At 62.7% G+C, this 55461-nt stretch carries 54 protein-coding genes and 4 pseudogenes (1 of these 58 only partly in view); 23 read left to right on the top strand and 35 right to left on the bottom strand.

The features are described from left to right. Together pyrF and AC0L25_RS18660 are read left to right on the top strand one after the other, a co-directional pair. On the top strand, positions 1-96 hold the end of the coding sequence (gene pyrF / locus AC0L25_RS18665; protein ID WP_473596860.1) for an orotidine-5'-phosphate decarboxylase. It extends 588 nt beyond the left edge of the window; 96 of the gene's 684 nt are visible here — the last part of the coding sequence; its start codon lies off the left edge, out of view; the stop codon is at positions 94-96. 17 nt (positions 97-113) lie between these two features. Further along, positions 114-401: a DUF1330 domain-containing protein gene (locus AC0L25_RS18660; RefSeq protein ID WP_292517460.1), complete on the top strand. Its 288-nt coding sequence runs from the start codon at positions 114-116 to the stop codon at positions 399-401. Positions 402-424: 23 nt separating this feature from the next. Here the strand turns inward: AC0L25_RS18660 and AC0L25_RS18655 are convergent, their stop codons facing one another. The 12 genes from AC0L25_RS18655 to AC0L25_RS18600 all read right to left on the bottom strand — a co-directional run bounded on the left by AC0L25_RS18655 (position 425) and on the right by AC0L25_RS18600 (position 11387). Continuing rightward, positions 425-778 carry a cupin domain-containing protein gene (locus tag AC0L25_RS18655; protein WP_473596859.1) on the bottom strand — a complete coding sequence of 118 codons (354 nt, stop codon included), beginning with the start codon at positions 776-778 and terminating at the stop codon, positions 425-427. A 24-nt stretch (positions 779-802) separates the two neighbouring features. Further along, a complete protein-coding gene (locus AC0L25_RS18650; protein ID WP_473596858.1) occupies positions 803-2188 on the bottom strand; it encodes an NAD(P)/FAD-dependent oxidoreductase in 1386 nt (461 codons plus the stop codon). Between the two features lie 25 nt (positions 2189-2213). Continuing rightward, on the bottom strand, positions 2214-3323 hold the full coding sequence (locus AC0L25_RS18645; protein WP_473596857.1) for an ABC transporter ATP-binding protein: 1110 nt from the start codon (positions 3321-3323) through the stop codon (positions 2214-2216). A 1-nt stretch (position 3324) separates the two neighbouring features. Beyond that, positions 3325-4110 (bottom strand): ABC transporter permease, encoded by a 786-nt coding sequence (locus AC0L25_RS18640; protein ID WP_473596856.1) that lies wholly within the window; start codon positions 4108-4110, stop codon positions 3325-3327. Further along, positions 4110-5000, bottom strand: a complete 891-nt coding sequence (locus AC0L25_RS18635; protein ID WP_473596855.1) for an ABC transporter permease — start codon at positions 4998-5000, stop codon at positions 4110-4112. Before AC0L25_RS18635 ends, AC0L25_RS18640 begins: the two co-directional genes overlap by 1 nt. Positions 5001-5010: 10 nt before the next feature. Next, positions 5011-6081, bottom strand: a complete 1071-nt coding sequence (locus AC0L25_RS18630; protein WP_473596854.1) for an extracellular solute-binding protein — start codon at positions 6079-6081, stop codon at positions 5011-5013. A gap of 30 nt (positions 6082-6111) precedes the next feature. Continuing rightward, a complete protein-coding gene (locus AC0L25_RS18625) occupies positions 6112-6780 on the bottom strand; it encodes a helix-turn-helix domain-containing protein (RefSeq protein WP_473596853.1) in 669 nt (222 codons plus the stop codon). A 107-nt stretch (positions 6781-6887) separates the two neighbouring features. Then, positions 6888-7958 carry a D-alanine--D-alanine ligase family protein gene (locus tag AC0L25_RS18620; RefSeq protein WP_473596852.1) on the bottom strand — a complete coding sequence of 357 codons (1071 nt, stop codon included), beginning with the start codon at positions 7956-7958 and terminating at the stop codon, positions 6888-6890. A gap of 178 nt (positions 7959-8136) precedes the next feature. Next, positions 8137-9018 carry an SMP-30/gluconolactonase/LRE family protein gene (locus AC0L25_RS18615; protein ID WP_473596851.1) on the bottom strand — a complete coding sequence of 294 codons (882 nt, stop codon included), beginning with the start codon at positions 9016-9018 and terminating at the stop codon, positions 8137-8139. Continuing rightward, entirely contained in the window at positions 9015-9656 is a 642-nt protein-coding gene (locus tag AC0L25_RS18610) for a 2-dehydro-3-deoxy-6-phosphogalactonate aldolase (RefSeq protein ID WP_473596850.1), read from the bottom strand. Before AC0L25_RS18610 ends, AC0L25_RS18615 begins: the two co-directional genes overlap by 4 nt. A 28-nt stretch (positions 9657-9684) precedes the next feature. Then, positions 9685-10623, bottom strand: a complete 939-nt coding sequence (locus AC0L25_RS18605) for a 2-dehydro-3-deoxygalactonokinase (RefSeq protein WP_473596849.1) — start codon at positions 10621-10623, stop codon at positions 9685-9687. After that, positions 10620-11387, bottom strand: coding sequence for an SDR family NAD(P)-dependent oxidoreductase (locus AC0L25_RS18600; protein WP_473596848.1), 768 nt, complete (start codon positions 11385-11387; stop codon positions 10620-10622). The genes AC0L25_RS18605 and AC0L25_RS18600 overlap by 4 nt, the downstream gene beginning before the upstream one ends. Before the next feature lie 399 nt (positions 11388-11786). On the opposite strand from AC0L25_RS18600, the gene gshB reads away from it, so the two are divergent. After that, positions 11787-12728, top strand: coding sequence for a glutathione synthase (gshB, locus tag AC0L25_RS18595; protein WP_473596847.1), 942 nt, complete (start codon positions 11787-11789; stop codon positions 12726-12728). Between the two features lie 182 nt (positions 12729-12910). Then, positions 12911-14442 (top strand): annotated as a pseudogene (locus AC0L25_RS18590) (YifB family Mg chelatase-like AAA ATPase). 315 nt (positions 14443-14757) lie between these two features. On the opposite strand, the gene AC0L25_RS18585 reads toward AC0L25_RS18590, so the two are convergent. From AC0L25_RS18585 to AC0L25_RS18565, 5 genes are all read right to left on the bottom strand, one after another. Then, positions 14758-15336 carry a hypothetical protein gene (locus tag AC0L25_RS18585; RefSeq protein ID WP_473596846.1) on the bottom strand — a complete coding sequence of 193 codons (579 nt, stop codon included), beginning with the start codon at positions 15334-15336 and terminating at the stop codon, positions 14758-14760. Between the two features lie 191 nt (positions 15337-15527). Then, on the bottom strand, positions 15528-17702 hold the full coding sequence (locus AC0L25_RS18580; protein WP_473596845.1) for a malate synthase G: 2175 nt from the start codon (positions 17700-17702) through the stop codon (positions 15528-15530). A 367-nt stretch (positions 17703-18069) separates the two neighbouring features. Further along, positions 18070-20091 (bottom strand): hydantoinase/oxoprolinase N-terminal domain-containing protein, encoded by a 2022-nt coding sequence (locus tag AC0L25_RS18575; RefSeq protein ID WP_473596844.1) that lies wholly within the window; start codon positions 20089-20091, stop codon positions 18070-18072. Positions 20092-20264: 173 nt separating this feature from the next. Next, entirely contained in the window at positions 20265-20636 is a 372-nt protein-coding gene (locus AC0L25_RS18570; RefSeq protein WP_473596843.1) for an endonuclease domain-containing protein, read from the bottom strand. Between the two features lie 97 nt (positions 20637-20733). Beyond that, positions 20734-21360, bottom strand: a complete 627-nt coding sequence (locus AC0L25_RS18565; protein WP_473596842.1) for a CDGSH iron-sulfur domain-containing protein — start codon at positions 21358-21360, stop codon at positions 20734-20736. A gap of 92 nt (positions 21361-21452) precedes the next feature. Here AC0L25_RS18565 and AC0L25_RS18560 point away from each other — a divergent pair, with 92 nt between their 5' ends. The 3 genes from AC0L25_RS18560 (at position 21453) to AC0L25_RS18550 (ending at position 24648) form a co-directional block, all read left to right on the top strand. Beyond that, positions 21453-22082 carry a T4SS efffector SepA family protein gene (locus AC0L25_RS18560; protein ID WP_473596841.1) on the top strand — a complete coding sequence of 210 codons (630 nt, stop codon included), beginning with the start codon at positions 21453-21455 and terminating at the stop codon, positions 22080-22082. Between the two features lie 42 nt (positions 22083-22124). Next, positions 22125-23639 (top strand): ATP-binding protein, encoded by a 1515-nt coding sequence (locus AC0L25_RS18555; RefSeq protein WP_473596840.1) that lies wholly within the window; start codon positions 22125-22127, stop codon positions 23637-23639. Positions 23640-23955: 316 nt separating this feature from the next. Continuing rightward, positions 23956-24648: a hypothetical protein gene (locus AC0L25_RS18550; RefSeq protein ID WP_473596839.1), complete on the top strand. Its 693-nt coding sequence runs from the start codon at positions 23956-23958 to the stop codon at positions 24646-24648. An 8-nt stretch (positions 24649-24656) separates the two neighbouring features. On the opposite strand, the gene lepA is transcribed toward AC0L25_RS18550, so the two are convergent. Further along, on the bottom strand, positions 24657-26462 hold the full coding sequence (gene lepA / locus AC0L25_RS18545; protein WP_473596838.1) for a translation elongation factor 4: 1806 nt from the start codon (positions 26460-26462) through the stop codon (positions 24657-24659). Between the two features lie 161 nt (positions 26463-26623). Between lepA and AC0L25_RS18540 the strand changes: the two genes are divergently transcribed. The 3 genes from AC0L25_RS18540 to msrA all read left to right on the top strand — a co-directional run bounded on the left by AC0L25_RS18540 (position 26624) and on the right by msrA (position 29116). Then, the gene (locus AC0L25_RS18540; RefSeq protein WP_473596880.1) at positions 26624-27673 is read left to right on the top strand and encodes a TadE/TadG family type IV pilus assembly protein; all 1050 of its coding nucleotides are present in this window, start codon (positions 26624-26626) and stop codon (positions 27671-27673) included. 234 nt (positions 27674-27907) lie between these two features. Next, positions 27908-28069: a hypothetical protein gene (locus AC0L25_RS18535; RefSeq protein WP_473596837.1), complete on the top strand. Its 162-nt coding sequence runs from the start codon at positions 27908-27910 to the stop codon at positions 28067-28069. Positions 28070-28375: 306 nt separating this feature from the next. Beyond that, the gene (gene msrA / locus AC0L25_RS18530; protein WP_473596836.1) at positions 28376-29116 is read left to right on the top strand and encodes a peptide-methionine (S)-S-oxide reductase MsrA; all 741 of its coding nucleotides are present in this window, start codon (positions 28376-28378) and stop codon (positions 29114-29116) included. Between the two features lie 310 nt (positions 29117-29426). Here msrA and AC0L25_RS18525 read toward each other — a convergent pair whose 3' ends face one another. The 6 genes and pseudogenes from AC0L25_RS18525 to AC0L25_RS18500 all read right to left on the bottom strand — a co-directional run bounded on the left by AC0L25_RS18525 (position 29427) and on the right by AC0L25_RS18500 (position 34852). Beyond that, the gene (locus tag AC0L25_RS18525) at positions 29427-30149 is read right to left on the bottom strand and encodes an amino acid ABC transporter ATP-binding protein (RefSeq protein ID WP_473596835.1); all 723 of its coding nucleotides are present in this window, start codon (positions 30147-30149) and stop codon (positions 29427-29429) included. Beyond that, on the bottom strand, positions 30127-30786 hold the full coding sequence (locus AC0L25_RS18520) for an amino acid ABC transporter permease (protein WP_473596834.1): 660 nt from the start codon (positions 30784-30786) through the stop codon (positions 30127-30129). The genes AC0L25_RS18525 and AC0L25_RS18520 overlap by 23 nt, the downstream gene beginning before the upstream one ends. Before the next feature lie 10 nt (positions 30787-30796). Then, on the bottom strand, positions 30797-31468 hold the full coding sequence (locus AC0L25_RS18515) for an amino acid ABC transporter permease (RefSeq protein ID WP_473596833.1): 672 nt from the start codon (positions 31466-31468) through the stop codon (positions 30797-30799). Between the two features lie 40 nt (positions 31469-31508). Then, a pseudogene (locus AC0L25_RS18510) lies at positions 31509-32278 on the bottom strand (transporter substrate-binding domain-containing protein). Positions 32279-32478: 200 nt separating this feature from the next. After that, a complete protein-coding gene (locus AC0L25_RS18505) occupies positions 32479-33483 on the bottom strand; it encodes a cytochrome d ubiquinol oxidase subunit II (RefSeq protein ID WP_473596832.1) in 1005 nt (334 codons plus the stop codon). A 10-nt stretch (positions 33484-33493) separates the two neighbouring features. Next, complete coding sequence (locus AC0L25_RS18500; RefSeq protein ID WP_473596831.1) at positions 33494-34852, bottom strand: cytochrome ubiquinol oxidase subunit I; 1359 nt, start codon at positions 34850-34852, stop codon at positions 33494-33496. 229 nt (positions 34853-35081) lie between these two features. Between AC0L25_RS18500 and AC0L25_RS18495 the strand changes: the two genes are divergently transcribed. Then, positions 35082-36008 carry an ABC transporter ATP-binding protein gene (locus AC0L25_RS18495; RefSeq protein ID WP_473596830.1) on the top strand — a complete coding sequence of 309 codons (927 nt, stop codon included), beginning with the start codon at positions 35082-35084 and terminating at the stop codon, positions 36006-36008. Next, positions 36005-36766, top strand: coding sequence for an ABC transporter permease (locus AC0L25_RS18490; protein ID WP_473596829.1), 762 nt, complete (start codon positions 36005-36007; stop codon positions 36764-36766). Before AC0L25_RS18495 ends, AC0L25_RS18490 begins: the two co-directional genes overlap by 4 nt. Before the next feature lie 113 nt (positions 36767-36879). Here the strand turns inward: AC0L25_RS18490 and AC0L25_RS18485 are convergent, their stop codons facing one another. Next, positions 36880-38886 (bottom strand): PhoX family protein, encoded by a 2007-nt coding sequence (locus tag AC0L25_RS18485; protein ID WP_473596828.1) that lies wholly within the window; start codon positions 38884-38886, stop codon positions 36880-36882. A gap of 205 nt (positions 38887-39091) precedes the next feature. Between AC0L25_RS18485 and AC0L25_RS18480 the strand changes: the two genes are divergently transcribed. From AC0L25_RS18480 to AC0L25_RS18465, 4 genes are all read left to right on the top strand, one after another. After that, positions 39092-39430 carry a hypothetical protein gene (locus AC0L25_RS18480; protein WP_473596827.1) on the top strand — a complete coding sequence of 113 codons (339 nt, stop codon included), beginning with the start codon at positions 39092-39094 and terminating at the stop codon, positions 39428-39430. Positions 39431-39442: 12 nt separating this feature from the next. Beyond that, on the top strand, positions 39443-40144 hold the full coding sequence (locus AC0L25_RS18475) for a phosphatase PAP2 family protein (protein WP_352954439.1): 702 nt from the start codon (positions 39443-39445) through the stop codon (positions 40142-40144). Positions 40145-40374: 230 nt separating this feature from the next. Next, positions 40375-40644: a helix-turn-helix domain-containing protein gene (locus AC0L25_RS18470; protein ID WP_473596826.1), complete on the top strand. Its 270-nt coding sequence runs from the start codon at positions 40375-40377 to the stop codon at positions 40642-40644. 119 nt (positions 40645-40763) lie between these two features. After that, the gene (locus tag AC0L25_RS18465) at positions 40764-42497 is read left to right on the top strand and encodes a SulP family inorganic anion transporter (RefSeq protein WP_473596825.1); all 1734 of its coding nucleotides are present in this window, start codon (positions 40764-40766) and stop codon (positions 42495-42497) included. Positions 42498-42550: 53 nt separating this feature from the next. Here AC0L25_RS18465 and AC0L25_RS18460 read toward each other — a convergent pair whose 3' ends face one another. Next, the gene (locus AC0L25_RS18460) at positions 42551-43498 is read right to left on the bottom strand and encodes a CHAD domain-containing protein (RefSeq protein ID WP_473596824.1); all 948 of its coding nucleotides are present in this window, start codon (positions 43496-43498) and stop codon (positions 42551-42553) included. Then, positions 43495-43968, bottom strand: a complete 474-nt coding sequence (locus AC0L25_RS18455; protein ID WP_473596823.1) for a CYTH domain-containing protein — start codon at positions 43966-43968, stop codon at positions 43495-43497. Before AC0L25_RS18455 ends, AC0L25_RS18460 begins: the two co-directional genes overlap by 4 nt. Positions 43969-44055: 87 nt before the next feature. On the opposite strand from AC0L25_RS18455, the gene AC0L25_RS18450 reads away from it, so the two are divergent. Genes AC0L25_RS18450 through AC0L25_RS18435 form a run of 4 tightly spaced genes read left to right on the top strand, consistent with a single transcriptional unit; the run spans position 44056 to position 47797 of the window. Then, positions 44056-44778 (top strand): CerR family C-terminal domain-containing protein, encoded by a 723-nt coding sequence (locus tag AC0L25_RS18450; protein WP_473596822.1) that lies wholly within the window; start codon positions 44056-44058, stop codon positions 44776-44778. A 3-nt stretch (positions 44779-44781) separates the two neighbouring features. Beyond that, the gene (locus tag AC0L25_RS18445; protein ID WP_473596821.1) at positions 44782-45735 is read left to right on the top strand and encodes an HlyD family secretion protein; all 954 of its coding nucleotides are present in this window, start codon (positions 44782-44784) and stop codon (positions 45733-45735) included. Beyond that, positions 45732-46652 carry an ABC transporter ATP-binding protein gene (locus AC0L25_RS18440; protein ID WP_473596820.1) on the top strand — a complete coding sequence of 307 codons (921 nt, stop codon included), beginning with the start codon at positions 45732-45734 and terminating at the stop codon, positions 46650-46652. Before AC0L25_RS18445 ends, AC0L25_RS18440 begins: the two co-directional genes overlap by 4 nt. Before the next feature lie 8 nt (positions 46653-46660). Then, on the top strand, positions 46661-47797 hold the full coding sequence (locus AC0L25_RS18435) for an ABC transporter permease (protein ID WP_473596879.1): 1137 nt from the start codon (positions 46661-46663) through the stop codon (positions 47795-47797). Positions 47798-47865: 68 nt separating this feature from the next. Here AC0L25_RS18435 and AC0L25_RS18430 read toward each other — a convergent pair whose 3' ends face one another. The 3 genes from AC0L25_RS18430 to AC0L25_RS18420 form a co-directional block, all read right to left on the bottom strand. Further along, the gene (locus AC0L25_RS18430; protein ID WP_473596819.1) at positions 47866-48519 is read right to left on the bottom strand and encodes a glutathione S-transferase family protein; all 654 of its coding nucleotides are present in this window, start codon (positions 48517-48519) and stop codon (positions 47866-47868) included. A gap of 88 nt (positions 48520-48607) precedes the next feature. Further along, positions 48608-49591 (bottom strand): threonine/serine dehydratase, encoded by a 984-nt coding sequence (locus tag AC0L25_RS18425; protein ID WP_473596818.1) that lies wholly within the window; start codon positions 49589-49591, stop codon positions 48608-48610. A 215-nt stretch (positions 49592-49806) separates the two neighbouring features. Next, on the bottom strand, positions 49807-50130 hold the full coding sequence (locus AC0L25_RS18420) for a hypothetical protein (protein WP_473596817.1): 324 nt from the start codon (positions 50128-50130) through the stop codon (positions 49807-49809). Positions 50131-50309: 179 nt separating this feature from the next. On the opposite strand from AC0L25_RS18420, the gene mbfA reads away from it, so the two are divergent. Beyond that, positions 50310-51293, top strand: coding sequence for an iron exporter MbfA (mbfA, locus tag AC0L25_RS18415; protein WP_473596816.1), 984 nt, complete (start codon positions 50310-50312; stop codon positions 51291-51293). 6 nt (positions 51294-51299) lie between these two features. Here the strand turns inward: mbfA and AC0L25_RS18410 are convergent, their stop codons facing one another. From AC0L25_RS18410 to AC0L25_RS18400, 3 genes are all read right to left on the bottom strand, one after another. Then, positions 51300-51644, bottom strand: a complete 345-nt coding sequence (locus tag AC0L25_RS18410) for an antibiotic biosynthesis monooxygenase family protein (protein ID WP_473596815.1) — start codon at positions 51642-51644, stop codon at positions 51300-51302. Beyond that, positions 51641-51973 (bottom strand): NIPSNAP family protein, encoded by a 333-nt coding sequence (locus tag AC0L25_RS18405; protein ID WP_473596814.1) that lies wholly within the window; start codon positions 51971-51973, stop codon positions 51641-51643. The genes AC0L25_RS18410 and AC0L25_RS18405 overlap by 4 nt, the downstream gene beginning before the upstream one ends. 95 nt (positions 51974-52068) lie before the next feature. Beyond that, positions 52069-52296, bottom strand: a complete 228-nt coding sequence (locus AC0L25_RS18400; protein ID WP_473596813.1) for a DUF1127 domain-containing protein — start codon at positions 52294-52296, stop codon at positions 52069-52071. Between the two features lie 68 nt (positions 52297-52364). Here AC0L25_RS18400 and AC0L25_RS18395 point away from each other — a divergent pair. Then, positions 52365-53039, top strand: a pseudogene (locus AC0L25_RS18395) (ArsR/SmtB family transcription factor). An 8-nt stretch (positions 53040-53047) separates the two neighbouring features. Here AC0L25_RS18395 and ligD read toward each other — a convergent pair. Beyond that, positions 53048-54079, bottom strand: a pseudogene (ligD, locus tag AC0L25_RS18390) (DNA ligase D); the annotation flags it as partial. Between the two features lie 44 nt (positions 54080-54123). Next, entirely contained in the window at positions 54124-54630 is a 507-nt protein-coding gene (locus AC0L25_RS18385) for a YciE/YciF ferroxidase family protein (protein ID WP_027154740.1), read from the bottom strand. A 424-nt stretch (positions 54631-55054) separates the two neighbouring features. Between AC0L25_RS18385 and AC0L25_RS18380 the strand changes: the two genes are divergently transcribed. Then, complete coding sequence (locus AC0L25_RS18380; protein ID WP_023801394.1) at positions 55055-55201, top strand: hypothetical protein; 147 nt, start codon at positions 55055-55057, stop codon at positions 55199-55201. The last annotated feature ends 260 nt before the right edge of the window (positions 55202-55461 follow it).

Genomic DNA, 55461 nt, shown 5'->3' with positions numbered 1-55461 from the left:
GGCTCCAGCCATCTCGTCGTCGGCCGGCCGATCGTCGGCGCCGCCGACAGGCGAGCCGCCGCGGAAGCCATCCTCGATGAAATGCGCTCGGCCTAACAATTCGGAGAAAAAGCATGCCCAAGGGATATTGGATTGCCCGCGTCGATGTGCGCGATGCGGAAGGCTACAAGGACTATGTCGCCGCCGCCAAGCTTGCCTTCGACCGTTTCGATGTAAAATTCCTGGCACGCGGCGGCGCACATGAAAAAGCCGAGGGGCCCGGTCGTGACCGCAACGTCATCATCGAGTTTCCGTCGTTGGCTGCGGCGCATGACTGCTATCACTCGCCGGAGTATCAGCGGGCGGTCGCGATCCGCCAGAAAGTAGCCGACGGGGAGATCGTGCTGGTCGAAGGGCTTTAGTTCAGCGCCAACCGCTGCGTTGGTCAGACCGAATGCAGGATGTAAAGCTTGCGCGTTTTCTCGTGGATGGTCCATTCGCCCTCCCAGCCAAGCGGCAGGACAAGCAATTCGCCGGGTCCGACATCTTTGGCTGCGCCACCAGGACCGTGCAGCGTCACGCGGCCGGAGACGATGTGGCAAATCTCGGAATTCGTGTCTCGGCGCGCGGTGAACCGGCCCTGCGAACATTCCCATACACCGACCTCGATCTTGCCATCATCCGAAGTCCAGAGCGTGTTGGCTGCTTCCATCTGATCGCCCTCCACCGAGGTCGGTTTCGGCTGGGGCTCACCCAGGTCTATACGCACAAGGTGGGCGAAGGTTTTGAAGTCGATCATTCCTAAATCCTCGAGGTGTGCGGTTCAGTGCCCGGTGATGCGATCGGCCAAGGCCGCCAGCCGCGATGTGCGCGGCAGCCCCTTTGCTTCCCGCTCGTCGGCAATTCGATAGAGCTGATACATGGAATGGACGCCGAGCCAGCGCAGCGGCTCTGGCTCCCATTTGCGCACGGTCCGATTGACCCAGGGAAGCCGCGTCAGCTCGGTGTCGTTGTCCAGCAGAAGATCCCTAAGAGTGCGTCCCGAGAGGTTCGAGGTGGACACACCGAGGCCGACATAGCCGCCTGCCCAGCCTATTCCGGTCTGCTTGTCAAAGCCCACCGTCGTGCACCAGTCGCGCGGCACGCCCAACGTTCCACACCACGCATGATCGAGACTGAGCCCCTTGGTCTGCGGCAGAAGCGTCGTCAGGATCTTGTGCAGCTTGTCGATCGTCGCCTGCTGGGTGACGCCTCGAAGGTCGGTCTTCGAGCCGAACCGATAGGGTACCCCGCGCCCGCCCATGGCAATGCGTCCTTCCCGGGTGCGCTGCGCATAGCAGTATGTGTGCGCGGCGTCGCCGAGAACCTCGTAGCCATCCCAGCCGATTTCGCTCCATAGCTTTTCGGACAACGGCTCGGTCACCACGATGGCGCTGTTGAGCGCCAGCCAAAGTCTTTCGTGGCCGGCAATTCCCGCGGTAAAACCCTCGGTCGCCCGCACGATCTTTTCGGCGCGCACCACGCCTCGGTTGGTTACGACCTTGCCCTTCTCGATCGACAGCACGGTGGTCTGTTCGTAGATCGGGACGCCGAGGCGCTCCACTGCCCTGGCGAGCCCCTGCACCAGCTTTGCGGGCTGAACCCGCGCAACTTTCTTGATGACGAAGGCGCCGCGTGCGTTGTGCACCGCTATGCGCCGGCGCATCTCCGCTGCATCGATATACCCGACGCGTTCGTCGGTCAGCTCCCAGGATCTGGCATGGGCATACATCGCCTTGGCACGCTGCTCCTGCGCCTCGTTGGTTGCGACCAACAGTTCGTCGGTACGGCGAATGTCGGCGTCGATGCCTTCGGTTTCCGCAACCGATATGACCTCGTTCACCGTACCCGTCATTGCCGCCTGCATGGCGATGACTCCAGCGCGCGAGGTTGCCTTCTCATATTTTTCCCGCGACCATGAGAACCCACCGGACAGCCAGCCGCCATTGCGTCCCGAAGCACCGAAGCCGGCGAACTCCTTCTCGACGATGACAATGTTGAGGTGGGGCGCTGCCTGCTTCAGATAATAGGCGGTCCAAAGGCCGGTGTAGCCGGCCCCGACGATACAGACGTCGGCCACGATATCGCCCTGCAGTGGCGGCCGATAGTCGGGCACGCCGCCGATGTCGGCATACCAGAATGAAACGTCGCCGTTCTTCTTCACGTCCATTGTCGCGATTTTTCCCAGATAGGATTCAGGTCAGCGTGAAATCGGCATTTTCGTCGTCCGCCAACAGCTTCACGTCGCTGCCCGCGAATATGAGGTCGACCTCGTCGCCGATTGCGAAGGTCTCGGCGTCCAGCGTCGAGCGCACGATCGCCTTGGAGGTGTCGGCCAGCACGACCTCGTATTTGGAACCCGATCCGAGGTAGATGGCCTCGCCAATGCGCCCGGGCAGGGTGTTTCGATCCTGTCCGCCCTTCCCCCGCCTGGCGAGGCTCAGCTTCTCCGGCCGCAGCAGCATCACGGGTTTGGCACCGTCGGCAAGGCGTTTTGCGGCAGCCACTTTCCGTCCGGCTACGTCGATGGCGGTCTCGTTCCCGGAGGTGGAGGCTGCGCCACGCAGTATCGTCGAGTCGCCGACGAATTTTCCGACGAACAAGGTCTCGGGCTCGTCGTAGAGCTGGCGACCGGTGCCGATCTGCTCGATGCGCCCCTGGTTGAACACGGCGATGCGGTCCGAGAGGACCAGGGCTTCCTCCTGGTCGTGCGTGACGTAAACGAAGGTGGTGCCCAATTCGCGGTGGATCCGTTTGATCTCGAGCTGCAGCCATTCACGCAGCTTCTTGTCGAGCGCGCCGAGCGGCTCGTCCATCAGGAGCAGCGGTGGGTCGAATACAATGGCGCGCGCCAGCGCGACGCGCTGCTGCTGCCCGCCGGAGAGCTCGCTGGGGAAGCGGTGGCCGAAATCCGCCATCTTCACCATGTCCAGCGCCTTGCGCACCCGGGCCTCGCGATCGGGATTGGCGATGCCGCGCAAGGTCAGCGGATATGCGACGTTCCTGCTCACCGTCATGTGCGGAAACAGCGCGTAGTGCTGAAACACCACGCCGATATTGCGTTTGTGCGCCGGTACGCCGATGACGCTCTTGCCGCCGACATCAAGCGAACCCGAACTGACCTCGGTGAAGCCGGCGATGATGTTGAGCGTGGTGGTCTTGCCCGAACCGCTGGGCCCGAGCAGCGTCATGAATTCCCCCGGCTCGATGTGCAGCGAGACCTTATCGAGAGCGATGAAGCTGCCATAGTGTTTGCTGACGGATTTGAGATCGATGGCTGCGCCCCGGGTCGATGGTGAGGCCATGTCAACGTTTTCCCTGTCTCGAACCGATCAGCAGCCCCGCCCCGATCACCAGCGACGTCGTGATGAACAGCAGCGTGCCCACCGCCGCTACGGTGGGGTCGGCATCCCGGGTAATGCTGGAGAATATCTGGACCGGCAGTGTCTTCAGATACGGGCTGGTGATGAACAGCGCGACGATGATCTCATCGAATGAGGTTACAAACGCAAACAGCAGGCCCGACAAGATCCCTGGCGCGATCAGCGGCAACGTCACCGTCCTGAACGCTGTCAGCCGGGTCGCGCCGAGGCTGGCCGCGGCAGTCTCCAGCCGTTTGTCGAAGACTTCCAGGCTGGCGGAGACGGCGATGATGACAAAAGGAACGGCGAGCATGGTGTGGGCCAGCACGAAGCCGGTCATGGTGCCGACCAACTGCGTATCGAGATAGACTGCGTAGATTCCGACGGCGAGCACCACCCCCGGCACGACCATTGGCGTGATCAGCAGCGCCCGCAGCACGCCGCTGACGCGGCTTTTCATGCGATCGAGGCCGAATGCCGCCAGCGTGCCGATGACGGTGGCGAACACCGCCGTGACGACGGCGACCTTGAGCGAACCGATCAGGCTCGCAGACCATTCGGGGCTGGTGAAAAAGTTCTGGTACCACTGCCAGGAAAAGCCGGAAGGCGGAAAGGCCAGCGACTTCTTGTCGTTGAAGGACATCGGCACGACGACGATTGTCGGTGCGACCAGCCAGACCGCGACCAGCAGGCAGTACAGACCGAGCAGGATTCGACCGGGCTGTTTCATCAGCGTCTCGAGCCCGTCTTGTACGGTTGGCGCGACAGCGGTGCTGCAAGCGCGAGCAGGACGAAGGTCGCGATCAACAGCACCACGCCCATCGCGCCGCCGCGACCCCAGTTGAGCAGGCTGAGCACCTGGTTCTGGATCAGGGTCGAGAGCATGGTCGAACGCGGACCGCCGAGCAGCGCCGGGGTGATGTAGAACCCAAGCGCAAGAATGAACACGATGATGGCGCCTGCGTAGACGCCCGGAAGCGAGAGCGGCAGGTAGACCTGGGCAAAGGCGCGCGCCGGGCTTGCGCCGAGGCTCCTTGCCGCCTGCATGAGCCGCAGGTCGATCGTCTTCATCACCGAATAGAGGGGCAGGATCATGAACGGCAACAGCACCTGCGCCATGCCGATCACCACGCCTGTCTGCGTGCGGATCAGCTTGACCGGGCTGAGGCCGACTGCCCGGATGACGGAGTTGATCACGCCGGAATCCTGCAACAGGATGACCCATGCCAGGGTGCGCACCACGCCGCTCACCCAGAACGGCACCAGCACGCACAGGATGAGGATGAGCCGCATCTTGGGTCCGACTGCCGTCATCACATAGGCATAGGGATAGCCGGCAATGAGACACACCAGCGTCACCCAGGCGGAGATCGCGAAGGTCCGCTGAAGTACGGTCAAATTGACCGGTGTGCCGAAGAACCAGGCATAGTTCTGCCATCCCCATTGCGGCTCGGAAAAGCTGCGCATGGTGACGATGGCGAGCGGCAGGCCCAGGCAGATGACGAGCAGCAGCAGCGCCGGCGCGACGAGCCAGAAAGCCTGTCCACGAAACCAGCGCCGCCGGTCGTCCGCCGTGACAGCCGGAACGCTGTCCCGGCTGTCGATTGCTCTCGTTGCCACCGTGGCGGACCTAGTTGCCCGCCATCAACGCGTTCCACTTTTCGTTCGCCACCTCGAAGTTCTCCACCCAGAACTTGATGTTCTGCTGATAGCCAAGCGTCAGCTTATCCGGCGTGTTGGTCATGAACGCCGCGGTGACCTCGTCCACTTCAGGCTTCGCATCCTTGTGGATCGGGGTATACGAGGTGGTTTTTGCAAGCGTCTCCTGCGCGCTCTTGCCGACATAGGCGTTGATCAGCGCATGCGCTGCGTCGGGGTCCTTGACGCCCATCGGAATGGTCATCTGGTCCATCACGACCAGCCAGTCCTGCCACGCCGGCGTGTACTTCGCGCCGTTCTTGACCGCGGTCATGGCACGTCCGGTCCACATCGCGATCATGTCGGCTTCGCCGGATTCGGCGAGCTGCTGGGAATCGGCGCCGGTCTTCCAGAAGATCGTGTCCGGACCGAGCGACTTCACCTTCTCGATAGCCTTGTCGATATCGGCAACCGTCATGTTTTCGACCGACCCACCGGCTGCGAGCAGCGCCTGCTCGATCATTCCGCCGGACAGATCGCCGCTGCCCTCCAGCGCGCGCGAGCCTGGGAACTTCTCGATGTCGAAGAAATCCTTCCAGCTCTTGGGCGGGTTATCCTTGTACTTTTCGGTGTTGTACATCAGCACCACGCCATAGTTCATGGCCGGCACACTGCATTCGCTGATCTGGCCTTCTGGAATGTTGGACGTGTCGATCTTCGAGAAGTCCAGCTTCTGGAACAGCTTGCCGCAATAGACGTAGGGCGGGAAATCGCCGGTATCGACGACGTCCCAAGTCACATTGCCGGACTCGACCTGCGCCTGCAGTTTCGAGATCTCGGTTGGCCCGTCGCTGAGCAGCGTCACTCCGGACTTGTCGACGAACTCCTTCAGCGCGGCGATCTGACCATCCTGATAAATGCCTCCATACGAGACGAAAGTAAGCGTCTTGCCCTTCAGCGAGCCTTCGGCCACCTCGCCCGCCACGGGCTTGCTCTGTGCAAGCGCTGCGGTCGTGATCATCAATAGCCCGAGTGCGGCCACCTGTCCGATCTTGGTCTTCATAGTTTTATCTCCCATTTATGTGCACCCGCATCAGTTCGGTTCGCCCGGCTGCGAGCCTTGTCCGGGCGTGTATTGATTGAGTTCCGCCGCGCCGCTGGTCGGGGGTGCGATGATCCACAGCACCTGCGCCGGCATCCTGCCGATGTTCACCGTGCGATGCGGCGTCGAGGTTGCGTATTCGATGCTGTCGCCCTCGTTCATGACGAAGCGCTCATCTGCCAGCGTCAGCTCGACTGTTCCTTTCAGGACGACGAACATCTCGTGCTTGCCGCCATGCGTGTAAGGGTCGTTGCCGGTCGAGCCGCCGACGTCGAAATCGCCCGAATAAACCTCGAATTCATGGATCGGCCGCCGCGACAGCAACGTCTTTCGACAACCGTGGCTGATCGGCAGCAGCGGGCGGTCGGCTCTGGTGAGCACCTTGTGGAACCCACCTTCGGTCTGCTCGAACAAGTCGTTGATGCCGAGATCCAACGCAGCCGCGATCCGCATCAGGGTGCTGGCGCTGGCGCCGCTCAGATTGCGCTCGAGCTGGCTGATGAAGCTCGCGGTCGTGCCGACCATGTCGGCCAACTGGCGAAGCGAAATGCGTCGGGCTGTGCGAATGGCCTTGATCCGCCCACCGACATGCTTCGCCTTTTCTGCTTCCGGCGCTGCCAGCGCTGTCATCTCCGGGGATGTCGCAGGGTCGACTTTCACCGCGTGCCTCCTTCACTTAACACCCTATTAAGTGAAGTGCCGGAACGCAAGCCATTTGTCGAGATCCGATCCTGGTCCCCGGCAGCAGCCGCGTACGCGGGCGCTGCTTATCCCGTTGGCGAGATAAAAAAACGGCTCGCAGCGGTTTCGGCCATCGTATCGGCGAGGCCCATCTCCCATTGCGTGCGGCAATAGGCGCGGAAATCGAAGCAGGGCAGGCCGGGGCAGACCTCGAACTCGATGAGATGGACGCTGTCGTCAGTTTCGATCCGGAAATCGATGGAAAACACATCCCGCAGGCCGAGCCCGGCCATCAGCCTTTGCGCGATTTGGCGGATGGTTGAATCGGTTCGCGGCTGGCTCGCAGCAACCGGCAGCAACACAGGCTCGGTGTATGTCCCCGCCGCCCTGGCAGCCTCGCCGGTGTCGCCGTAAAGCGCCAGACTGTCCGCCATGGTCTGGAAATCACCGCCCGAATCAACAAAGGCGATGCCGAGCGCCTCGACGCCGGTGTCCGGCTTCAGGCCGAGAAAGCTGGCGCGCGCGTTGCGCCCGGCGACATAGGGCTGCACGACGACGTCGTCGCGATAGGCGGAGAACACGCGCCGGCTAAGCTCCAGCGCGTGGCCGAGATCACTGCTGCGCGAATCCGGCCAGATGCCGATCTTGGCGCCGAGCCGGTTCGGCTTGACGAACCAGCCGGTTGGCGACTGCGGTGGCTCGACAAGCCAGCGGCCATCGCGAGCCAGCCCGGCTTGCGGCACCGGCAAGCCGAGCGCGCCGAGCACGGCGCCGGAGCGGAATTTGTCCTGGCACAGCGCAAACAGCGCGTCATCGGCACCGATCACCTTCAGGCCATTCAGACTTGCCAGAGCCGGCGCCGCACCGCCGCGGAAATAGGCGATGCCGTCGGTCAGCGTCCACACCAGCGTCGTCTGCGGGTCTTCGCCTGCGAGCGCGCTTGCGGCATCGTCGAGCGTCACCGGCGCGAAGGCCAGGCCGCGCCTCTGGCAGGCTGCGGCCAGCGCATCGAACTCAGAGGCGATGTCGGTCGATTGCGCCAGATAGGAGGCGATTTCGGCGGCGCGCGCCGCCACGTGGCCATTGGCGACCAGCCGGTCGAAGCAGGCCTTTTCCGGCTCGTAGACAAGGATCAGCTTCGGCCTGCGGCTTGACATGAGATGAACGATTCCCGGGGATGAACGGGTCCTGGCAGCGCGATTGCCTACCATCGCACGGCTGACGTATCAGGCCTTCGCGGAAAACCGACGTCAGCCGGACGCCTGCGCGACAGTGCTGGTGCGATCTTCTTGTTTGACCATGATCTTTTCCGAACCAAAGGTTCGGGATCATGGTCTAGGCGATCAGCACGCGCGGCTCGAAGCGGCCGTTGACTGGAATGTCGAGCAGAAATGTCATGCCGGCTTGCGGGTCCAACAGGCGTTGTTTCTCGTCCTTGCCCGACCAGGCGGAGGTGACCACCAGTCGGTCGGCATTCCCGCCGACAAAGGCCGGACAGGATGGTTGCGTCACCGGCATCGCGACCGATCGGATGAGCTTGCCGTCAGGCCCATAAGCCTCAACGACGCCGCCGCCCCAGCAGGCGTTCCACAGGACACCGTCGCGATCGAGCACAGAACCGTCGATATAGCCCTTGGCCTTGCGGTGATCGACGAAGATCTTGGGCTCGCCGGACGGCAGGCCGGTCGCCGGATCGCAATCGACCCGCATCAACAGACCGGTGCTGGTATCGGTGTAATAGGCGACCGTTCCATCTTCGGAAAAGCAGATCGAGTTCGACACGGTGATGTCCGAATAGAGCCGGCGCAGTTCCCCCCTAGAGAACCAATAGATCGAGCCGGCGGCCTTTTCCTCACCCTTGCCCATCGTGCCGACCCAGAAGGCACCGCAGGGGTGGACGCGCGAATCGTTCGAGCGCGTGACCGGATTGTCGGCCTCGATCGCCGTGTGCAGCGTCATCCTGCCGGTCGCCACGTCGCGGACATGCAGGCCGGTTTCGGTGGCGATCAGCTGTCTTTTGTCGTCGATGATGGCGATGGCGCTGGCCATCTGGCCAAGCTCGTGGATCTTGAGCGCACCACCGGAAAGGCGCTTTTCCAGAAGCTGGCCGTTGACGATGTCGAACCAGTAGAGCGTATCGGTGGCGGAGTCATAGCTCGGTCCCTCGCCGAGCTGACAGACATGATCGGAAAAAACAGAAACGATGGCTTCGTTCATCGCACTGCTCCAAACGCCGCATCCCAGGCCACGACTGCGGCCTGCGCCCGCGTTGCCACCTCGTCGACGCTCATACCAGGCTTGAACAGGCTCGAGCCGAGACCGAAGACGCTGACGCCGGCCGCCTTGTAGCCGGCAAAGTCCTTTTCCGACACGCCACCGACCGCGCCGACCAGCGTCTTATCAGGCAAAACGGCGCGCATCGCCGCGATGCCGCCCGCGCCAAGCACGCTGGCCGGGAAGAACTTCAGCGCCGAGGCGCCGAGCCGAATCGCCTGGAAGCCCTCGGTCGGCGTGAACACGCCGGGCATCGTCACCATGCCGTAATTCATGGCGCGGCCCATGACCTCGGCATCGATGTTAGGGCTGACGAGCAGCCGTCCGCCGGCGTTGTGCAAGCGATCGACATCGGTTGCAGTCAGCACAGTGCCGGCGCCGACCAGTGCCGTGGCCGGTAGCGCTTCCACGATCCTTTCGATCGACGCAAACGGGTCAGGCGAGTTGAGCGGCACTTCGATCGCTTCGATGCCGGCCTCAAAGATCGCGCGGCCAATGGCCACCGCCTCGTCCGGCGTGAGGCCGCGCAGGATGGCGACAAGCCCACGCTCGAGCTTCGGAAACGGTGCGGTCTCGGTCATGCGGCAACTCCGCTGTTGTCGATCATGTCTAGGCAATCATGCCATTTTCGCGCGCCGCTTCGATCAGGCCGGCACGCACCGCCTCGTCGGCGTCGACAGTCCGAACCGCAAGTCCGGCAAGGCCGAGCGCCTCAGCGTAGAGCGCGCCGAGCCCGCCGGAGGCGACCAGCACGACCGACCCGCCTTTCCCATAGCGGCGGCTGGCCGAGGCGACCTCGCCGCCGATCAGCAGGCCGGACAGGCAAGCCGCGGCATCGCCGGGGTTCAGGTCCTGCAGCAGACCCGCGGCGCGGATCGAGAACAGTCTCGAGGTGACATCGCCGCCCTCGGCCAGCGCCTGCTCGCACCAGCGCCGGAAAAACGGATTGCCCGATGCAACCGGCTGGGGCTGCTCGCCCAGCGAATGGCGCAGGATCGAATGCGCCGCCAGCACCGAAAACAGCTCGCCGGTGGGCCAGGTGCCGAAACCGGCAACAGCGCCGTCCTCGACCAGCACCCATTTGGAGTGGGTGCCGGGCATGCAGACGAGATGGCGTCCTTTTGCCGGTAAACCAGCGCCGGCAAGCTGCGTTTCCTCGCCCCGCATGACGTCGGGCGCGTCCGCCTGGCGCTGGGCAAGGCCCGGCACGATGCGGATATCGCGGCGCTGGCCCGGAATACGCGCAGCACCTGCAAGGATAGCGCCGATCGGCGCCGGCACGGTGACATAGGGCGCCTCCAGCCAGCCCTGGCGCGAGCCGGCCATGCCGCAGATGATGACGGGCATCGCTTCCGGCGCGCCCATCGCTGCCAGATGTCCTTCGAGGATGGTCGAAAACCCGGCGGCTTGCGCGGTGATCAGCCCGTCATCGCCGCGGCGCTCGGCAAGGATTTTTCCGGCCTCATCGACCAGCCAGACCCTGAGACGGGTGGTGCCCCAGTCGACGGCGGCAACAGAAGGCGCTTTGCTCGGGAATCCTGGGTTCACAGGAAGCCCCCATCGACGATCAGCATCTGGGCGGTCAGCATCCGCGAAGCGTCCGACGCCAGGAACAGCACCGTGCCGACGATGTCATCCGGCTGCATCACCTGCTTGATGCATTGCTTGGCGACGTGGGCGGCGAGCGCCTGTTCGGTGACCCAGAGCTCCTTCTGCCGCTCTGTGATCACCCAGCCGGGTGCGATCGCATTGACGCGAATGCCGTCGACGCCGAGCTTGCCGGCAAGGCCCTTGGTCAGGCCGACGATGCCGGCCTTGGCCGCGGTATAGGCCGGCATGTCGGGGTGATTGATCAGAAACGACGTCGACGTGAAGTTGATGATCGAGCCGCCGCCGGCGCGCTTCATGCCCGGCGCCACCGCCTGTGCGGAGAAGAAATGCGGCCGCAGATTGACCGCCTGGTTGTTGTCCCAGAATTCCACCGTGACATCTTCCACCGCGTGGCGATCATCAAGTGCTGCATTGTTGACCAGCACGGTGACGTCGCCATGCGCTTCGGCAGCCTTGGCGACCGATGCCCGCAGCGCCTCGATGTCGCGTATGTCTGTCTTGAGATAGAGGGGCCGGCGGCCGAGATCCTTCTCGATGCGATCGGCCAGCGCCAGGCTGGGGCCGTCGGCGATGTCGATGAAGGCGACCTTTGCCCCCTGGCGGGCAAAACCCTCCGTCAGCGCCGCACCGATGCCGGAACCGCCGCCGGTGATCAGCACCGAAGCGCCCTCAAGGTCGGCAAAGCGCGCCGATGGCATCATTTTTTCTCCCTGGGCATGACCCGAAAATCGGTTTCGATTTTCGGAAAGGACCATGCGCAAAATCAAAGTGCTACAGCGTCCTTTGCGCGTCCAAAAAGGACGCGCGGCGCTGTAAGCTCAGTCGGCGCGCATCCTAGCCAGCCCGATCGGGGGAGCAAGGGAGAAAAACCGATTCCCGAGGCTTATGTCAGACAAAAAGACGATCACGCCCCACTACGCATCCTCGCAGCGGCCAACCCCACGAAGCATCGAGTGCACGCACAGCCCTCGCTTTGTCTGCAACTGACCGACAGACGCCCCACTTGCAGCAGGCAATCCTCAAAATGTCGCGATTGGCAGATGACCGGCGAGGTTGTAATGGCAAGCACAGCTGCCCATCCGATCCGCCGGAGATCCGCCATGCCTCTGAAAATCGCCGTCCAGATGGACCACATCTCCACCGTCTCGATTGCCGGCGACACGTCTTTCGCGCTGTCGCTGGAAGCGCAGCGGCGCGGCCATCAGCTGTTCCACTACACGCCCGACCGGCTGTCGCTTCGCGACGGCAAGGTGTTTGCCCGCATCGAGGCAATGCAGGTCCGCGATGAGAAGGGCAATCACTATTCGCTCGGCGAAGAAGTCCGCACCGACCTGTCGGAGATGGACGTCATCCTGCTCAGGCAGGATCCGCCGTTCGACATGAATTACATCACCACCACGCATATCCTCGAGCGTATCCATCCCAAGACGCTGGTGGTCAACGACCCGGCCTGGGTGCGCAACAGCCCGGAAAAGATCTTCGTCACCGAATTTCCCGACCTGATGCCGGAGACGCTGATCACCAAGGACCCGCTGGAGGTTGCCGCCTTCCGCAAGGAGTTCGGCGACATCATCGTCAAACCGCTCTACGGCAATGGCGGCGCCGGCATCTTCCACCTGCACGAGGCCGACCGCAATCTTGCCTCGCTGCTCGAAATGTTCGGGCAATTGTTCCGCGAGCCTTACATCGTGCAGCGCTATCTCAAGGAGGTGCGCGCCGGCGACAAACGCATCATCCTGATCGACGGTGAGCCGGCCGGCGCCATCAATCGGGTGCCGGCCGAGACTGATTCACGCTCCAACATGCATGTCGGCGGCCGCGCCGAAAAAACCGAACTGACGAAACGCGAACGCGAGATCTGCGCCCGCATCGGCCCGTCGCTGAAAGAGCGCGGTTTTATCCTCGTCGGCATTGACGTGATCGGCGACTACATGACCGAGATCAACGTGACGTCGCCGACCGGCGTGCGCGAGGTACAGCGCTTCGGCGGCGCCGACATCGCCAGCCTGTTCTGGGACGCGGTTGAGGACAAACGCAAGTAGCGCCCATGCTTGGCCGAACAGCGTTTTTCCGGCCGGTAGCTGGCGCAAACCCCATCGGAGCGCAGCGTTCAATTGTTCCCGTAATGTTCATGCCTTCGCCCGAAATCTGTGTTGTCTCCGGCGATGCCGTTCGCGGCATGATCGCAGGGGCTTCGGGCGAGCCCGTATCCGGGGGCAGAAAAATGGTTGCGCGGGTCCGTACGGTCGCTTTCCAGGGCATCGAGGCCGTGCCGGTCGACGTGCAGGTGATGATTGCGCCCGGCAAGGTCAACATGCACATCGTCGGCCTCGGCGACAAGGCGGTGGCCGAAAGCCGGGAGCGGGTGCAGGCGGCGCTGCATGCGTCCGGTCTGTCGATGCCGTCGAAGAAGGTCACGGTCAATCTGGCGCCGGCCGACCTGCCCAAGGAAGGCAGCCATTACGATTTGCCGATCGCGCTTGGCCTGATGGCAGCATTGGGCGCCATTCCGGGCGACATGCTGGCCGGCTATGTCGTGCTTGGCGAGCTGTCGCTCGACGGCACCATCGCCGCGGTGGCCGGCGCGCTGCCGGCGGCGATCGGCGCCAATGCCGAAGGCAAGGGCCTGATCTGTCCTTTCGCCTGCGGCCCGGAAGCGGCGTGGGCCGGCAAGGATTTCGACATCCTGGCACCGCGCAGCCTGATCGCCATCGCCAATCATTTTCGCGGCACGCAGGTCCTGTCGCGGCCGGAAGCCGGCATCCATGTCTCGGCGCGCGACATGCCTGATCTCGCCGACATCAAGGGTCAGGAGACCGCCAAGCGGGCACTCGAAGTGGCGGCGGCCGGCGGCCACAATCTGCTGATGGTCGGACCGCCGGGATCGGGAAAATCGATGCTGGCGCAGCGGCTGCCATCGATCCTGCCGCCGCTGGCGCCCAGGGAATTGCTCGAAGTCTCGATGATCGCCTCGGTAGCCGGCGAGCTCGGCGAAGGCAAGCTGACCGATCGGCGGCCGTTCCGCGCACCGCATCATTCGGCCTCGATGGCGGCGATGGTTGGCGGCGGCCTGCGCGTGCGGCCGGGCGAGGCCTCGCTTGCCCATCACGGCGTGCTGTTCCTCGACGACTTCCCGAATTCTCGCCGCAGGCGCTCGACGCACTGCGCCAGCCGCTGGAGACCGGCGACTGCATGATCGCCCGCGCCAATCATCGCGTCACCTATCCGGCGCGCATCCAGCTGGTCGCGGCGATGAACCCGTGCCGCTGCGGCATGGCCGGCGAGCCGGGCTATCGCTGCCTGCGCGGCGACCGTTGCCGCACCGACTACCAGGCGCGCATTTCCGGCCCGCTGCTCGACCGTATCGATCTCCGGATCGAGGTGCCGGCGGTCTCGGCCAGCGATCTGATCCGGCCGGACCGGGCAGAGAAAAGTGCCGCGGTGGCGCTGCGCGTGGCCCGCGCCCGGACGATCCAGCGCGAGCGTTTCGAACGGCTTGGCGCGACGTCGGCCACCACCAACGCGCATTGCTCGCCCTCGGTCATCGAGGAGATCGCGATGCCGGATGCATCAGGCCTGTCGCTGCTCAGGGATGCCAGCGAGAAACTAGGCTTTTCGGCGCGGGCCTATCATCGGGTGCTGAAAGTGGCGCGAACGCTGGCCGATCTCGAGGCCAGCGAGACGGTCGGCCGCATCCATCTGGCGGAAGCGATTTCCTACCGCATGAGTTCGGAGCGGATGGCGCAGGCGGCGTAGATTGACAACAGTCGGGCGCCGGAAAGCTTGACCGCCGAGCCGGTCAGCAAGCTGTGCGCCGTTCTGCCGGGCCGCCGGATCATCTCGAGGAGTTCGACGCGCAGTTGCCGCCGGTTGGGAAGAGCCCTCGTGTCGCCATTGGCTGCGCGGTGCCGCTCGAAGCGGCCTGGAACCGGTTGACCCACAATGCGCGCAGATCGGCATCGGTCAGCCATCCGGCCGGAAGCGGTCCGCGCCGGCAAGGTATTCGGGCAAGCTATTCGACAGTCTGATGCTACGCAGCCTGATCGTTGTCGCCGGTCATTTCCGCGGCAGCTACTTAACCGGGATCATCAGATGTGCGTAGGGAGTGCCCGCCCACATCACATATGGCCTGGACGTGTCAGGCTTGGGGTCCGCCGGATACCCGTGCATCATATCCATTGCGTTGACGATCATCACGTGCGGTCCGGTCTCCACCCAATTGTTGCCTTCCTCGGGCTTCGTCGCATAGGGATCGGTGTTGCTGCCGTCGGTGCCGCCGGCCAGCATATACATGAAGCCGACCTTGCCCTTGGGCGGTTCCTTTTTTCCCATCCAAGCCATCGCCCATTCCATAGAGTTGGCATCGCCACACATTGGATCGGGGCCAGGCGTGGCCGGATTGTCCGGCATGCACCAGAAGCCGTTGGTGCCCTCGCGCAGCGTGCGCATTGCACCCTTCTCATCCATGGCGTGGATCGCGGCGCCGCTTGCTACAGCGGGGGGCGCGGCGGATTCAGCGCTCTTGATCAGCGCAGCGTCATCGGCGGCTGCGCCTTGCATCGCAAACAAACTGCCCGCTGCCAAAAGCGCAGCGACCGTGAGAAGCCGTTTCATGGCCGTTCTCCGGTTTTTTGAGTTGATCTCGTGCATGATGTCGGACGCACGGCCTCCCAGAGCCGTTTGTCGGTGGTAAAATCGTACCAGATCGCATGCACCGGGACAATGGCGTTTTAGCGATGCCTAATATCTATCGGGCGATTCAGACCGGGCTCTCAAACATGCTGCATCGGACGATTTTCTATTTCGCGCCTCGTCTGTGAGACTGCGCCTTTGCAACGCGGCTATCCAGCCCGTTCCTTCGCCTTCAGCTCCAGCCGCCGCGCGTGCAGCACCGGCTCGGTGTAGCCGTTGGGCTGGACCCGACCCTTGAAGACGAGATCGCAGGAGGCGAGGAAGGCGATCGACTTGTCGAAGTCGGGCGCCATCGGCCGGTAGAGCGGATCGCCGGCGTTCTGGCGGTCGACGACGCCAGCCATGCGCTTCATCGTCTCCATCACCTGGTCTGAGGTGCAGACGCCATGATGCAGCCAGTTGGCGATATGCTGCGAAGAGATACGCAGCGTGGCGCGGTCCTCCATCAGGCCAACATCGTTGATGTCAGGCACTTTCGAGCAGCCGACGCCCTGGTCGATCCAGCGCACGACATAGCCGAGAATGCCTTGCGCATTGTTGTCGAGCTCCTTCTGGATTTCCTCTTGAGACCAGTTCGGCCGCACCGCTACCGGCACCGACAAGATGTCGTCGAGCTTGGCCTTCGGCCGGCTCTTCAGCGCCGCCTGGACGGCATGGACATCGACCTTGTGGTAGTGGGTGGCGTGCAGCGTCGCCGCCGTCGGCGACGGCACCCAGGCGGTGTTGGCGCCGGCCTTGGGATGGGCGATCTTCTCCGCAAGCATCGCCGCCATCAGATCGGGCATCGCCCACATGCCCTTGCCGATCTGGGCGCGGCCGGCGAGCCCGCATTCCAGCCCGGTGTCGACGTTCCAGGCTTCGTAGGCGGCAATCCAGACGGCCTGCTTCATGTCGCCCTTGCGGATCATCGGGCCGGCTTCCATCGAGGTGTGGATCTCGTCGCCGGTGCGGTCGAGGAAGCCGGTGTTGATGAAGACGACGCGGTCCTTGGCGGCGCGGATCGCCTCCTTGAGGTTGACGGTGGTGCGCCGCTCCTCGTCCATGATGCCCATCTTGATGGTGTTTTTCGCCATGCCGAGCAGCGCCTCGACGCGGTCGAAGATCTCGACAGCGAAGGCGACTTCTTCAGGCCCGTGCATCTTGGGCTTTACGACGTACATCGAGCCCGCGCGGGAGTTTTGCCGGCGGCCGTTCGGGCCGACATCGTGCAGCGCGATCAGCGCCGTCAGCGCCGCGTCCATGATGCCTTCCGGCACCTCGTTGCCGTCGCGGTCAGATATCGCCGGATTGGTCATGAGGTGACCGACGTTACGGATCAGCATCAGCGAGCGGCCGGGCAGCGTCAGCGCGCCGCCATCAGGCGCGGTGTAGGCGCGGTCGGGATTGAGTTTTCGGGTAAACGTCTTGCCGCCCTTGGTGATCTCCTCGGCAAGATCGCCCTTCATCAGGCCGAGCCAGTTGCGGTAGACCACGACCTTGTCCGGCGCATCGACCGCCGCGACCGAATCCTCGCAGTCCTGGATGGTGGTCAGCGCCGATTCCAGGATGACATCAGCGATGCCGGCCGGATCGGTCTTGCCGATCTGGTTGCTGCGGTCGATGACGATCTCGATGTGCAGGCCATTCCTAGTGAGCAGCACGGCTTCGGGATTCTCGGCATCACCACGATAGCCGGCAAACTGTTTGGGGTCGGCAAGCGTGGTAGCGCCGGCGCCCTCGCCCAGCCGCAACATGCCGTTGGCGACCGAAAGCCCGTTCACCCCCGCCCATTTGCCCGTCGTCAGCGGCACCGACTCGTCGAGAAAATCCTTCGCCCAGGCAATGACCTTGGCGCCGCGCACGGGATTGAACTTCGCGCCCCTTTCGGCGCCGTCTGTCTCGGGAATGGCGTCGGTGCCGTAGAGCGCGTCGTAGAGCGAACCCCAGCGCGCATTGGCGGCATTCAGCGCATAACGCGCGTTCATCACCGGCACTACCAGCTGCGGCCCGGCGACCACCGAAATCTCCGGGTCGACATTTTCGGTCGTCACCGAAAAGGCCGGTCCCTCCGGCACGAGATAGCCGATATCCCTCAGGAACCCCTTGTAGGCGTGCATGTCGCTTGGCGCGCCATTGTCGCGATACCAGCGGTCGATCTTGTCCTGCAGCGCGTCGCGCTTTGCGAGCAGCGCCCGGTTCTTCGGCGAAAGGTCATGCACGATGGCCGAAAAGCCGGTCCAAAAGGCATTGGCGGCAATGCCGGTGCCCCGCAGCGCCTCGTTCACGACGAAATCATAAAGCTCGCGGGCAATCCGCAATCCGGCGATTTCGACGCGATCGGTCATCGGAGGCTCTCCAAGGCTTTGGCCGGGTTGCCGGCCCCCCGGGCGTTTGACATGCCATGGTTGCAGGGTCAATTCGGCTTAGTGTGAAAGGTAGGGCATTTTTCGCCGCCGGCCAAAGCTGCCAATCTCCCGCGAGGGGAGATGCCAGGCCCGGGTTCCTCGCCCCCGCAACGCGGGGGAGAGGTGGCCGCGAAGCGGACGGAGAGGGGCATTCGTAAGGCGCAGTCCCCCTCTTCGTCTCGGCTTCGCCGAGCCACCTCTCCCCCGCTTTGCGGGGGCGAGGAACCCAAGCTGGAATGAGCCGCGATCGACAGCCCCCTCTGTACTGCCGGACATCTTCCCCACGAGGGGGAGATTGCGCTCTCCCTCAAACCGCGATCCTTGGCCTTCCCGACGCCACCGCCACGACATGCGCCTCGATGAACATGCGCTGGGCTTCGACGGTGGAGACGCGGAACTCGGTGGCGACCTCGATCTCGGCGCTGTCGGTGCCGGCTTCCCTGGCCCGCCCGGCGGCGATTGTCCGCACATCGGTTTCCGCCGCGGCGATCGCCGCTGCCTCGTCGAGAAAATCGCGCACTGTCTCCCCGGACGAAACGCGGAACAGGCCCTCGCTGGGCTGGCTGACGCGGGCCTCGGCCGAGACGCGGACCTGGCCGACGACGGCGCCGAGCGCATTGGCGACGTCGGTATCCTCAGGCACCACGCAGCCATTGCCGACCAGCTCAGCCAGCCCAGCATAATGCAGCGGCGCCGAGGCGCCGAGGCCGATGACCGGACGGTCGAGCGCGACGCTGAGCCGGGCAATGCCGGGATGGGAATCGACGGCGCGCTGGACCAGCGCGTGCGCCACGGTTGCCGCGCCGTCGAGCCCGTCCTCGGCAAAGGCGGTTTCGAGGATGACTTCGGCCGACCAGCGCGTCAGCGTCAGCAGCACCCGCTCCGAAATCGCCTCCGGCGAAGCAGCGATGAACTGGCCGCGGCCGTCGCGCTTGCGGGTGAACAGTTCGGCGCCGAGCCTCGCGGTGGCGGCATCCCAGTTGGCCTGCTTGCCCAACACATGTGCGGCATCCGAGGGCGTAAAACCCGAGATATGCACCAGGCCGCGCGACACCAGCCGGTTCAAGGTGGCGTTCTGGGCGTTCGAGGTCAAAAGCCTGTCGAGGGCGAGTGGGGTCGAGCCGATCAGCTCGTAAAGCTTGGCTTCGGCGCCGGTCAGGCCCGCGGCCAACCGTTCCGGCAGGCCGGTGCGGACGGCGAAGCGGCCATCCATGCGGCCGGGGTTAGGCGCCCGCAACTGGCGTTCCAGTTCGACAGTCACCGCCTCGCCATGCACCATGCCGGCCAGAGCCAGCGGCACCAGGCGGCGCGGGCCGAGCAGGATCTTTGGGTTGAGCGCGCCGTCCTCCAGCGCCACTTCGGAATCGCCGCCGAGCCCAAAGGTGCGCATGGCCACCGCCTCGACCATGGTGCGGAAGCCGCCGACGGTGGCGCCTTCCGGATCCAGCCTGGGACGGCCCTGGTCGAGCACGGCGACGTCGGTGGTTGTGCCGCCGATGTCGGAAACGACAGCATTGTCGAGGCCGGTCATATGGCGGGCGCCGACCAGGCTGGCGGCCGGGCCCGAGAGAATCGTCTCGATCGGCCGCTGGCGGGCGAACGCCGCCGAAACAAGGGCGCCGTCGCCGCGCACCACCATCAGCGGGGCGGCGATGCCGCGCTGGCCAAGAAACCCTTCTGTTGCCGCGACCAGCCGGTCGATCATCGAGATCAGCCGGGCGTTGAGCAATGTCGTCAGCGCCCGGCGCGGCCCGCCGAGCTTGGCCGAAAGCTCGTGACTGGCGGTGACCGGCAGGCCGGTCTTTTCGCGGATCAGGTCGCGGGCGGCGAGTTCATGCGCCGGATTGCGGGTGGCGAAATAGGCGCAGACGGCAAAGCCGGACACCGAGGCGCCGAGTTCCGGCAGCGCCGCCTCCAGCCCGGACAGGTCGAGCTTTGCGGCATTGCCGTGGACGTCGTGGCCGCCGGGGCAGAACACGACAGGGTCGGTCCCGAGCGCCGCCTTCAGCCCATCGCGGGCGAGATCGCCCTCGGAAAAGCCGATCATCACCAGCGCCACGCGCCCGCCTTGCCCTTCCACCAGTGCGTTGGTGGCGAGCGTCGTCGACATCGACACCAGTTTTATCGCTGCCGGATCGGTGCCGGCTTTTTGCAGCACCGCATCGACCGCGCCCGATATGCCGACCGCAAGATCGTGGCGCGTGGTCAGCGCCTTGGCTTTGGCCAGCACTTTTCCGCTCGGACCGCCGGCCTCCGACCACAGCACGGCGTCGGTATAGGTGCCGCCGGTGTCGATGCCGAGGAACAGGGGGGATGGTTTGGTGGTCATTCTGGAGGGCCCGGCGAATTTCGTCCCCGCCCCTTAGCCGATACGGAACGGCGGATAAAGAAGCGAGCGCTGGGCCAACAGGCGATGATCGCGGTGACGGCCAATCTCCCCCCAAGTGGGGGAGATGTCCGGCAGGACAGAGGGGGGCGCTGTCCCGCCGGCCTTGCCGTGGTTCAGGACGCGCTTCCAAGCCCAGCCGCAATCACAATATGCTGGCAGACATTGTCGATGTCGCGGATGATGTCGTCATTCCAGAAGCGCAGGACGGTCCAGCCATCCTGTTCCAGCCGCAATGTCCTTACCTCGTCGCCGGCGACCGCATCACCTTGCGCATGCTGGGAGCCGTCGACCTCGACGATCAGTTTCTTCTCCGGGCAAGCGAAATCGACAATGTAACCGGCAATCGGAAATTGTCGGCGGAAGCCAAGCCCCATCAGCCGGTGCGCGCGAAGTTCGTTCCAGAGCTTCAATTCAGCTGATGTCATGACCTTGCGCATCGATCTGGCGTTTGCGCGAAGTTTTGGAGGCAATGGCGTGTGAGGCATTGTGCTTGTGAAATCAGCGCTCTACGGCGCCCCCCTCTGTCCTGCCGGACATCTCCCCCACTTGGGGGGAGATTGGCCCGCTTGGCCGCTGCGCCAGCTACCCCACAAACCCCACGCGTTTGTGGCTGCCATCGCAGAATGGCTTGTTGGCGGAATGGCCGCAGCGGCAGAGGAAGGTGCGCTGCGTGCGGTCGACCGTGTGGCCGGTGCCGGTGACGATCTCGACATTGCCTTCAAGCTTGAGCGGGCCGTTGGTGGTCGGCGTCACCGTCAGCGGCCCATTGCGCGCGTCCAGCGCCGGCGTGTCCTTCAGCGCCGGCTCGCCGGTGGCGGCGAAACCTGACTTGCTATGACTGCCGTCGCAGAACGGTTTGTTCTCCGACGCACCGCAGCGGCAGAGCGTGGCGCGAAAAGACGTCTCGTCGCCAAGCACGATCTCGGCATGCAGCGCCAGCGGGCCGTTTTCCCGGATGCGCACGGTGTTGACCACCGGCGGCTGTTCCTGCGGCCCGCCATCCTTCCTGACATAGGTGATGGCGCCGGACGGGCAGATTTCGGCGATCGCCACGATCTTCTCGACGCTGGCCGCCTCGGGGTGGATCCACTGGCCGGGCGCATTGGGCACGAAGACATGCGGATCGCCCAGCACGCAATTGCGCGCATGGATGCAGCGTTTTCCTGAAAAGCCGACATCGATCTTTTCGCCTTCGACCGTGCCTGCCATGGGTGCGCTCCTTGCCGATGCCTCACGCTATTGCGATGGCCCGGACGGCGTCAAGCCAGGAAGGCACGCCTCTTCTCCTTGCGAGAGCTTGCATGCGGGTGGAAGGGGCTGAATGGCCCGAGCGCCGGAAATATCTTTCCGAAGGTGCTGTAGCGGAAATCCCGCCCGGTATGAGGCGCCACATGCAGGTTGTTCAAATAAGCCAAGAAACCTTTGCCCGCCTTCAAGCGCATGCTGTACCATTGGTCGACACGATAGAGACTGTGATCAATCGAGCGCTTGATGCACTAGATGGAAGTACGGAGGGAGCGTTTAAGCCCGCCACGTTGGGAGGCTTTGATCCCTCTGCACCGCCAAACCTTTCCTTCACGACAGTGCGCTCCGTTATTGTTGCGGGGAAGAAACTCCCTCCTAAGGAAACCTATTGGAATTCCGTTTTTTTAGCTTGCGTTAGGGTTGCTGCGAAAAATGGGCTCTCTCCAAAGCAGATTAGTGAGCTTATTGTTGTAAATCACGTCATTGGCGTGAAAGAAGGTAGCGGGTATAAGTATCTGAAGGAGGCCGGGGTTTCTATTCAAGGGCAAGACGCAAATGTCGCTTGGAAGGCCGCCTACCATATTGCGAAACAAGTAAACATCTCTGTCGACGTTTCTTTTGTTTGGCAAAACAATCCGAAGGCGGTGTTTCCAGGGCAAACTGGTAAGCTGTCTGTTACAAAATAGATTTCCAGATAACGTTAGATCAGACTACCATAGAGGAAATGCATGTCCACCGATGTTGCTGCCCTTCGCATAGCTGATGAACCATTCCTTGTCGCAACTACTATCGAACGTTGCCCCAAAACCATGATGATTCGAGAGCTTTTTATGAACGCGGTTGAAGCCGCAATTCAGGCTCCGCCTGGATCGCAGGCAATCGAAATCCGAGCTTTGGATATCGGTGAAACCCAGAAACTAAGCATCTGGAATACTGGCCCTGGGATGTCGAGCGATGAGTTGCATCGCATTTGCGACATCGCCGCTTCTATCGGGAAGAGCAAGGGTCTGGATGAGAATTTTGGTATGGGTGCCAAGGTCGCGTCCTTGCCCTCGAACCGCTATGGACTGCGTTACCGTTCGAACGCAAAAGGTATCGTTAGCGAGGTAATCCTTGGCGAGCGCGGTGGTATTTATGGCCGGTTGCGGCGAGCAAACAGTGAAGGGCAACTCGAAGAGATTTTTGACGTCACGGACGTAGTTGCAGCAGATGGAGCCGACCTTAGTTTTGATTGGACCGAGGTCGTTCTATTTGGCAACAGCGCAGATCAGAACACTGTTAGGGATCCATACGACGGAAATCCGATCACCACGGGGCAGTGGCTCGCGGATTACTTGTACTATCGTTTCTATCGTTTGCCTGTAGGGCTATCTGTGCGTTTCCTCCCGAACACGCATAAACTCGACGGCACAAGGAGCTTTCGCACCATACCTGATCGGGCATTTCCCATGGGGCAAGCAGAAAGCGTACCCGCGCCGTCAGGAATAACAGTTCACTATTTCTATGATCCTCCGATGGCAGGCACTAGCCACAATCGATCAGTTAGCGGTGCGATCACCTCGGATGTCAGCACATGTGCTATCGTATACAAGAATGAGCTATACGATTTGAAACGCAGTCGACAATGGACCCTAGACGCGCCACTTTTTGGCATTCCATTTGGAGCTAAACATATATCAGTTCATATTGAGCTTCCCGAGGACGCTCCCGTTCGCCCAGAGGCGTACCGTCAGTTTCTGCGATATCGCGACGGGGAGCAGCGCCAAGTTGACGTCCGTGATTTCGGCGATGTTGTTCGAGACAATCGGCCCCAGTGGTTGCTTGATGTGATCAATTCATTCGCGCCTGTCGATTCCGGTGGCACGGACGAAATTCGAGATGAGTTACAACAACTGCTAAACAGTCTGCGGGTAAAAAGACCCGCTCAGCGGCTGGACCAGTTTGGCACGATTGATGTCGAACCAGGACAGGTCTTTGGCTCTAATTCCTTCTCGGAACCCAACAAGACGGGTGAGAGCGGAGCGGGTGGAAAGCGATATGCACTTGAAGGTCTCCTAGCCGTGCCCAGTGGTGCGAAACGGGCAACATCGTCTTTGAACGCGGACAAGGCACCGGAGATAGTTCTTCTCCACGATGACGGTCAGATAGAAGAAAAGGGCCGAAAGGGAAAAGCCGCCAAACTTTATAGGGACTCCGGCGCCGGGCAGCTCTTCGTGAATATGAATATCCATCGATCGAGTTGATGAGGGAACAGCTTCAAGTGGAGTATGCCGCATCACCTGACTTGGAGTTCATGCGCCAGATGGCAACTGAACTGGCTGAGCGAACCATCGTGTCGCGTGTCGGACGTGCAGTCATTTTTGCCCTCGCCAAGCAACTCAACCGAGAGTGGACCGCTGATGATATGGTTAAAGCACACTCTCCCGAAAGCCTAAGTCTCGCAGCTGACGACTACATGGACGCGATGCAAAACGCTCGGCGACGAATGGGCGCCAAGCCCTTCGCACCACCAAGGCCGACACTCAGCCGCTCCTCGCAGTGGAATAAAGCAGCTCCGACTTGGCGAAAGATCTTCACGGCGTTCCAGAGCACATGCTGGGCCTAGGGCTTGGAGCACTCGCTCACGCGAATTGGCACGCCAACTACTACAGCATGGATAACCGCTATTGGAACGAACTATCCGTTCTACAGGCGGCCCACGCCTGCGAAATTCTAATAAAAGCTCGAATCGCGCAAGAGCACCCCCTCCTCATATTTGAGCATCTGCCTAAGGCGTCTTCGGATCAAGCCCCCCTTTCCTTGCAGAAACTTGTCGAAAGCGGCCGGACTTATCAATTCGTTGACCTGCCAGACCGGCTGTGGGCTACAACTGGCATCAGGCTGCCTGAGCTTCAGCGGCACCAAGCATTCGGCCGTTTTCGAAATAGCATTCAGCATTTTTCGATCCCAGAACGCTTGGATGCAGCTGAGGAATCGGTCCGGTTTATCTATGAAGTGATCGACCCTTTCATCCAGCAGTGTTGGGGCCTACACGCGGTCGATTACAACGAGGATACCGAGCCTCATGTATATATCGTCGCGAATCTAATCAGACGCGGAATATTTTTCTCTGTGTCACCGGGTGTCGTGGAACACCTCGAATGGACTGAATTGGATTGGCCAGAAAACCAAACAAGCTATCGTCGTGAGATGGAAGCTCGGTTCAAAAAAGCCAGACTGAGTGGCTTGGAGGAAAAGTCTCCGACAGCATAGCTTTTGACTCAATCCCCCATCTTCAGCGCCTGGATAAACGCCTCCTGCGGGATATCCACCTTGCCGAACTGCCGCATCCGCTTCTTGCCCTCTTTCTGCTTGTCGAGCAGCTTGCGCTTGCGCGAGACGTCACCGCCGTAGCATTTGGCGGTGACGTCCTTGCGCAGCGCCGAAATGGTCTCGCGGGCGATGACCTTGCCGCCGATCGCGGCCTGGATCGGGATCTTGAACAGGTGGTGCGGGATCAGCTCCTTCAGCTTCTCGCACATCTGGCGGCCGCGCTTTTCCGCCGCCGTACGGTGGACCAGCATCGACAGCGCGTCGACCGGCTCCTCGTTGACCAGGATCGACATCTTCACCAGGTCGCCTTCCTTGTAGTCGGTCAGGTGATAGTCGAAGGAGGCGTAGCCCTTGGAGATCGACTTTAGGCGATCATAGAAGTCGAACACGACTTCATTGAGCGGCAGATCGTAGGTCAGCATAGCGCGCTTGCCGACATAGGACAGGTCGGCCTGAATGCCGCGCCGGTCCTGGCAGAGTTTCAGGATGCCGCCGAGATACTCGTCCGGCGTTAGGATCGTGGCGCGGATCCACGGCTCCTCGATCGCCTGGATTTTGACCACGTCGGGCATGTCGGCCGGGTTGTGCAGTTCCTTCATCGTGCCGTCGTTCAACAGCAGCCGGTAGACGACGCTAGGTGCGGTGGCGATGAGGTCGAGGTTGAACTCGCGCTCCAGCCGTTCCTGGATGATTTCGAGGTGCAGCAAGCCAAGAAAGCCGCAGCGATAGCCGAAGCCGAGCGCAGCACTTGTTTCCATTTCAAAGGAGAAAGAAGCGTCGTTGAGGCGCAGCTTGCCGACCGCGGCGCGCAAATCCTCGAAATCGGCGGCGTCGACCGGGAACAGGCCACAGAACACCACCGGCTGCGCCGGCTTGAAGCCGGGCAGAGCTTTTGCCGTCTGGCGCTTGTCCTCGGTGATGGTGTCGCCGACGCGGGTATCGGCGACTTCCTTGATCGAGCCGGTGAAGAAGCCGAACTCGCCGGGCCCGAGCTCGTCGACATTGATGCGGGCAGGCGTGAAGACGCCGGTGCGCTCGACCAGGTACTTGGCGCCGGTGCCCATCATACGGATGGTCTGGCCCTTCTTCAGCACGCCGTCGATGATGCGAACCAGCACGATGACGCCGAGATAGGCGTCGTACCAGCTGTCGACCAGCATCGCCTTCAGCGGCGCCGCGATGTCGCCCTCGCGCGGCGGCGGCAGATCATTGACGATCGCCTCCAGCACGTCGGGAATGCCGAGCCCGGTCTTGGCCGAGATCAGCACGGCGTTGGAGGCGTCGATGCCGATCACCTCCTCGACCTGCTCGCGGATGCGCTCGGGCTCGGCCGCCGGAAGGTCGACCTTGTTCAGCACCACGACGATCTCATGGTTGTTGTCGATGGCCTGGTAGACATTGGCCAGCGTCTGCGCCTCGACGCCTTGAGAGGCGTCGACGACCAGCAGCGAGCCCTCGCAGGCGGCCAGCGAGCGTGAGACTTCATAGGCGAAATCGACATGGCCGGGCGTGTCGATCAGGTTGAGGATATAATCCTCGCCATTCCTGGCGCGGTATTTCAACCGAACGGTCTGCGCCTTGATGGTGATGCCGCGCTCGCGCTCGATGTCCATCGAGTCCAGCACCTGCTCCTTCATGTCGCGCAGCTCCAGCCCGCCGGTGGACTGGATCAGCCGGTCGGCAAGCGTGGATTTGCCATGGTCGATATGGGCGACGATGGAGAAATTGCGGATGTTCTTGATCGGCGTGGTCATGTCGCGCGCTTTAGCAGGGGCAGCTTGTCCGGGCAAGCGGCGGCGGGCGCGGCGCATAAGCCTGCGGGCGCAAAGCCGTTAAACTTTGATCCATCAGATTAGAGCATAGTTCGCGCCCTGCGTGACAGGCCACGACCTGTCACCGTTTGGGGGGCCAAGCAATGCCACAATCTGGACGTCATTTTCTCAATTCCGAGAGCGGCTCCTTAGCGCCGATACTCGCCATTTTGCTGATCCCGATGACGGCCGCGTTGGGCTTTTCAATCGACTACAACTCGGCCGTTGCGACCAGGGCATCGATGCAGAATGCGCTCGATGCCGCGACGCTGTCGATCACGACACTGCCAACCAGCACGTCACTGGCGGACCGTCAGGTGAAACTGCAGGAGTCGTTTACCGCCAATAGCGGGCAAGGCACCGCCAAGCTCGATAGCTTCGTCGTCGCCGCCGACGGCACCGCCAGCATCGATGCTTCGGCCAAGTTTGCCATGCCTACGAACTTCATGCAGATCGCCCATGTCGACACGGTGCAGATCGGCGTCGCGTCGGCAGTGCGCAAGCGGCCGGCGCTGGTGCAGACCACGTTCAAGGTCGACAAGGTGTCGGGCCATTGGAACAAGACAATGACGCTCTACGGCACGAAATTCACCGAGACGGCGATCAATCCGTTGATGAAGATCACCTATGTCTACAACAACTTTGGTGATCCGAAAGGCTACGGCACGTCCACCGTGTACACGGTCAACGGAGCGACGAGCACGAAGGTCCAGGAACAGAAATGCACGACCAAGACGGTGCAGAATTTTAACGGCCTGCCTACCGGCGCGATTACACAGACGAGCGGCAACAAGAAATACCTGACCACCTGCACCAACACCATGACCCCCGCGAACGGCGCCGGCGCGGTGATCGACGTCAGCCTGATGGATGTGCTGTATCTGCAGATGGATGTGCCATCGGCCCAAACACCCAAGCTCAAGTCGAACGACGCGAACACATCGAACCGGTTGTACATCGATGGCGTTGAAGTCGCGAACGGCAAACTGGTGGACATCTTCACCGCCGTGCCGTGCGGCCAACCCAGCAAGCAGGCCTGGGAGGATGGCGGAACGACTGTACCGGCCCCGGTGTCCAACGCCGACTTTTTCTACACCGTGACCGGCAAGTGCGACTTCAATCAGCGGCCTTCGCAAACAGTGCTTACACAATAGGCTGGCCAGCTGCGGCGGGCGCCTCGGCAAGGGCCAGGAATGCATCCCAGCGCCGCCGAAGGGCGGCGTTGCTATTTGTGCTGGTTGATCCGACAGCGGTAAGACTGCGGTGCGAGATCGCTTGCTGATCGGCGGTGCATAGCCGGCCATTTTCTGATCTCGGTCCGCTGTCGATAAATGACCACACAGCTATGCAAGGCTCGCATCCTTCCGAATTCACGAAGGGACAAACCAATGGCGAGCAAACTGGTTTGGGGCATTCTCGGTGGGGTAGTGCTAGGCGCCGCGGTCGGCAATTTGGGCGGCAACACCGGGATCTGGATTGCCGTTTGCATTGCGGTCGGTGCCGCCGCGGCCGGCCTATGGCATTACATGGAAACGCGGCGCCAGGGCTGAGCGCAGCCAGCCACCATTTTGCTGCAGGCCAACGTGACTAGGTGAACGATCACGAAGCGGTGATGGCTGTAACGAACCGCACCGCGGCGGCGAAGTGTGGACATGACCGGCGCTCCACGCCCGTCGCAGCGGAGGACAGCCGATGACTGGATCAAAAGCCAAACGCAGCAGGAACGCGACGCATGCGGCCGCGGCGGCGCTGTTTTCGGCGACGATGCCGATGCGGCCGGCGCCTACGCACGGCAATGTGAAACGCCGGCGAACCCAAATGTTCTATAGTCAAAACACCATCATGGGAGATCAGACATGACCGGTATTCGAAAACCCGTTTCGAGGTGGTCGATGAACTTCGCCAGGGGCGCGCTTGCGGCGCTGATGCTCGCAGCGGCCGGCGCCGTCTTGTGGCAGACGCCGGCAATCTCGGCCGAGGCGGCGGTGGTGATCCCGCCACCCGCGATGGACGAGAAACCCGCCGCCGGCACCGCCAAGGCGGTCTTCGCCGGCGGCTGCTTCTGGGGCGTGCAAGGCGTGTTCCAGCACGTCAAGGGCGTGACCAGCGCCGTCTCCGGCTATGCCGGTGGGACCGAGGACACCGCCGACTACGAGACGGTCGGCACCGGCCGGACCGGGCACGCCGAAGCCGTCGAGATCACCTATGAGCCTTCCAAGATTACATACGGCCAGTTGCTGCAGGTGTATTTCTCGGTCGCGCACAACCCGACACAGCTGAACTACCAGGGTCCGGACCGCGGCTCCCAGTACCGTTCGACGATCTTTGCCGAAAACGACGCCCAGAAGAAGATCGCCGAGAGCTACATCGCCCAGCTCGACAAGGCCAAGGTGTTTCCAGAGCCAATCGTGACCACGCTGGAGACCGGAAAGACGTTCTATCCGGCCGAAGACTATCACCAGGATTTTTTGACGCTGAACCCGACCTATCCCTACATCGTCTACAACGACCTGCCCAAGGTCGAGAATTTGAAGACGCTATTCCCCAATCTTTACAGCGACAAGCCGGTGCTGGTGCTGGCCGCCAACAAGAGCTGATCTTTTACTGGCCAGGCGGGCGGCGACGCCCGCCCGTAGCCATCAAACGTTGGCGGGACAGCGCCCCCCTCTGTCCTGCCGGACATCTCCCCCACAAGGGGGGAGATTGGCAGCTTTTGCCATCCCGCCTTTCCTCACGTTGGAGATTGGCGAAGGCCGAGGTGACATCCAATCTCCCCCCTTGTGGGGGAGATGGCCGGCAGGCCAGAGGGGGGCGTGAAGGATCGCCGGCGTTGCTGTGCAGCGGTTCTTGTCTTTATGCCACGTCGTTGTCCCAAAACCGCTGCGCACTTTTGGGCGACATGGATTATTACACGCCCAGAAACTGCCTGAGCTCCGGCGTCCTCGGGTTGGCGAAGACGTCCTCGGGGGCGCCGATCTCGTGGACGCGGCCCTGATGCATGAAGACGACACGCGAGCAGACGTCGCGGGCGAAGCGCATCTCGTGGGTGACCATCACCAGCGTCATGCCTTCCGCGGCCAATTCCCTCACGACCGCCAGCACCTCGGCGACGAGTTCGGGATCGAGCGCCGAGGTGATCTCGTCGCACAGCAGCGCGATGGGCTGCATGGCGAGCGCCCGGGCGATGGCCACGCGCTGCTGCTGGCCGCCGGACAATTCATCCGGCAATGCGTCGAACTTGTGGACGAGACCGACGCGTTCGAGCATTTTTCGCGCGACCGCTTCGGCGTCCTTTCTCGGCGTCTTCTTCACCACCATCTGCGACAGCATGACATTGCCGCCGGCCGTGAAGTGCGGAAACAGGTTGAATTGCTGAAAAATCATGCCGACCTTCAGGCGCAGCGCCTTGAGGTGAACCTCGTCGGGCAGGAACTGGGCGCCGGCGACGACGATCGAGCCTTCATCGATGGTCTCCAGCCCGTTGATGCAGCGCAGCAGCGTCGACTTGCCGGAACCGCTCTTGCCGATGATGGCGACGACCTCGCCCGGCGCGATGTCGATGGAAATCCCCTTCAGCACCTCATTGTCGCCGAAGCGCTTCTTCACCTCAGTGATTGCGATGAGCGACATTGAGCTTCCTTTCCAGGAGCTGGCTGGATTTCGACAGCGGCCAGCACAAAGAAAAATAGATGAGCGCGACCAGGCCATAGACGGTGAACGGCTGGAACGTCGCGTTGGTGACGATCGAACCGGCCTTCGACAATTCGACAAAGCCGATGATGGAGGTGAGCGCGGTGCCTTTCACCACCTGCACCGAGAAGCCGACGGTCGGCGGCACCGCCACTTTCAGCGCCTGCGGCAGTATGACGTAGCGCATCTGCTGGAGATAACCCATGCCGAGGCTGGCGGATGCCTCCCATTGACCCTTGGCGATGCTCTCGACGCAGCCGCGCCAGATCTCGGCGAGGAAGGCGGCGGTCCATAGGATGAGCGCGACACAAGCGGCAAGCCACGCGGGAACGTCGATGCCGAACAGGCCAAGGCCGAAGAAAGCGAGAAAGAGCTGCATCAGGAGCGGCGTGCCCTGGAACAGCTGGATATAGCCGCGTGACAGAAGCCGCAGCCAATGCCGGCCGCCGATGCGCAGGAAAAGCAGGGCCGCGCCAACGATGCCGCCGCCGATGAAGGAGACCAGCGAAAGGACAACCGTCCAGCGGGCAGCCAGAAGCAGATTGCGCAGGATGTCCCAGAAGCTGAACTCGGTCATGGCGCCTGTCTCATCGCGACGCCTTCCTTGGAAACAGCATCCAGCCCAGGCCGGCCAGCAGCTGGCGCAGCAGGATCGCGAGGGCCAGGTAGATCAAGGTGGAGACGATGTAGGTTTCGAAGGCCCTGAAATTGCGCGACTGGATAAAGTTGGCGGCGAAGGTCAGGTCCTCGGCGGCAATCTGCGAAACGACGGCCGAACCCAGCATGACGATCACGATCTGCGACGACAGCGCAAGCCAGATGCGCTGCAGCGCTGGAACCAGAACCACATACCAGAAGCTCTGGAACGGGGTCATGGCGAGGCTGGCGCCGGCTTCGAACTGGCCGCGTGGCGTGGCCTGGATGCCGGCGCGGATGATCTCGCAGCTGTAGGCGCCGAGATTGACGATCATGGCGAGGTTGGCCGCGCTCAGTTCCGACATCCTGATGCCAAGCGACGGCAGCCCGAAGAAGATGAAGAACAGCTGGATGAGGAAGGGCGTGTTGCGGATCAGCTCGACATAGGTCGCGACGACGGGTTTTAGCCATTTCGGCCCCAGCGCCCGCACCCAGGCGCAAGCAATGCCCAATGCCACGCCGAACACCGCGCCGATCAGGATGAGCTGCACGGTAATCCGGATGCCCTTGAGCAGCACCGGCAGAGAACCGATCAGCCAGCCGAAGTCGAACTGATAGGTCATGGCTTGCTGCCTGGCCTAAACCACGCGCGGCGGGCGGCGATCACAGGTCAGCCGGCAGGTCCACCTTCAGCCATTTTTGCGAAATCGCGTTGAGGGCGCCATCGGACCTGGCGGCGGCAATGATGCCGTTGACCTTGGCCATCAACGCCGGCTCCTCCTTGTTCATGCCGATGTAGCAAGGCGAGTTCTTGATCAGGAACTTGAGCTCCGGCCGCTTGGGCGGGTTCTTTTCAAGGATGGCGGCGGCGACGACATTCCCGGTGGCGATCACCTCGACCTGGCCCGAAAGGAAAGCGGAAATAGTGCCGTTATTGTCCTCGTAGCGCTTGATCTCGACGCTCGCCGGCACGACTTTGGTCAGTTCGAGGTCTTCGATCGCGCCGCGGGTGACGCCAACGGTCTTGCCGGCGAGATCTTCCGCCTTCGCGACCGCGACGTCCGCCGGAGCGAACACGCCGTTGTAGAAGGGGCGTAGGCTTCCGAGAAGTCGATGACCTTCTCGCGATCGGGATTCTTGCCGAGGCTGGAGATGACCAGATCGACCTTGTTGGTCTGAAGATAGGGAATGCGGTTGGCGCTGGTGACCGGGACGATCTCGACCTTGGCGCCGAGTTTTTCGCCAATCAGATTGGCGATATCGATGTCGTAGCCTTGCGGCGTCATGTCGGCGCCGACACTGCCGAAGGGCGGAAAATCCTGTGGCACGGCAATGCGGATGGTGCCCCGTGCGCCGATGTCGCTCAAAGCATCAGCCCGCGCCTGCGGGAACGGAGCCATGGCCATTCCAGCCACGGCGGCGAGGGCCAGCATGCACACATTGCGACGGTTCATTATTTTTCCCTTTGACTGAACGAAAACGATTTGTCGTCAGGGCAAAGCAACAGACATGCCAAACCATCGAAATCAGCGAGAACCGCGCTTTCCCAATAGGATCCGGAAGACCTGCTTCACGATCCAATGCCGCCCGACTGGCAGGCTGCCTAAATATTGTGCAGTGCGGCGGTTGCCTGTCACTCGTAGGTCAGATCCGTCGCCTTGCCGCCGAAGACGCGGTAGGCATAAAACGAATAGAAAATGATGATCGGCAGCACGACCACCGTGCCGGCCAGGATGATGGCGAGGCTCTCGGGCGCGGACGCCGCCTGCCAGATGGTCAGCCTGTCTGGCACGACGAAGGGATAGAACGACCAGGCGAGCCCGGCAAAGCCCAGCGTGAAGATGGCGGCCAGTGTCAAGAACGGCGTCAGCGCATGGCGGTCGTCCGCCTTAGGCAAATGGAAGGTCTGCCGCCACAGCCACGCGAACAGCACCGCCGACAGGATCGGCAGCGGCGACAGATAGAGCATGGCGGGCCAGACGAACCATTTGTCGAAGATGCGCGGACTGGCGAGCGGCGTGGCCAGCGAAACGGCGACCATGCCGAGCGCGGTCAGCACCAGCGCCCGGCGCAGCCAGAGCACCGCCTTCTTCTGCAATTCGCCTTCCGTCTTGTAGATGACCCAGGCCGCGCCCATCGCCGCATAGGCGGCGGCAAGGCAGAGCGCCACCAGCGCGCCGAAGGCCATGCCGCCGAGGCCGACATCCAGGCCGAGCACATAGATCCCCAGCATGTAGCCCTGCGCCAGGGAGGCGATGACCGAGCCCAGGAAGAAGATGCGGTTCCAGCGATGCTTCCGGCCGGCCGGCACCTTGGCACGGAAATCGAAGGCAACGCCGCGCAGGATCAGGCCGACAAGGAGCAGGAAGACCGGAATGTAGAGCGCGGTGAGGATGGTGCCGTGCGCCAGCGGGAAGGCGACCAGCAACAGGCCGACGGCTAGCACCAGCCACGTCTCGTTGGCGTCCCAGAACGGGCCTATTGCCGCGATCATCGTGTCCCGCTCGGCGTCCTCAGCCGCCGCGAACAAGATGCCGATGCCGAGATCGAAGCCGTCGAGGATGACGTAGATCAGGATGGCAAGGCCCATCAGGCCGGCGAAGATGAGGGGGAGCAATGTCGGCCAGTCGAGGGTCATCAGCATGCTCCTATTTCGCCGCCGGCTGCGACAGCGGCGCGTCGAGAACGCCCGGCAGCGGCGAGGTATCGCCGTCCTTCGCCGCCTTCAGCGCCAGATAGACCAGCACGCCGAGATAGGCGATCAGAAGCAGTGCGTAGAGGATGAGATAGACCGCAAGCGACAGCGCGACCTGGCTGCCGGCGACCGGGCCGACGGCATCGACGGTCTTGAGCACGCCCGTGACCAACCAGGGTTGGCGGCCGATCTCGGTGGTGTACCAGCCGGCCAGCGTGGCCAGCCAGCCGGACAGCGCCATCGGCACCATCACCAGGGCCAGCGATTTCGGCAGGCTGTGGCGTCGCTTCAGGAAAAAGGCGGCCGACCAGGAGACGACGAGCATCAGGACCCCGGTGCCGACCATGATGCGAAAAGCCCAGAACACCGGGAAGACCGGCGGGTGGTTGCCGACATAGTCGTTCAGCCCCGGCACGACGCCGCTGGCGCTGTGCCTGAGGATGAGGCTGGCGCCGTCGGGGATGGCGACTTCGAATTTGTTCTCCCTTGCCGCCTCGTCGGGAAGCGCAAAAAGGACCAGCGGCACGTTGGGGCCGGTGTTCCAATTGGCCTCCATGGCGGCGATCTTCTGCGGCTGATGCTCGAGCGTGTTGAGGCCATGCTGGTCGCCGGCGAAGATCTGAACGGGGATCAGGATCGCCGCGGTGAAGACACCGGTGCGCAATGCATTCCACATCGATTCCGAGCGGTCGCCATAGAGATAGCGCAGCGCTGACAGGCCGGCGATCAGGAACGAAACCGTCAGGCCGGAGGCAAGCAGCATGTGGACGAGCCGATAGGGCATCGACGGGTTGAAGACGATCGCCCACCAGTCGGTAGCGTGGGCTACGCCGTTGCGCATCTCAAAGCCGACCGGCGTCTGCATCCAGGAATTGAGCGCGATGATCCAGAAGGCCGACAGGGTGGTGCCGCCGGCCACCAGCACGGTTGCCAGCGTGTGGATGCTGTTGGAGACGCGGCGGAAGCCGAACAGCATGATGCCGAGGAACGCCGCCTCGAGGAAGAAGGCGGTGAGGATCTCATAGGCGAGCAACGGGCCGGCTATGTTGCCGACGGTCTCCATGTAACCCGGCCAGTTGGTGCCGAACTGGAAGCTCATGGTGACGCCCGAAACCACGCCCATGGCAAACGACAGCGCGAACACCTTGACCCAGGTGAAATAGGCGCGCATCCAGGCGGTATCGCCTGTGGCGTTGTAGCGAAGCTTGAAGAACAGCAGCACCCAGCCAAGCGCGATGGTGATAGCCGGAAACAGGATATGGAACGAGATGTTCGCGCCGAACTGGATGCGCGAAAGGATGAGCGGGTCCATGGTGGGCTCCGGCTGCTGCTATGTCAGGGAAGATAGGCCGGATGCGCCACGCGGTCAAAGCGGCGTGGCGTCACGCGAGGCGGAACGCCGCAGGACTGCGGCAGCGGTGGATGCGTCGTCGCATGCCGATGTCCAGAACTGTCAGGAGTGCCATTGACTTCCGGCTGCACGCACCGACATTCAGCGGATTGAATCAACAGACCTCCTTTCAAGCAGCCGTTTTTCAGCCATGCCACCGATCATTTCCATTTCCGGGGTCACCAAGACCTACGCCACCGGTTTCAAGGCGCTGAAGGAGATCAACCTCGATATCGAGCGCGGCGAGATTTTTGCGCTGCTCGGGCCGAACGGCGCCGGCAAGACGACGCTGATCTCGATCGTCTGCGGTATCGTCAACCGCTCGTCGGGCACGGTCACCGTGGACGGCCACGATATCAACCGGGATTATCGCGCCGCACGCAGCCTCATCGGGCTGGTGCCGCAGGAACTGACCATCGACGCGTTCGAGAGCGTTTGGGCGACCGTCAACTACAGCCGCGGCCTGTTCGGCAAGCCGGCCGACCACGCCTTCGTTGAGAAAGTGCTGCGCGACCTGTCGTTATGGGACAAGAAGGACGCCAAGGCGATCACCTTGTCCGGCGGCATGAAGCGGCGGCTGATGATCGCCAAGGCGCTGTCGCACGAACCGAGGGTGCTGTTCCTCGACGAGCCGACCGCCGGCGTCGACGTCGAGCTGCGTCAGGACATGTGGGCGATGGTGCGCCGGCTGCGCGAGGATGGCGTCACCATCATCCTGACCACGCACTATATCGAGGAAGCCGAAGCGATGGCCGATCGCGTCGGCGTCATCAATCGCGGCGAGATCGTGCTGGTCGAGGACAAGGTGCAACTGATGCGCACGCTCGGCCGCAAACGGCTGTTGCTGGAACTGCGTAGTCCGCTCGCCACCATACCCGAGACGTTTTCGCGCTACGCGCTGGAGCTTTCGCCGGACGGTAATCAACTGACTTACACCTATGACAACCAGAGCGAACGGCCGGGCGTCGCCTCGCTGCTCCGCGACCTTGAGACGGCCGGCATCCAGTTCCGCGATATCGACACGCAAAACAGCTCGCTCGAGGAGATCTTCGTCAATCTGGTGAGGAAGGACGCATGAACCTGCGAGCAGTCTGGGCGATCTACAAGATGGAGATGGCGCGCGCCTTTCGGACGGTGCTGCAGAGCATCGTCTCGCCGGTCATCTCGACATCGCTCTATTTCGTCGTCTTCGGCTCGGCCATCGGCTCGCGCATCACCGAGATCGACGGCATCAGCTACGGCGCCTTCATCGTGCCGGGGCTGATCATGCTGTCGCTGCTGACCCAGTCGATCTCCAACGCCTCCTTCGCCATCTATTTCCCGAAATTCGTCGGCTCGATCTACGAATTGCTGTCGGCGCCGGTGTCCTATCTGGAGATCATCATCGCCTATGTCGGGGGTGCGGCGACCAAGTCGATCATACTCGGCCTGATCATCCTGGCGACCGCGTCGCTGTTCGTGCCGCTGACCATCGAGCATCCGTTCTGGATGCTCTGCTTCCTGGTGCTGACGTCGGTGACCTTCAGCCTGTTCGGGTTCATCATCGGCATCTGGGCGAGAAGCTTCGAGCAGCTGCAGCTGGTGCCGCTGCTGATCATCACGCCGCTTACGTTCCTTGGCGGAAGCTTCTATTCGATCGACATGCTGCCTGGCATCTGGCGCACGGTGACGCTGTTCAACCCTGTTCTCTATCTGGTCAGCGGCTTTCGCTGGAGTTTCTACGGCAAGTCCGACGTCTCGATCGGCATCAGCCTCGGCATGACCGTCGTTTTCCTGCTTATCTGCATAGCGATCGTCGCGTGGATCTTCCGGACCGGCTACCGGCTGCGGAACTGACCGGCCTACAGCACGCTGAGCAATCGGACACAGAAACATGAAAGAAGGGCTTCGGTCGCGCCGAAACCCCTTCCTCACGATTTATCGACGTGGAACCCTGCAGCGGGATGAGCTTAGACCGCGATCTTGCCACCGCCCTGTCTGGTGATGGCGACGACCGACGGCCGCACCGGCATATCGGGCTTGAAGTCGGGCCAGCGGGTCGATGGGTCCTCATAGTAGGAGGGACGGCCAAAAGCCTCCCAGTCCTCGCCGCCGTCGGCCGGATGCTGAACCGCGACGAAGGCGGTCTGGTCGTCGGGCGTGAACAGCGGGCCGCACATTTCGGCGCCGATCGGCACGCGGAAGAACAGTTTCGAGGTCGCCCGCGCCTCGCCTTCGGTGTCGACCGCCCACAGGCCATCGGTGCGGCCGGTGGCCTTCGGGCCCTGGCCGTCGGTCGAGACCCAAAGCCGGCCGGCCGCATCGATGGCGCAATTGTCCGGCATGCCAAACCAGCCATTGGCGGTCGTTGCGGTCGAGAAGGTGGCGCCGACTTCGGCCACGGCGGGATCGCCGCATTTCAACAGCACTTCCCACTTGCCCTTGGCGGCAGTGAAATCGCCACCGTCCTCGACGATCTCGATGATATGGCCGAAGGCGTTTTCGGCGCGCGGGTTGGCGGCATCGACCTGGTCCGTCTTGCGTTTAGAATTGTTGGTCAACATGACATAGACTTTGCCAGTCGTCGGATTGGGCTGGATGTCCTCCGGGCGGTCCATCTTGGTGGCGACGAGCAGGTCGGCGGCACGGCGCGTCTCGATGAGCACGTCGGCTTGGCTGGCAAAGCCGTTCTCCGCCGTGAGCGGGCCCTGGCCGAAGACGATGGGACGCCATTCGATCGAACCGTCCTCGGCGAATTTGGCGACATAGAGCGTGCCGTCGTCGAGAAGATCCATGTTGGCGGCGCGGTCCTCGGCATTGAACTTACCGGCCGTGACGAATTTATAGACATAGTCGAAGCGCTCGTCGTCGCCGAGATAGAAGACGACACGGCCATCCTTGGCGACGATCGATTCAGCGCCCTCATGCTTGAAGCGGCCCATGGCAGTGCGCTTCCTTGGCACCGAGGTCGGATCGTTGACGTCGACCTCGACGATCCAGCCGAAGCGATTCGGCTCGTTCGGCTCCTTGCCGATGTCGAAGCGGTCGTAGTGCGCCGCCCATTCATAGGCGCCTTCGGGAATACCCAGGCGCTTGTAGTTGGCGGCTTCCTTGTGGCCATCCGGCAACTCGCCCGAGAAATAGCCGTGTATGTTTTCCTCGGCCAGGACGTAGGTGCCCCAGGGCGTGACGCCGCCGGCACAATTGTTGACGGTGCCGAAGACCTTCGTGCCGGTCGGATCGGCACTGGTCTTGACCCGGTCGTGGCCGGCGACGGGGCCGGACAGTGCCATCTCGGTGTTGGCGGTGATGCGGCGATTGAGCTTGCCGTCGCGCACCACCTGCCATTTGCCTGATACCTTGCGGATTTCGACGATGGTGCCGCCATGCGCGGCCATCTCAATATCGACCTGTTCCTTGCTCAGCGGCGCCTGCTTGGCCTCGCCATCGACGATGGTGACAAGGCCCGGGAACATCAGATGCGGGTTGGTGTACTCGTGGTTGACCACCAGCAGGCCATGCTCGGCCGAGCCGTCGATCGGGATATAGCCGACATAGTCGTTATTGTAGCCAAACTGTCTTTCCTGGGCCTGCGCCGACTGTTTTGTCGGATCGAATTCCGGCGAATCGACAAACAGCGGATCGCCCCAGCGCAACAGCACGTCGGCGTCGTAACCGGCGGCGACATGGTGCTTGTCGTCGACGCCTGCCTCAACCTCGGCGAAGGTGAAGGCCGATCCGCCGTTAGCGCGGGCATCGTCGGCGAGGATCAGCGCCAGCGGGCTGACGGTAGCAGCGATGGCGGTTGCCGCGAGCGATCCCTGCAGGAAACCACGGCGCGAGAAGCGCGCGGCGATGATCTCGCCCATCGTCTGGTTGGCTGTGGGATTGGCTCCTGGCCCATCGTTTTCCTCAAGCAAGCTGGTGCGGAAATGGGCGTTTGGAGAAAGATGTCCGGTCGAGCGATGTTCAGTCATGGGGGCTTGCCTCTGGCTTCTTGGGATGGCTGGAGCGTGTTGCTTGACTGACCGCGTATCGCCGGGAGATCACAGTTTGATGACGTTGCCGGCCAATTTCCAGCCCCGATTTCGTGTCCAGGATCAGTCCCGCTTGACCGCGACCGGCGCTTCGGAAACAAGATCCGCGGCAGGCGCGGAAGCACCGCTTCGAGAGGGACAAAAAGTGAGTTTTTGGGGACTGGGGCAGCTCGGCATTTCAACGGTGATCTTCCTGCTGGCGGCGACGGCGGCGAAGCAATGGGGACTGGCGCCTAGCCTCGGCAAGATCGTTTTGACGCTGGCGCTCTATTCGGCGGGCAATCTGATCATGCTGAGGCTGATCCGTGAATTCGGCATGTCGGTGTCGTTCAGCCTGTCGGCGGTGATCCAGCTGGTGTCGGTGAACGTGGTGGCCCTGGTGTTCTTCGGCGAGCGCGTCAATGCGTTGCAGGCCACCGGCATCGTGCTCGCCGTCGCAGCTGTGGCGCTGATCACACTCGGGCCCTATCTGCAAAGGCCGTAACTGCGAGGGCCGATGAAGAATACCGCAAGCAAGCTGCTCAACTGGATCGAATTCCCGGTGCTGCTGGCCGGACTGGTCATCGCTGGCGGACTGTGGGGGTTCGAGGAACTGATGGAGGTGGCGCGAGACACTACGCCGCACGCCTTCGACACAGAAATCCTGCTCGCCTTCCGTGAAGCTGGCCAGCCCGACAATCCGATCGGACCTCTGTGGCTTGAAGGGGCGATGCGCGACATCACCAGCCTCGGCAGCGCCAGCGTGCTCGTGCTGATGACGGCGGCGGTGATTGTCTATCTGCTGCTGATCCACAGGCCGGGACCAGCGTTTCTCGTTTTCGTAGCAGTGGCGGGCGGGCAGGCCCTGTCGAGCACGCTGAAGCTCGGAATCGACCGGCCGCGCCCCGATCTGGTCTCGCATCTCGCCGACGTGGCATCGCTTTCGTTTCCGAGCGGCCACGCGATGCTGTCGGCGGTGACATATTTGACGCTGGGCAGCATGGCGTCGCGCTTCCTGCCTGGGCGAACGACCAAGATCTATGTGCTGGCACTGGCGGTGCTGACGACCCTGCTGGTCGGCATCAGCCGCGTCTATCTCGGCGTTCATTGGCCATCCGACGTGCTGGCCGGCTGGTGCGCCGGCTTCGCCTGGGCGATGCTGTGCTGGCTGGCCGCATGGGCGCTACAGCGATGGCGCGGGCAGACCGTCGGCGGCTGAACCGGCTGGTCAGACGGCGCTGTGTCGGTCGGCGCGCGGTCAAATCAGCGTGTTGACGATCTTAAGCCCGCAACCTGCCAGCAGGAAAACTGTCGACACACCACGCGTAGCGCGCGGGGCTCCCCAGGACGCAAGCGCCCGTGCACGCCTGACACATGCATTATGATGGTTGAACCATCATAATGACGGTATTATACATATGGCGCAGACTCAGACAGGGGTTTTAACCGATGATCACTGCCGCGCAGATGCGCGCCGCAAGGGCGCTGGCCGGCATCGATCAGAAGACGCTCGCCGAGCGCGCCGGAGTATCGCTTCCAACCATTCAGCGCATGGAAGCGAGCGACGGCGTGGTCAGGGGCGTGGTCGACACGCTGATGAAGGTCATCCAGGCCCTCGATGAGGCCGGCGTGGAACTGATCGGCGAGAACCAGGCCAGCGAACGCGGCGGCAGGGGCGTGCGCCTCAAGCCGGCCGTACCGCAGAACCCGCCAGGATGAGCCGATAAAAGTCGCGACGGCGACCGCCGACAGTCCTGCTGACGGATCTCGCCGCCTTGGTTTTTATGCATGTCGTTGCCCCACTTTTGGGCGCATGCATCAGGAGCGGAAGGCAGTCCATGGATCGAACCCGACGGGCAATTCATCAACCGGCCCAAAGTCCGGCAAAGCCGACATTTTCCGAACTGTTCACGCCGAAGCTGGTGACGGTGCTGCGCGAGGGCTACACACCAGAGCATTTCAAGGCCGATGCCATCGCCGGCCTGACTGTGGCCATCGTGGCGCTGCCGCTGTCGATGGCGATCGCGATCGCATCGGGCGTGACGCCGGAGCGCGGGCTCTACACCTCCATCATCGGCGGCTTCCTCGTCTCGGCGCTCGGCGGCAGCCGCTTCCAGATCGGCGGACCGGCCGGCGCCTTCATCGTGCTGGTGGCGGCAACGGTGACGCGGGTCGGTGTCGACGGGTTGCTGCTGGCGACGATGATGGCCGGCATCTTTCTGCTCGCCATCGGCTATCTCAGGCTTGGCACCTACATCAAATTCATTCCCTACCCAGTGACCGTCGGCTTCACCGCCGGCATCGCCGTCATCATCTTCTCCGGCCAGATCGTCGAGTTGTTCGGGCTGAAGCTCGCCGGCATAGAACCTGGACCGTTGATGCCGAAGCTGATGGCGATCGGCGAGGCAGCCGGCACGATCAATCTCGCCGCCACCTCCGTGGCCGTACTGACCATCGTCGCCATTGCCCTGATGAAGCGGTGGCGGCCGAAATGGCCCGCCATGCTGATCGCCATCGGTCTGGCGTCGCTTGTCGCGGCGCTGTTCTCGCTGCCTGCCGAAACGATCGGCACGCGCTTCGGCGGCATTCCGCGCAGCCTGCAAATGCCGGCCTTTCCGCCGATCAGCTTCGGCAGGGTAATCGGCATCCTGCCGGACGCCATAGCCTTTGCGCTGCTCGGCGCGATTGAATCGCTGCTGTCGGCCGTCGTCGCCGACGGCATGACAGGAAGGCGGCACCGCTCCAATTGCGAACTCGTGGCGCAGGGCTTTGCCAACATCGCGTCCGCCCTGTTCGGCGGCATCTGCACCACCGGCACCATCGCCCGTACGGCCACCAATGTGCGGGCCGGCGCGCATGGACCGGTTTCGGGCATGATCCACTCGGCCCTTCTGCTTGCCCTGATGCTGGTCGCGGCGCCGCTGGCCAGCTACATCCCGCTTGCAGCCCTTGCCGGCGTGCTGGCGGTGGTGTGCTGGAACATGTTCGAGAAGCAGGCCTTTGCCACGTTGCTGCGTGCCTCGCGCGGCGACGCGCTGGTGCTGATGGCGACCTTCCTGATCGTCATCTTCCGCGACCTCACCGAAGGCATCGTCGTCGGCTTCGCGCTGGGCTCGATCCTGTTCATCGACCGCATGGCCAAGAGCATTGCGGTTGAGCCGGACCAGAGACTGGTGCAGGACGATGTCGCCGACAGAACCGGCGCCGCCAACGCATACGATTCCGGCGAAGCGAGCGATGCCGATACCGTCGTCTACCGGATTTCGGGCGCCTTCTTCTTCGGTGCCGCCTCGACCGTCGCCACGGTGCTGGACCGCATCGCCGACCAGCGCAAGAACTTCATCCTCGACTGCTCGGCGGTGCCGTTCTTCGATTCGACCGCGGCCAACGTCATCGAGGGCGCTGCCCACAAGGCGAGGCGCGCCGGCGTGCGCTTCATCATATCAGGCGCTTCGCCGCAGACACGTCGCATGCTGATCAACCACGGCGTCAAACGGCCGCTGGTGACATACGCCGCCTCGATCAGGGATGCGCGAGCGCAACTGAAGAAAGCCGCCCCGGGAGAGGTCTAAACCTCCTCCTCTTTGTCAACGATCTTGGGACGGATACCGACGCAAGCACCGCGTCAGACGGCGGCGCCCGGCGTGCTGGCGTCTTCGTGCGGCGCAGCGGCCAGATCGTCGCGCACTTTGCGCGCGAGTTTCCTTGTCGAGCGCCTGGGGCTGTCGCCGAACAGATCGGCTGCCGCGGCGAGACAGGTCTTTTTCAGGCTTTTCTCCGAGCGCTTCAACTGCTTGCTCAGGAGCCGCGTTTCTTGAGGAGAGCCGAGCGGCCGATCGTCGGCATCGAGAAGCGTTCGCAGGACGAACGCATCATGCAGTTCGCCCAATCTTTCGCCAAGTTCGTCGACCGCCTTACGCCGGGCCTTGATCGACGCCGGCCACAGCCTTCCGAGCAGCGACAGGTGCATGCCGTGAGTCTTTGCCGCCTTACGCAGATCGTGGAAATCATTGGCCTCGCCGCGGGAGCCTGCCTTATCCAGCGCCTTTCTGGCGCGACGCAGCGTGATGCGGGCGCCTTCGGCAAGCACATCGGCGGCCTGTTCCGGCTGGTCGGGCAAGGCCAGCATATCGATCCGGCTGATACCCTCCTCGCAAGTGGCAATCGCGGCAGCTATCACTGCGCCGAGGCCGGCTCCACCATGCAATTCGTGCTGGCGCGCCACGAGCGTGTCGCGAACGGCATCGAGACCGCCGCCGGCGCTTTGTTCGGGAAAGCTTGCTGCCAGCCGGTCGATGGTTTCAACCAGCGCGGTCGCCTCGCGCGGACCGGCAAGCAGGGCAGCCATCTCTCGGTAACATTGATTCTCGGTGCGGCAGAATGTTTCGTCTCCGGGACGGACCAGGCGCAACAAGGCGCGCACGTTCTTCAGCCGCTTGCGGCATTTATGCAGCGCCTGCTCCGGCCTGTCATGCGCCGCGTGCAGATGGACGAGCGCCTTGCCGATCTCCTCGGCGAGGATGCGCCTGACCTCGGCGGTCAACGGCAGACGCGGATCGATGCGATAGCTCATGCGGCGATCTCCGGAACCCCCTCGAGGGCGAGCGACGCGTTATAGAAGCTCTGCTCGCCGGTGACTTCGCGGCCGAGCCAATCTGGCAGCATTTCGTCCTGCACGTCCTGCGGCGTCTCAAGCTCGGCGATCACCAGACCGCTAAGCATCCCGCCGAAGACATCGACTTCATAGAGATGGCCGCGATGCCTAACATGATGGCGTGTCTTCTCGATGACACGTCCGATGGCGAAGGCCAGCATCTCTTCCGCCTCCGCCAGAGGGATCGGATATTCGAATTCGTCACGTTCGCGGGCCTTGCTGCCGAATTTGAGCGTCAGCTTTGCCGAGGCGCCGTCGCTGATGCGCACGCGGACCGAGCGGTCGGGTGCGGCGGCGAGATAGAACTGGCGAATGTGGATGTCCGCCTCGACCAGATCCCGCCACTGCGCGCCGGAGACCAGGAACTTGCGCTCGATTTCCTTGACCATGGCTTCGCAATAAAGCGCGTGCGGCTGGAGATGGCAAGATGAGACAGGCGGGTTGACTTTAATCATTCGATTGATTAAATACTTGGTATGAGTAGGTCAAGAAACGCCAAAATTCTGCGTCGCGAGACATCTCCCGCCGACATGACGCGCGCAGCACTTGTCCGTGCGGCGCTGACGCTGTTCGGACGGCAGGGTTTCGACGGCACCTCGACGCGGGAGATCGCGGCTGAGGCGAAGGCCAATATCGGTTCGATCGCCTATCATTTCGGCGGCAAGGAAGGACTTCGCGCGGCAGCGGCCGATTATATCGTCGACACCATCCAGACCATTGCCGGCCAGGCGATCGGCAATCTGCAGGCGCCAAGCGATTCCAAAGGGGGCGATTCAGAAGCGGGCGACCCCGAAGCGGCGCGGGCACAACTCTTCGCCGCATTGGAGCGGATGGTGGCCTTCATCGTGGCTAGGCCGGAGGCCGGTGAGATCGTGCAGTTCGTCCTGCGTGAACTTTCGCATCCGACGGCGGCACTCGACCGCATCTATGACGGCGTGTTCGAGCCGACGCATCGCCGGCTCTGCCTGATCTGGGAACAGGCAACCGGCGAGGCAGCCGAAAGCGAGGCTACCCGGCTCACCGTGTTCACGCTGATCGGCCAGGTCGTCTATTTCCGCATCGGCCGCGAGGCGGTGATGCGCCGCATGGGCTGGCGAGCGATCGGCGATGCCGAGGCCATCAAGATTGCGGCGGCGGTGACGGATAATCTCGGCGCGATTTTGGCTCGGCGTCATTTTAACCGTCCGAAAGGATCCTAGATCATGAGTTTCCTCTGCTCTGTGCCGCTCGCCGCCCAGCTTTTCAGCGCCTGCGCACCGGCGCCGCCGCTCGCCGTCGGCTATGTCGAGGGTGACTATGTGCTGCTCGCGCCGATTGAGGTGGCGCAGGTCGAAACGATTTCGGTCAAGCGCGGCGACCGCGTCGAACCTGGCACGCCGGTGGTGACGCTGGAAAGCGCCGACGCAAAAATAGCCGTCGCGCAAGCCGAGGCGGCCCTTGCCCAGGCGCAGGCGCAACTTGCCGACCTGCAGGTCGGCAAGCGGCCGGAAGAAATTGAGGTGCTCAAGGCGCAGGTCGATATGGCCAAGGCGCAAGCCGCCGACGCCAAACGCAGATACACCCGCGCCAGCGATCTGTTCAAACGCGGCACCGGCACGCAGGCCGATTATGATACGGCTTCCGCGACGCTGGAAATAGCCAACGCACAGCTCGGCCAGGCGCAAGCCAATCTCGCGGTCGGTGGCCTGCCGGCGCGGCCCGAGACGATCAAGGCCGCCGAGAATCAAGTCAGCCAGGCGCAATCGGCGCTGGAGCAAGCGCGATGGCGGCTGTCGAAGCGTGTGCTGCCGGCGCCTTCGCCCGGCCGCATCAACGATGTGATCCGCTATCCCGGTGACACCGCCGGGCCGACCGCGCCTGTCATTTCGATTCTGCCGGATGGCGCGGTGAAGCTCAGCGTCTATGTGCCGGAAGGCGCGTTCTCGTCGGTGGAAGTCGGCACGCTGCTTAACGTCCATTGCGACGGCTGTGGGCCGGACTTGAAGGCTCGCGTCAGCTACGTGTCGCCGGACCCGGAGTTCACGCCGCCGGTGATCTACTCGCTCGAGACCCGGCAGAAGCTGGTCTATCTGATCGAGGCGCGGCCGGAGGGCGACGCCGGCGCGCTGCAACCGGGGCAGATCGTCGATGTCGATCTGACGGGTATCGGCCAATGAACGCCATCGATGTCCATGGCCTCGTCAAGCGTTTTGGTGACAAGACCGTCGTCGACCATGTGACAATGACGGTGGCCGAGGGCGAGATCGTCGGCTTCCTCGGCCCGAACGGTTCGGGCAAGACGACGACCATCCGCATCATGTGCGGCCTGCTGACGCCGGACGAGGGCGAGGGCACGGTGCTTGGCTTCGACATCCGCACCGACAGCCTGAGGATCAAGCGCGAAGTCGGCTACATGACGCAGAAATTCTCGTTCTACGAGGATCTGACCATCGCCGAGAACCTTGAATTCGTGGCGCGGCTCTATGGGTTGAAGCCGCTCAACGAGCATGTCGGCAGGACGCTGGAGGATCTCGGCCTCACCTCGCGCAAGGACCAGCTGGCCGGCACGCTGTCCGGCGGCTGGAAGCAGCGGCTGGCACTGGCAGCCTGCATCATGCATCAGCCGAAATTGCTGTTGCTCGACGAGCCGACGGCGGGCGTCGACCCGAAGGCGCGGCGCGAATTCTGGGACGAGATCCATCGGCTGGCCAGCGGCGGGCTGACCGTGCTGGTCTCCACCCATTACATGGACGAGGCCGAGCGCTGCCACCGCATCAGCTATATCTCCTACGGCAAGATGCTGGCGTCAGGCACGGTCGATGAGGTGGTCAGGAATGCCGGGTTGACGACCTTCGTCGTGCAGGGCCCGCGGCTCGATCGGGTTGCTGCCGCACTCAGCGGCCGCCCCGGGGTCGACCAGGTGGCGCCGTTCGGAGCGACGCTGCACGTCGTCGGCTCCGACAAGAAGGCGCTTAAGGCTGCGCTCGCCGATGTCGAAAAAGAGCACCAGGGTGTCACGATGACGCCGGGCGAGACCAGCCTGGAGGATGTGTTCATCCAGTTCATGTCCGGCTCGAAGGACAACATGGGATGAGAAACGGGATAAACAGCGTCTTTTCCCTCGCCAGGCTCGGCGCGCTGCTGATCAAGGAGTTCATCCAGATGCGGCGTGACCGCATCACCTTCGCCATGATGCTGGGCGTGCCTCTGATGCAGCTGGTGCTGTTCGGTTATGCCATCAACAACGATCCGAAGAGCCTGCCGGCAGCCCTGGTGGCGATGAGTAGTGATCCTTACACCCGGGCCATGGTTTCGGCGCTGCAGACCACCGGCTATTATCGGTTCGACCATGTCGCGCAAAGTGCCGCCGAGGCGGAATTCCTGATGGCGCGTGGCGACGTCGCCTTCGTCGTCACCATCCCCGCCGATTTTGCCCGGCGGGTCGAGCGCGGCGACCAGCCGCAGATCCTGATCGAAGCGGACGCCACCGATCCGGCCGTCGCCAGCGGCGCCATCTCGACGCTCGGCACCGTCGCCAACCAGGCGCTGCTCCGGGCCCGCGGCATGCAGGAAACGGCCGCCGAAGCTGCCCGGGGCCAGCTGGAAGTGGTGGTGCACCGGCGCTACAATCCGGAAGGCATCTCGCAATACAACATCGTGCCCGGCCTGCTCGGTGTCATCCTGCAGATGACGATGGTGATGATGACCTCGATCGCGCTGACGCGTGAGACCGAGCGCGGCACGATGGAAAACCTACTGGCGATGCCCTCCAGCCCACTTGAGATCATGCTGGGCAAGGTGCTGCCCTATCTGGTGGTCGGCGCCGTCCAAGTGGTGGTGGTGCTGGCGGCGGCCAAGCTGCTGTTTGGCGTTCCCTTCACCGGGTCGTTGTCACTGCTGCTTGCGGCGGTTCTGGTCTTCGTGTTGGCGCTGGTGCTGCTCGGCTACACCATCTCGACGATGGCGCGCACGCAGATGCAGGCACTGCAGCTTACCTTCTTCTTCTTCCTGCCGTCGATCCTGTTGTCGGGCTTCATGTTCCCCTATCGCGGCATGCCGGGCTGGGCGCAGATCTTCGGCGAGATCCTGCCGCTGACGCATTTCCTGCGCATCATCCGCGCGGTGATGCTGAAGGGCGCCGACCTGCCGGCGGTCGCAACCGAAATCGGCTGGCTGGTGGTGTTCGTGGCGCTGTTCGCCGGCGTGGCGCTGGTGCGATTCCGCCGGACGCTGGACTAGCTTACGCACATGGCCGAGGTGGTGGGTGCGGAGTTCGCCGCTGGATGCATGATCGTTCGGATCGAGTTTCATGCGGGCTTGGCCTGAGCCGGGACCGGCGGCAATTCAGGCGCCTCCAGTCCTTGGAAAGGATCGCGCCAGGCGTCGATTTCTTCTAGCTGACGATACCAGCGGCTGACAGAAGGATAATCAGCGAGCGGCAATCTGGCGATATCGTTGAAGGGCAGAAACGTCGCCATTCGAAAGTCGGCATAGGAAACCGAATTTTCGACCAGCCATTCTCGCTCGGAAAGCGCGGCCTCAAGTGTTGCAGCGGCCGTGCGGAAGTCTCGCAACCCCTCCTCAACCCGGTGCTGATCGATCGGGCCGAGCCCATACCGCTGTTTGGTCCCGCGTTCGAAATGCACGACGTCGCAAGCTCTTGCGAAGTTCTCCTTGCCCCAACTGAGCCATCGGATCATGTCGGGTTCGTCGTCGCCGGTCCGCCAGAGATCCGAATGCGCGTCGCGCGAAAGCCGGCAGGCTATGGCGTCGGCCTCCCAGAGGCTTTTTCCCGAGCCTACCAGTATGGGCAACGAAAGATTGGGATTTAGCGGGCGATATCGATCGGCCTGCCCGGGAGCGAAGGGGGAGGCGAATTCAAACTCGACCTTTGCGTTGAGATACCGTGCCACCGCGACCGCGAGGCGAGGATTGGGATTGCGGCTGAAGAGCAGCTTCATTCCATGTCAGTCCCTTGAATGGTACCGATTGGGCGCGCAGGAGCGCTTTGACATTTTGCATCGGCGCGCTGCCGGAACCGCTTGCCACTTACGCCGCGGCCATGATCTCGGCATAGGTGCTGAAATCGACATTGCCGCCGGACAGCACCACAGCGACGCATTTGCCTGATAATTCGATCTCACCTGATGACAGCGCGGCCAGCCCGACGCAGCCGCCGGGCTCGACCACCAGTTTGAGGTGAGCCATGGCGTCGCGCATCGCCTGTGCCGCGGCTCTGTCGGAAACGGCAATGCCGCCGGTGAGATTCTTGCGGTTGATCTCGAAGGTGATCGCGCCGGGCTCGGCGGTGAGGAGCGCGTCGCAGATCGAGATATGGCCGGGTTCGATCGAAACCCGCGCACCTCTGGCCAGGGAGCGACAGGTGTCGTCGAAATGCTCGGGTTCCACCGCCCAGACGGCGGTGGCCGGCGATGCGTCCTTGACCGCGATGGAGATGCCGCTGCTCAACCCGCCGCCGCCGCAGGGAATGACGACCGCGTCGAGGCTCACGCCGAGCGCTTTCGCCTGCGCCATCAGTTCGAGGCCGATCGTGCCCTGGCCGGCGATGATGGCCGGATCATCGAAAGGGGGAACCAGGACCATGCCCCGTTCGATGTACGGGCGAACCACCGTCATTCGGTCATCGCGGAAACGGTCGAACGGAACCACTTCCGCACCCATTTTCCTGACATTTCCAACCTTCATCGCTGGCGCATCAGTGGGCATGGCGATGATGGCCTTGACGCCGAACATCGCCGCCGACGCGGCGACGCCTTGCGCATGGTTGCCCGACGAGAAGGCGACGACGCCACGGCTGCGCTCCTCGTCGCTCAGCGAAGACAGTTTATTGTAGGCGCCACGGAACTTGAACGAGCCGGTGCGCTGCAACGTCTCCGGCTTGAACAGTATCCTGGCGCCGAAGCGCTTGTTCAGCTCCGGCGATTCGATCAGCGGCGTTTCGACGATCAGGCCGGACAATCGCGCTGCTGCGCGGTGGATGTCGGCGATGCCGGGTGGCGTCGGTGCAGTCATGAGGTGGTCCCGTGGAAAGACATGTTGCCTTTCATGATGCCCGGAAAGGGAGGCGGCGCACCAATGAAAAAATGTGACCGTTACAAATTCCCGCTGGTAGGAAGAGGGCGGCGTGCCTGTCGCCTACCGCCCTCCGCGGCCCTCCGCTATGGCTCCGGGCGTTCGTCGCTTCAATCGACAAATCGTTGTGTCGATTGATCGGCTTCGCCGACCGCTCATCCCAAAAGCGTCCTTTTCCGTTTGGCACCGCCCATCTTGCGCCAGGTGTTGAAGCGATGGGTGGCGGCGGCGAAAGAGATCTTCATCTGCTGGGCTACCGAATAGCGCGACTTGCCCTCGTCGAACAGGCGGTAGCAGCACTCGACGCCCTCCTCGGTCAGCTTGCCGTCAGGGGCCTTGTTGTGCGGATTGGCCGGATCGAATTTTTCGACCTGCTGCTCGACCAGGCCTCTCAGGCGCTGCAAATCGGCCTCGATATTGGCGATAAGGTCGAGAACAGGTTTCGGGTCAAATGCATGGGTGACCTGCTTTGCCGGCATCTGTGTTTTTCCTTTCTCTTGGCTTAGGTTCAGCTATATAGGTGTACATTCGCCAATAATGAAGGGGCGGCGGATGATTCCCAGAGCCAATAATTTTGAACGGACCGGCCGACGGCGCGATTGACCAAGGACGCACCAAACCGTAGTTTAGAACTATTCTAAACTAGGGTGAATTTCTCATGCTTTCCCGTGTTTTCGGTTTTGGCCGCCGTCCTTTCGAGTCGCTCTCGGAGCAAGAGATCCTGGCGCTCGCCATCTCTTCCGAGGAAGACGACGGGCGTATCTACCGTGCCTATGCCGACGGTTTGGCGGATAGCTTTCCGCATTCGGCCAAAGTGTTCGAGGAAATGGCCGAGGAGGAGGACGGCCATCGCGACTCGCTGATCGAACTTCACCGCGAGCGTTTCGGCGAGCGCATTCCGCTGATCCGGCGCGAGCATGTGAAGGGCTATTATGAGCGCAAGCCCGACTGGCTGGTCAGGCCGCTCGGCATCGAACATGTGCGCAGCCAAGCCGAGTCGATGGAGCGTCAGGCGTACCTGTTCTACGTCGAGGCGGCGAAACGCACCAGCGATGCCTCGACGCGAAAGCTGCTCGACGATCTGGCGGTGGCCGAACAGGGTCACGAGACGCTGGCACAGCGGCTGGAGCAAAAGCATGTGCCGGGCGCGGTGAAGGACGAGGAGGCAGCGGCCGAGCAGCGCCAGTTCATCCTGACCTATGTGCAGCCGGGACTGGCCGGGCTGATGGATGGATCGGTGTCGACGCTTGCGCCGATCTTTGCCGCGGCCTTTGCCACGCACGACACGTTCCAGACCTTCCTAGTCGGGCTTGCCGCCTCGATTGGCGCCGGCATCTCGATGGGTTTCACCGAGGTGGCTTCCGACGATGGCAAACTGTCGGGCCGCGGTTCGCCGATAAAACGCGGTATCACCACGGGCGTCATGACCGCGCTGGGCGGTCTCGGTCACGCCTTGCCCTACCTCATTCCGTATTTCTGGACCGCGACAATTCTCGCGGTCGTGGTGGTGTTCTTCGAACTGTGGGCGATCGCCTTTGTGCAGAACCGTTATATGCAGACGCCGTTCTGGCGCGCCGCCTTCCAGGTGGTGCTGGGCGGCGGGTTGGTGTTCGCGGCGGGCGTGCTGATCGGGAATGCTTAGCAATCCCTACCCAAGCAGCGCCCGGCTGTCTTCAGGCGCCTCGGCACGTTCGGTCAGGCCATAGTCGCGCACGACATGGGCTATGCGCAGACGATAGCCGGCAAAGATGCCGCCACGACCGGCCTTCTGCGCCTGCCTATGTTCCTCCGTGTTGCGCCAGGCCTTCACCGCCTCCTCGTCGCGCCAGAACGACAGCGACAGGATGCGGTTCGGGTCGGTGAGGCTCTGAAAGCGCTCGATGGTGAGAAACCCGTCGATGCCGTCGAGCAGTGGGCGCAGGTTGGCTGCGAGGCCGAGATAGGCGTCGCGCTTGCCCGCTGCCGGTTCGACCTCGAAGATGACGGCGATCATGGTTTCACCAAAGAAGCGTGCGGCCCGGAAGCGAGCTTCAGGAACGTGCGATCCTCCTTCAGGATGAATTTCTCACGCCGGGCGAATTCGTAATTCGCCCTCCCCGCCGGATCGGCCGCGAGCCTGACACGGTAGGCCTCGTAAGCGGCAAGGCTGTCGATGTTGTAGGCGGCGTAGGCGGTGGTGGCCGAGCCCTCATGCGGCGCGAAATAGCCGATCAGATCGGCGCCGCAGCGCGGGATCGCCTGACCCCAGTTGCGGGCATACTCCTCGAACGCCGCCTTGCCGAACGGGTCGATCTCGTAGCGGATGAAGCAGGTGATGGTCATTTTTGTCTCCTTGCTGAATTTGGTTCGTTGCGGCGACAGTTCGAGCGGGGGCGAAACGTTCGGCGGAACAATGTGCTAGGCAGTTTCCACGCTGATCACGCTTGCCAGAAGGACTTTGCGCATTCGCGGCGAACGTCTTCTGGCGTCAGGCCAAGATCGCGCAAAAGGTGCTCGTCAATCTCGGCGAGGTCGAGGCGCTGCAGATGGCGGTCGTACCAGCGCGCCGGGAGCCGCAGATGCAGCCGGCGCAAGATGATGAACGGAAACGGCCGACGGCCGAAGCGGCTAGCGGATACGGCGTTGGGAACGGCTCTTGCGGTCATCGTCGCTTCCTTGATCTGAGCCGAGAATAATGATTATCTGACAAGAATGCTTCGATGAAGGACGAACTATGCGTGAAGGACCCGACATAGCCCGCATCGCCAGCCTGGTCGGCGATCCGGCGCGGGCGAACATGCTGACCGCATTGATGGGCGGCACGGCATTGACGGCGAGCGAACTGGCCCTCGAGGCCGGCGTGTCGCTGCCGACTGCCAGCTCGCATCTGTCGAAACTGATGGAGGGCGGGCTGCTGACGCTGGCAAGCCAGGGGCGGCATCGCTACTACGGGCTCGCCGGGCCGCAGGTGGCGGGCATGATCGAGGCTATCACCGGTGTCGCCGCTGCGGTCGGGCCGCAGCGGGTGCGGCCGGGTCCGCGTGATGCGGCAATGCGCGTGGCGCGGGTCTGCTACGACCACCTCGCCGGCGAGCAGGCGGTGGCGATGCTGGATCGTCTTGTCGCTCGACACGTGCTCCTGCGCGACCACAAGGAGATCAGGCTTGGGCCGTCGGCCGTCTCGCATTTCGCCGCGATCGGCATCGATGTCGAGAGCAAGGCGCGGCGACCGCTGTGCCGGGCCTGCCTCGACTGGAGCGTGCGGCGCTCGCATCTGGCCGGTACGCTTGGTGCGGCCATTCTCGACTAGATCCTTCTGGAGAAATGGGCGCGGCGCGAAAAGGACAGCCGTGCGGTCGTCTTTTCGCCGTCGGGCAAGCAAGCTTTCGAGAGGGTGTTTCTCGGCTGAAAAACTGATCAACCCCGCTTGAGCGGCTTGCCCTGCCTGAAAAAATCTGCCCACGGATCGGCTTTCGCCAACTGCTTCAGCGTCGTCTTGTCGCCGATCGGAAATGTGTTCGGCGCCAACCCCGCCTCGATCTCCGCCCAGATCGCCGGCATCGATACGGTAGCACCCTTCTTGGCCCGCGACGAATAGGGCGCCACCGTGGTCGAGCCGCGGCCGTTGCGCAGATAGTCGACGAAGACCTTGCCGGTGCGCGCCTTCTTCGACAGCGTCGCCGTGTAGCGCTCGGGTGCCGCCTGCTCGAGGGCGCGGGCGAAATCATGGGCAAAGTCTTTCACTTCATCCCAATCCGCTGAAGGTTTCAGCGGCACGACGACATGGTAGCCCTTGCCGCCCGACGTCTTGACGAAATTCGGCAATGACAGCTCATCCAGTTGGCCTCGGATTTGGAGCGCCGCCGCGCGCACCGCTTTCACGTCGACGCCTTCGTCGGGATCGAGATCGAAGATGATCTGGTCCGGCTTGTCCAGTTCGTCGATAGTGCAGCCCCAGATATGGATCTCGACCACGCCGAGTTGGACCAAGGCAGCGACACCGTCGAAATCGCGGATGAACAATATCTCCTCGCCGTCGGTCGGATCCTTCATCCTGGCGATCTTGTCATGCATGCCGGCCGACGCATGCTTTTGGAAGAAGCGTTGGCCGCCGACGCCGTCCGGCGCGCGCACCAGGCTGAGCGGCCGATTGACGACGAATTGTTGCATGCGCGGCCAGACCAAAGCGTAATGATCAAGCAGGCCCTGCTTCGATACCTTCTCCTGCGGCCACAGAAGTTTGTCGGGGTGAGAAAACTTTACGACGGTTTCTGCCGCCCCGGCGGATTTGACAGAGGTCTCGCCCTTGCCGCCGCCAGGCTTTGCCTTAGTGTCGGCCTTGCCTGCGGGTGCCTTCGGCTTTTCCTGCACGACTTCCTCCGCCGGTTTGTCCTCGCGCAATCTGGAACGAGGCGTGGCGCATTATACCGTCGACGTCCAGGTCCGGAAAGGGAGGCAAAGCCGGTTTCCCGGCGTTGCCTCGGTCGAGACTGCTATTCGGCGGCCTGAAGGTTGACCTTGGCTTCCGCAATCTCGGTAAGCTTGCGGTCGGTCGCCTGCTCTTCCTTGATGTTGTTGGCCAGGACATTGGCGCAGTCGGTGCGGCCAAGCTGCTTGGCCCAGGCGATCAGCGTGCCGTAACGGGTTATCTCGTAGTGCTCGACTGCCTGCGCGGAAGCGATCAGGGCAGCGTCGAGAACGTCCTTGTCGTCGATGTCGCCGCTGACTTCATCAGCTTCCTCCAGAATGCCGTCGATGGCCGGGCAGTTGACCGTCTTGGCCTTCACGCCATGCAGTTCGAACACTTTCTCGACCCGCTCGATATGGCCCTTGGTCTGGCCAAGGTGCTTCTCCAGGCCGGCTTTCAGCTGCGGATCGGTCGCCTTGTCGATCATCTTCGGCAGCGACTTCTCGATCTGTTTTTCGGCGTAATAGATGTCGCGCAGCGTGTGGACGAAGAGGTCGTCCAGCGTCTTGATGTCTTTCGAAAAGAAACCCATGGCTTTGCCTTTCCATTGTTCTTGCTGTGTTGGGGGCTCCGGCTGCGGCTCCCGCACGGAAGCCGCAGCCTGCTGGCCGGGTGGGTCCCGGCTCTTAGCGTCAACGTGCGGCTATCGGACGGGTTCCTGGCTTTCCCGAGCAAGCAGTGAAATTTGGGCAAGCACGGAAATTTCGCGGCGCCGGCCAAAGTTGAAACACAAGCGCGTCGAAGCGACATCCAAACGAAACATATGTGATGCAAAAGTCACACTAGCCGGAATGCCGACGAACTGCATGGAAAGACCCCGAATCAGCCGCATTCCAGCCACGAACCAAGGCCTTTTTGACCAAAGATTAACATCGTGTTCACCGACTATTCACGCCTCGACGCTATGATCCCCGCAATTCGGAAGGGACATCCGAAATAGGGACAGGACAGGGAAAATGAACTTCTTGACGCACCTCATCGGCTACGCTGCCGCCATCCGCGAGTTCGTCGCGCCGACCTACCGGCCGGAGCGCTATTACATGCGCGGCCCAGGCCCCGCTTGCGCACGCCGCGGCCACACGCTCGGCATCAGCGCGCACTGATGACGACCATGGAAAGCCGCCATGACAGCCGGATCTGCAGGCCGGCCGCCGATCACCGTGCGACGACCTATCGCGCGGAACGTCCTGGGCTCGCCGACAGGCGGCGTGCGACGACCCCAGGGCTTTGAGATAACGCCAGGCTTGAGATTCTGGGGCTTTGATCTCGCCGCCGGCAAGCTTAATGCGTTCTGTTTTTAGGTAGACGCATATCCGGCGTTCTTGATGTAGTTGGCGCATTCCGCCGGCGTGTAATGATCAAG

It is taken from the genome of Mesorhizobium sp. WSM4813, assembly GCF_055811555.1.
This window is presented reverse-complemented; position numbering and strand designations above follow the sequence as displayed.

Excerpts from the sequence above, each read along its gene's own strand:
- AC0L25_RS18660 (WP_292517460.1), top strand. The coding sequence starts at position 114 with ATGCCCAAGGGATATTGGATTGCCCGCGTCGATGTGCGCGATGCGGAA.
- AC0L25_RS18655 (WP_473596859.1), bottom strand. The coding sequence starts at position 778 with ATGATCGACTTCAAAACCTTCGCCCACCTTGTGCGTATAGACCTGGGT.
- AC0L25_RS18650 (WP_473596858.1), bottom strand. The coding sequence starts at position 2,188 with ATGGACGTGAAGAAGAACGGCGACGTTTCATTCTGGTATGCCGACATC.
- AC0L25_RS18645 (WP_473596857.1), bottom strand. The coding sequence starts at position 3,323 with ATGGCCTCACCATCGACCCGGGGCGCAGCCATCGATCTCAAATCCGTC.
- AC0L25_RS18640 (WP_473596856.1), bottom strand. The coding sequence starts at position 4,110 with ATGAAACAGCCCGGTCGAATCCTGCTCGGTCTGTACTGCCTGCTGGTC.
- AC0L25_RS18630 (WP_473596854.1), bottom strand. The coding sequence starts at position 6,081 with ATGAAGACCAAGATCGGACAGGTGGCCGCACTCGGGCTATTGATGATC.
- AC0L25_RS18620 (WP_473596852.1), bottom strand. The coding sequence starts at position 7,958 with ATGTCAAGCCGCAGGCCGAAGCTGATCCTTGTCTACGAGCCGGAAAAG.
- AC0L25_RS18615 (WP_473596851.1), bottom strand. The coding sequence starts at position 9,018 with ATGAACGAAGCCATCGTTTCTGTTTTTTCCGATCATGTCTGTCAGCTC.
- AC0L25_RS18610 (WP_473596850.1), bottom strand. The coding sequence starts at position 9,656 with ATGACCGAGACCGCACCGTTTCCGAAGCTCGAGCGTGGGCTTGTCGCC.
- AC0L25_RS18600 (WP_473596848.1), bottom strand. The coding sequence starts at position 11,387 with ATGATGCCATCGGCGCGCTTTGCCGACCTTGAGGGCGCTTCGGTGCTG.
- gshB (WP_473596847.1), top strand. The coding sequence starts at position 11,787 with ATGCCTCTGAAAATCGCCGTCCAGATGGACCACATCTCCACCGTCTCG.
- AC0L25_RS18585 (WP_473596846.1), bottom strand. The coding sequence starts at position 15,336 with ATGCACGAGATCAACTCAAAAAACCGGAGAACGGCCATGAAACGGCTT.
- AC0L25_RS18580 (WP_473596845.1), bottom strand. The coding sequence starts at position 17,702 with ATGACCGATCGCGTCGAAATCGCCGGATTGCGGATTGCCCGCGAGCTT.
- AC0L25_RS18575 (WP_473596844.1), bottom strand. The coding sequence starts at position 20,091 with ATGACCACCAAACCATCCCCCCTGTTCCTCGGCATCGACACCGGCGGC.
- AC0L25_RS18570 (WP_473596843.1), bottom strand. The coding sequence starts at position 20,636 with ATGCCTCACACGCCATTGCCTCCAAAACTTCGCGCAAACGCCAGATCG.
- AC0L25_RS18565 (WP_473596842.1), bottom strand. The coding sequence starts at position 21,360 with ATGGCAGGCACGGTCGAAGGCGAAAAGATCGATGTCGGCTTTTCAGGA.
- AC0L25_RS18560 (WP_473596841.1), top strand. The coding sequence starts at position 21,453 with ATGCGGGTGGAAGGGGCTGAATGGCCCGAGCGCCGGAAATATCTTTCC.
- AC0L25_RS18555 (WP_473596840.1), top strand. The coding sequence starts at position 22,125 with ATGTCCACCGATGTTGCTGCCCTTCGCATAGCTGATGAACCATTCCTT.
- lepA (WP_473596838.1), bottom strand. The coding sequence starts at position 26,462 with ATGACCACGCCGATCAAGAACATCCGCAATTTCTCCATCGTCGCCCAT.
- AC0L25_RS18540 (WP_473596880.1), top strand. The coding sequence starts at position 26,624 with ATGCCACAATCTGGACGTCATTTTCTCAATTCCGAGAGCGGCTCCTTA.
- AC0L25_RS18535 (WP_473596837.1), top strand. The coding sequence starts at position 27,908 with ATGGCGAGCAAACTGGTTTGGGGCATTCTCGGTGGGGTAGTGCTAGGC.
- msrA (WP_473596836.1), top strand. The coding sequence starts at position 28,376 with ATGACCGGTATTCGAAAACCCGTTTCGAGGTGGTCGATGAACTTCGCC.
- AC0L25_RS18525 (WP_473596835.1), bottom strand. The coding sequence starts at position 30,149 with ATGTCGCTCATCGCAATCACTGAGGTGAAGAAGCGCTTCGGCGACAAT.
- AC0L25_RS18520 (WP_473596834.1), bottom strand. The coding sequence starts at position 30,786 with ATGACCGAGTTCAGCTTCTGGGACATCCTGCGCAATCTGCTTCTGGCT.
- AC0L25_RS18515 (WP_473596833.1), bottom strand. The coding sequence starts at position 31,468 with ATGACCTATCAGTTCGACTTCGGCTGGCTGATCGGTTCTCTGCCGGTG.
- AC0L25_RS18505 (WP_473596832.1), bottom strand. The coding sequence starts at position 33,483 with ATGACCCTCGACTGGCCGACATTGCTCCCCCTCATCTTCGCCGGCCTG.
- AC0L25_RS18500 (WP_473596831.1), bottom strand. The coding sequence starts at position 34,852 with ATGGACCCGCTCATCCTTTCGCGCATCCAGTTCGGCGCGAACATCTCG.
- AC0L25_RS18495 (WP_473596830.1), top strand. The coding sequence starts at position 35,082 with ATGCCACCGATCATTTCCATTTCCGGGGTCACCAAGACCTACGCCACC.
- AC0L25_RS18490 (WP_473596829.1), top strand. The coding sequence starts at position 36,005 with ATGAACCTGCGAGCAGTCTGGGCGATCTACAAGATGGAGATGGCGCGC.
- AC0L25_RS18485 (WP_473596828.1), bottom strand. The coding sequence starts at position 38,886 with ATGACTGAACATCGCTCGACCGGACATCTTTCTCCAAACGCCCATTTC.
- AC0L25_RS18475 (WP_352954439.1), top strand. The coding sequence starts at position 39,443 with ATGAAGAATACCGCAAGCAAGCTGCTCAACTGGATCGAATTCCCGGTG.
- AC0L25_RS18470 (WP_473596826.1), top strand. The coding sequence starts at position 40,375 with ATGATCACTGCCGCGCAGATGCGCGCCGCAAGGGCGCTGGCCGGCATC.
- AC0L25_RS18465 (WP_473596825.1), top strand. The coding sequence starts at position 40,764 with ATGGATCGAACCCGACGGGCAATTCATCAACCGGCCCAAAGTCCGGCA.
- AC0L25_RS18460 (WP_473596824.1), bottom strand. The coding sequence starts at position 43,498 with ATGAGCTATCGCATCGATCCGCGTCTGCCGTTGACCGCCGAGGTCAGG.
- AC0L25_RS18455 (WP_473596823.1), bottom strand. The coding sequence starts at position 43,968 with ATGGTCAAGGAAATCGAGCGCAAGTTCCTGGTCTCCGGCGCGCAGTGG.
- AC0L25_RS18450 (WP_473596822.1), top strand. The coding sequence starts at position 44,056 with ATGAGTAGGTCAAGAAACGCCAAAATTCTGCGTCGCGAGACATCTCCC.
- AC0L25_RS18445 (WP_473596821.1), top strand. The coding sequence starts at position 44,782 with ATGAGTTTCCTCTGCTCTGTGCCGCTCGCCGCCCAGCTTTTCAGCGCC.
- AC0L25_RS18440 (WP_473596820.1), top strand. The coding sequence starts at position 45,732 with ATGAACGCCATCGATGTCCATGGCCTCGTCAAGCGTTTTGGTGACAAG.
- AC0L25_RS18430 (WP_473596819.1), bottom strand. The coding sequence starts at position 48,519 with ATGAAGCTGCTCTTCAGCCGCAATCCCAATCCTCGCCTCGCGGTCGCG.
- AC0L25_RS18425 (WP_473596818.1), bottom strand. The coding sequence starts at position 49,591 with ATGACTGCACCGACGCCACCCGGCATCGCCGACATCCACCGCGCAGCA.
- AC0L25_RS18420 (WP_473596817.1), bottom strand. The coding sequence starts at position 50,130 with ATGCCGGCAAAGCAGGTCACCCATGCATTTGACCCGAAACCTGTTCTC.
- mbfA (WP_473596816.1), top strand. The coding sequence starts at position 50,310 with ATGCTTTCCCGTGTTTTCGGTTTTGGCCGCCGTCCTTTCGAGTCGCTC.
- AC0L25_RS18410 (WP_473596815.1), bottom strand. The coding sequence starts at position 51,644 with ATGATCGCCGTCATCTTCGAGGTCGAACCGGCAGCGGGCAAGCGCGAC.
- AC0L25_RS18405 (WP_473596814.1), bottom strand. The coding sequence starts at position 51,973 with ATGACCATCACCTGCTTCATCCGCTACGAGATCGACCCGTTCGGCAAG.
- AC0L25_RS18400 (WP_473596813.1), bottom strand. The coding sequence starts at position 52,296 with ATGACCGCAAGAGCCGTTCCCAACGCCGTATCCGCTAGCCGCTTCGGC.
- AC0L25_RS18385 (WP_027154740.1), bottom strand. The coding sequence starts at position 54,630 with ATGGGTTTCTTTTCGAAAGACATCAAGACGCTGGACGACCTCTTCGTC.
- AC0L25_RS18380 (WP_023801394.1), top strand. The coding sequence starts at position 55,055 with ATGAACTTCTTGACGCACCTCATCGGCTACGCTGCCGCCATCCGCGAG.